The organism is Algoriphagus sp. TR-M9, from assembly GCF_027594545.1.
Classification (GTDB): Bacteria; Bacteroidota; Bacteroidia; order Cytophagales; family Cyclobacteriaceae; genus Algoriphagus; species Algoriphagus halophytocola.
Genome location: NZ_CP115160.1, coordinates 4165505 through 4223175, shown reverse-complemented (window position 1 = coordinate 4223175; position 57671 = coordinate 4165505). Strand labels below are relative to the sequence as shown.

43 protein-coding genes (2 of these 43 running past the window's edge) are annotated in these 57671 nt (G+C 43.6%); 31 read left to right on the top strand and 12 right to left on the bottom strand.

Annotated elements, in window-relative coordinates; translation table 11 throughout:
* The 3 genes in view from PBT90_RS18010 to PBT90_RS18000 are tightly spaced (at most 46 nt apart) and all read right to left on the bottom strand, a layout consistent with a single transcriptional unit that may run on beyond the window.
* A protein-coding gene (locus tag PBT90_RS18010) for a Tm-1-like ATP-binding domain-containing protein (protein ID WP_264807885.1) crosses the window boundary here: on the bottom strand, positions 1 to 336 show its start. It extends 882 nt beyond the left edge of the window; 336 of the gene's 1218 nt are visible here — the first part of the coding sequence; the start codon lies at positions 334 to 336; its stop codon lies beyond the left edge, outside the window.
* A gap of 46 nt (positions 337 to 382) precedes the next feature.
* Complete coding sequence (locus tag PBT90_RS18005; protein ID WP_264807884.1) at positions 383 to 1342, bottom strand: glycoside hydrolase family 43 protein; 960 nt, start codon at positions 1340 to 1342, stop codon at positions 383 to 385.
* An 18-nt stretch (positions 1343 to 1360) separates the two neighbouring features.
* Positions 1361 to 2113: a ThuA domain-containing protein gene (locus PBT90_RS18000; RefSeq protein ID WP_264807883.1), complete on the bottom strand. Its 753-nt coding sequence runs from the start codon at positions 2111 to 2113 to the stop codon at positions 1361 to 1363.
* Positions 2114 to 2263: 150 nt separating this feature from the next.
* Here PBT90_RS18000 and PBT90_RS17995 point away from each other — a divergent pair, with 150 nt between their 5' ends.
* The 6 genes from PBT90_RS17995 to PBT90_RS17970 all read left to right on the top strand — a co-directional run bounded on the left by PBT90_RS17995 (position 2264) and on the right by PBT90_RS17970 (position 11402).
* Positions 2264 to 3304, top strand: coding sequence for a family 43 glycosylhydrolase (locus PBT90_RS17995; protein WP_264807882.1), 1041 nt, complete (start codon positions 2264 to 2266; stop codon positions 3302 to 3304).
* 274 nt (positions 3305 to 3578) lie between these two features.
* On the top strand, positions 3579 to 5729 hold the full coding sequence (locus tag PBT90_RS17990; RefSeq protein WP_264807881.1) for a glycoside hydrolase family 127 protein: 2151 nt from the start codon (positions 3579 to 3581) through the stop codon (positions 5727 to 5729).
* Positions 5722 to 7257: a glycoside hydrolase family 43 protein gene (locus PBT90_RS17985; protein ID WP_264807880.1), complete on the top strand. Its 1536-nt coding sequence runs from the start codon at positions 5722 to 5724 to the stop codon at positions 7255 to 7257. Before PBT90_RS17990 ends, PBT90_RS17985 begins: the two co-directional genes overlap by 8 nt.
* 64 nt (positions 7258 to 7321) lie before the next feature.
* Entirely contained in the window at positions 7322 to 8326 is a 1005-nt protein-coding gene (locus PBT90_RS17980) for a PDDEXK nuclease domain-containing protein (protein ID WP_264807879.1), read from the top strand.
* 77 nt (positions 8327 to 8403) lie between these two features.
* On the top strand, positions 8404 to 10248 hold the full coding sequence (locus PBT90_RS17975; RefSeq protein ID WP_264807878.1) for a glycoside hydrolase family 2 protein: 1845 nt from the start codon (positions 8404 to 8406) through the stop codon (positions 10246 to 10248).
* 5 nt (positions 10249 to 10253) lie between these two features.
* Entirely contained in the window at positions 10254 to 11402 is a 1149-nt protein-coding gene (locus tag PBT90_RS17970) for an aldose epimerase family protein (RefSeq protein ID WP_264807877.1), read from the top strand.
* Positions 11403 to 11436: 34 nt separating this feature from the next.
* On the opposite strand, the gene PBT90_RS17965 is transcribed toward PBT90_RS17970, so the two are convergent.
* Both PBT90_RS17965 and PBT90_RS17960 read right to left on the bottom strand, forming a co-directional pair.
* Positions 11437 to 12087, bottom strand: coding sequence for a transmembrane-type terpene cyclase (locus tag PBT90_RS17965; RefSeq protein ID WP_264807876.1), 651 nt, complete (start codon positions 12085 to 12087; stop codon positions 11437 to 11439).
* A 366-nt stretch (positions 12088 to 12453) separates the two neighbouring features.
* Complete coding sequence (locus PBT90_RS17960; RefSeq protein ID WP_264807875.1) at positions 12454 to 13338, bottom strand: TraB/GumN family protein; 885 nt, start codon at positions 13336 to 13338, stop codon at positions 12454 to 12456.
* Positions 13339 to 13721: 383 nt separating this feature from the next.
* On the opposite strand from PBT90_RS17960, the gene PBT90_RS17955 reads away from it, so the two are divergent.
* From PBT90_RS17955 to gldB, 8 genes are all read left to right on the top strand, one after another.
* The gene (locus PBT90_RS17955; RefSeq protein ID WP_264807874.1) at positions 13722 to 14603 is read left to right on the top strand and encodes an EboA domain-containing protein; all 882 of its coding nucleotides are present in this window, start codon (positions 13722 to 13724) and stop codon (positions 14601 to 14603) included.
* A gap of 40 nt (positions 14604 to 14643) precedes the next feature.
* Positions 14644 to 15549 (top strand): TatD family hydrolase, encoded by a 906-nt coding sequence (locus PBT90_RS17950; protein ID WP_264807873.1) that lies wholly within the window; start codon positions 14644 to 14646, stop codon positions 15547 to 15549.
* Between the two features lie 2 nt (positions 15550 to 15551).
* Positions 15552 to 16466: a UbiA-like protein EboC gene (gene eboC / locus PBT90_RS17945; RefSeq protein ID WP_264807872.1), complete on the top strand. Its 915-nt coding sequence runs from the start codon at positions 15552 to 15554 to the stop codon at positions 16464 to 16466.
* Between the two features lie 71 nt (positions 16467 to 16537).
* Entirely contained in the window at positions 16538 to 17692 is a 1155-nt protein-coding gene (locus tag PBT90_RS17940) for a 3-dehydroquinate synthase (RefSeq protein WP_270130497.1), read from the top strand.
* Between the two features lie 25 nt (positions 17693 to 17717).
* On the top strand, positions 17718 to 18929 hold the full coding sequence (gene eboE / locus PBT90_RS17935; protein ID WP_270130495.1) for a metabolite traffic protein EboE: 1212 nt from the start codon (positions 17718 to 17720) through the stop codon (positions 18927 to 18929).
* Position 18930: 1 nt separating this feature from the next.
* Positions 18931 to 20304, top strand: coding sequence for an alkaline phosphatase family protein (locus tag PBT90_RS17930; protein ID WP_270130493.1), 1374 nt, complete (start codon positions 18931 to 18933; stop codon positions 20302 to 20304).
* Between the two features lie 386 nt (positions 20305 to 20690).
* On the top strand, positions 20691 to 20981 hold the full coding sequence (locus PBT90_RS17925) for a type II toxin-antitoxin system RelE/ParE family toxin (RefSeq protein ID WP_270130491.1): 291 nt from the start codon (positions 20691 to 20693) through the stop codon (positions 20979 to 20981).
* An 81-nt stretch (positions 20982 to 21062) separates the two neighbouring features.
* Positions 21063 to 22076 (top strand): gliding motility lipoprotein GldB, encoded by a 1014-nt coding sequence (gene gldB / locus PBT90_RS17920; protein WP_270130489.1) that lies wholly within the window; start codon positions 21063 to 21065, stop codon positions 22074 to 22076.
* A 79-nt stretch (positions 22077 to 22155) separates the two neighbouring features.
* Here the strand turns inward: gldB and PBT90_RS17915 are convergent, their stop codons facing one another.
* The 4 genes from PBT90_RS17915 to nth form a co-directional block, all read right to left on the bottom strand.
* A complete protein-coding gene (locus tag PBT90_RS17915) occupies positions 22156 to 23115 on the bottom strand; it encodes a fasciclin domain-containing protein (RefSeq protein WP_270130487.1) in 960 nt (319 codons plus the stop codon).
* A gap of 153 nt (positions 23116 to 23268) precedes the next feature.
* Entirely contained in the window at positions 23269 to 24492 is a 1224-nt protein-coding gene (locus PBT90_RS17910; RefSeq protein WP_264807866.1) for a glycosyltransferase family 4 protein, read from the bottom strand.
* Positions 24489 to 26264, bottom strand: a complete 1776-nt coding sequence (gene asnB / locus PBT90_RS17905) for an asparagine synthase (glutamine-hydrolyzing) (protein WP_264807865.1) — start codon at positions 26262 to 26264, stop codon at positions 24489 to 24491. Before asnB ends, PBT90_RS17910 begins: the two co-directional genes overlap by 4 nt.
* Complete coding sequence (gene nth / locus PBT90_RS17900; RefSeq protein ID WP_264807864.1) at positions 26264 to 26935, bottom strand: endonuclease III; 672 nt, start codon at positions 26933 to 26935, stop codon at positions 26264 to 26266. Before nth ends, asnB begins: the two co-directional genes overlap by 1 nt.
* A 332-nt stretch (positions 26936 to 27267) precedes the next feature.
* Between nth and PBT90_RS17895 the strand changes: the two genes are divergently transcribed.
* A complete protein-coding gene (locus tag PBT90_RS17895; protein WP_270130483.1) occupies positions 27268 to 28380 on the top strand; it encodes a DmpA family aminopeptidase in 1113 nt (370 codons plus the stop codon).
* Positions 28381 to 28507: 127 nt separating this feature from the next.
* Positions 28508 to 30367 carry a heavy metal translocating P-type ATPase gene (locus PBT90_RS17890; protein ID WP_270133197.1) on the top strand — a complete coding sequence of 620 codons (1860 nt, stop codon included), beginning with the start codon at positions 28508 to 28510 and terminating at the stop codon, positions 30365 to 30367.
* Positions 30368 to 30427: 60 nt separating this feature from the next.
* Here the strand turns inward: PBT90_RS17890 and PBT90_RS17885 are convergent, their stop codons facing one another.
* Genes PBT90_RS17885 through PBT90_RS17875 form a run of 3 tightly spaced genes read right to left on the bottom strand, consistent with a single transcriptional unit; the run spans position 30428 to position 33489 of the window.
* Positions 30428 to 31828: a TolC family protein gene (locus PBT90_RS17885; protein ID WP_270130481.1), complete on the bottom strand. Its 1401-nt coding sequence runs from the start codon at positions 31826 to 31828 to the stop codon at positions 30428 to 30430.
* 3 nt (positions 31829 to 31831) lie between these two features.
* A complete protein-coding gene (locus tag PBT90_RS17880; RefSeq protein WP_270130479.1) occupies positions 31832 to 33013 on the bottom strand; it encodes an HlyD family secretion protein in 1182 nt (393 codons plus the stop codon).
* Between the two features lie 38 nt (positions 33014 to 33051).
* Positions 33052 to 33489, bottom strand: coding sequence for a DUF3302 domain-containing protein (locus tag PBT90_RS17875; RefSeq protein ID WP_264807861.1), 438 nt, complete (start codon positions 33487 to 33489; stop codon positions 33052 to 33054).
* Between the two features lie 279 nt (positions 33490 to 33768).
* Here PBT90_RS17875 and ggt point away from each other — a divergent pair, with 279 nt between their 5' ends.
* The 15 genes from ggt to PBT90_RS17795 all read left to right on the top strand — a co-directional run.
* Complete coding sequence (gene ggt, locus PBT90_RS17870; RefSeq protein ID WP_264807860.1) at positions 33769 to 35457, top strand: gamma-glutamyltransferase; 1689 nt, start codon at positions 33769 to 33771, stop codon at positions 35455 to 35457.
* 418 nt (positions 35458 to 35875) lie between these two features.
* Positions 35876 to 37057: an oxygenase MpaB family protein gene (locus tag PBT90_RS17865; protein WP_264807859.1), complete on the top strand. Its 1182-nt coding sequence runs from the start codon at positions 35876 to 35878 to the stop codon at positions 37055 to 37057.
* A complete protein-coding gene (locus PBT90_RS17860; RefSeq protein ID WP_264807858.1) occupies positions 37054 to 37737 on the top strand; it encodes a transmembrane-type terpene cyclase in 684 nt (227 codons plus the stop codon). Before PBT90_RS17865 ends, PBT90_RS17860 begins: the two co-directional genes overlap by 4 nt.
* Complete coding sequence (locus PBT90_RS17855; protein WP_264807857.1) at positions 37730 to 39166, top strand: sensor histidine kinase; 1437 nt, start codon at positions 37730 to 37732, stop codon at positions 39164 to 39166. Before PBT90_RS17860 ends, PBT90_RS17855 begins: the two co-directional genes overlap by 8 nt.
* Positions 39167 to 39192: 26 nt before the next feature.
* On the top strand, positions 39193 to 40578 hold the full coding sequence (locus PBT90_RS17850) for a sensor histidine kinase (RefSeq protein WP_264807856.1): 1386 nt from the start codon (positions 39193 to 39195) through the stop codon (positions 40576 to 40578).
* Positions 40579 to 40914: 336 nt separating this feature from the next.
* Entirely contained in the window at positions 40915 to 44733 is a 3819-nt protein-coding gene (locus PBT90_RS17845) for a two-component regulator propeller domain-containing protein (RefSeq protein ID WP_264807855.1), read from the top strand.
* Between the two features lie 3 nt (positions 44734 to 44736).
* The gene (locus PBT90_RS20405; RefSeq protein ID WP_333482148.1) at positions 44737 to 48450 is read left to right on the top strand and encodes an ATP-binding protein; all 3714 of its coding nucleotides are present in this window, start codon (positions 44737 to 44739) and stop codon (positions 48448 to 48450) included.
* Entirely contained in the window at positions 48443 to 49360 is a 918-nt protein-coding gene (locus tag PBT90_RS17830; protein WP_264807854.1) for a sensor histidine kinase, read from the top strand. The genes PBT90_RS20405 and PBT90_RS17830 overlap by 8 nt, the downstream gene beginning before the upstream one ends.
* A complete protein-coding gene (locus PBT90_RS17825) occupies positions 49357 to 49737 on the top strand; it encodes a response regulator (RefSeq protein ID WP_264807853.1) in 381 nt (126 codons plus the stop codon). Before PBT90_RS17830 ends, PBT90_RS17825 begins: the two co-directional genes overlap by 4 nt.
* 15 nt (positions 49738 to 49752) lie before the next feature.
* Positions 49753 to 50793, top strand: coding sequence for an adenylate/guanylate cyclase domain-containing protein (locus PBT90_RS17820; RefSeq protein WP_264807852.1), 1041 nt, complete (start codon positions 49753 to 49755; stop codon positions 50791 to 50793).
* 156 nt (positions 50794 to 50949) lie between these two features.
* The gene (locus PBT90_RS17815; RefSeq protein ID WP_270130472.1) at positions 50950 to 51837 is read left to right on the top strand and encodes a radical SAM/SPASM domain-containing protein; all 888 of its coding nucleotides are present in this window, start codon (positions 50950 to 50952) and stop codon (positions 51835 to 51837) included.
* Between the two features lie 190 nt (positions 51838 to 52027).
* The gene (locus PBT90_RS17810; RefSeq protein ID WP_270130470.1) at positions 52028 to 54535 is read left to right on the top strand and encodes an SLBB domain-containing protein; all 2508 of its coding nucleotides are present in this window, start codon (positions 52028 to 52030) and stop codon (positions 54533 to 54535) included.
* Entirely contained in the window at positions 54535 to 55602 is a 1068-nt protein-coding gene (locus tag PBT90_RS17805; RefSeq protein WP_270130468.1) for a GumC domain-containing protein, read from the top strand. Before PBT90_RS17810 ends, PBT90_RS17805 begins: the two co-directional genes overlap by 1 nt.
* 13 nt (positions 55603 to 55615) lie before the next feature.
* Positions 55616 to 56908 carry an oligosaccharide flippase family protein gene (locus PBT90_RS17800; protein ID WP_270130466.1) on the top strand — a complete coding sequence of 431 codons (1293 nt, stop codon included), beginning with the start codon at positions 55616 to 55618 and terminating at the stop codon, positions 56906 to 56908.
* Positions 56901 to 57671 carry the 5' portion of a glycosyltransferase family 2 protein gene (locus PBT90_RS17795; protein WP_270130464.1) on the top strand. Its footprint extends 144 nt past the window's final position, so the window shows 771 of its 915 coding nt (coding positions 1–771); it begins with the start codon at positions 56901 to 56903; its stop codon lies off the right edge, out of view. Before PBT90_RS17800 ends, PBT90_RS17795 begins: the two co-directional genes overlap by 8 nt.

Here is a 57671-nt window from a genome sequence, read left to right as displayed (position 1 = left end):
AACGTAAGTGCCACTTCCACCGCCCATTCCGATCACTCCGTCAAATTTTTTCTGGTCTTGAAGGTTTGCTAAAACTTTGGCTGCTCCTCGACCCATGGCCTCCATGGCATTGCCGCGATCGTTTTTACTTCGGATAGCTTCAAGATTTCCGCCGGCGATTACACACACTTCATTAGCCTCCACTTCTATTGGAAAGAGCGCTGTCGACCCCATTACGCCTACATTCACCGCAATTACTTCTGCTCCCTGTGCTAGGAGACATTTTCTTAGAAATGCGAAAATTTCCCCTTTCGTGTCAAAACAGCCAAGCATCAAGATGGTAGGTTTTTGGGTCATGATTCTCTTATTTTCTTGTGTCTCAAGTCTTCGGTCTTCCGTCTTTTTACTCCACTTCAAGAAATTTAAAGCTCCCTTTCTTTACTTCCAAAAGATCCGGTTCGTTTCCATTTTTGACAAATTCCAGTTCTATCAGTGCACTTTTTCTTGGTGAAACACCTTCATCTGAGTTGTGAGTGTGGAGGACATATTTCATTTTGCCCTTCGCGTCAATGAAATAATCTCCGTGTCCTGAGCCGTTGATTCCTGCTTCAGCTTTGTCGAAAATAGGGTTGGTCGGACTTTTTCTCCAAGGCCCCATAGGACTTTTACTGACAGCATAACCCACCGAATAATCTGGATTTCGGAAGTCATTTGCAGAATAGATGAAGTAATACAACCCCTCATGTTTGATGATTGCTGGACCTTCAGAAACTGTCCAATCCACATTTTGAGTGTTTTCCCAAGGCTCTTCCGCATGGAAACAATAGGTTAACGTTTCCTCTTTAATACCGGAGAAATCATCTTCCATCTCTGCTACATACAAGCGATTCCCTTCAGTCAAACGCACGTGGTACATATACTTTTTCCCATCGTCATCTATGAAAATATAAGGATCAATTTGCTTCACAGGAGCTTCCAAATCTTTCTTTACCGTTTGGGTAAATGGTCCTAACGGACTATCAGAAGTTGCAATGGCAATATGCTCATTAGCCGTGTAAGCCATGTAAAACTTCCCTTCATACTCGAAAACTTGCGGTGCCCAAAATCCAATATCCCCATAGGATTCGCCCTTTTTGAGTGCATAGCCATCATTTTTAACCGAGCGTTTCCAGGATTTTAAGTTTTTGGAAACATAGACCTCAAAACCCAGGTTCTTATCATTCCCGCTGGTACCATAGAGGTAATATGTCCCGTCATGATAGAAAATCGTGGGGTCGGCCAGTAGAATTGGGCCTTTTTTAACTGGAGAAAGTAGAGCTAGACTAAGCCAGAAAAAGCTTAGTAATAGTTTAGTATAAAGCATGTTGATGAAACCTAAATACTACTTGGAAGCCCATTTAACTGCATTTCTGATTAAGGTTTTATACGCTTCCAGGTTGTGGGCAGCCCCGTCATGGCCCAAAGCAATTCCTACAATTTTAGCTTTCGCATGTTTTACAATAAAGACAGATGGAAATGGGTCCTTACCTTCTGTACTTGCCTCAGCCAACACTTCTATCCCAGGACCTTTTGAATCAACTTGCTGATAATACAATTCATCTTTTAAGGAAAAATGAGAAGGTACTCCCTTCGTTACCGGGTGCTTTTTGTCGGTTAAATCAACATTAAACTCACCATATCTATCATGTCCTCTAGACCCTCCGCTGACTAATTCAGTGTTAAATTCTGGCCAGTCTCTCCAGCTGTACCACATTCCTGCGTGAGCTAGGACTATTCCTTTTCCAGCATCAGCAAAGGCGAAAATTGCTTCTCTCGTAGCAGGGTCTGGAATAGGTTTATTATTGGCGATGAATAAAACGTCCATTTCAGGCAATAAATCGATGATCTTGTCAGTGTCTTCAGTATAAATAACATCTGCAAGTCCACCCTCCGCTAAAGTGACCAAATCGGTTTCTTTATACCATTTGATAAAATCGTGAGCATTTCCCCCTCCGATCATTAGTACCTTAATGGCCTTCTTTTTAGGAGCAATATTGTTGGCTGCTGTAAGATTTAAAATCACTCCAAAAGTCAGCAAAAATGCGGCACTGAGCTGAAAGAAGGATTTACAGTTCATTTTAAGGTTAAAATTCATAATTTTTAGGTTTGAGTTTTGTTAATGTAACTAGTCAACTAATATCGATTTATAATTTCTTCAAATAAAGCCGTTCATCAATCTTTGCTTTTATTAGCTGATTAAAGGCAGGCTTGACAAATAATTCATAAGTTTAAATAAACTAATCGAATGAATATTCTAGGATTTTTACTTTTATCAATCTACTCATTCTTTCCGCCACACAAGGAATTTGCAGAATCCTTTTCCTCTACCGGTGACACCATAACCTACACCAACCCAGTTTTCGAACCCGTCTTGGCTGACCCTACTGTGGTAAAATTCGGCAATGAATTTTACGCCTACGGCACCGAGGACAATTGGGGTGAAGAGGGAGGCTATCACTTGGTTCCTGTGATCAAATCAAAAGACTTGGTAAACTGGGAAGTAGTGGGCAATTCAATGGACAAAAAGCCTGACTGGAAAGAAAGAGGAGGAATCTGGGCTCCTGACGTCTCTCAAGTCGGAGATCAATTTTACATGTATTATTCCTTTTCCACCTGGGGAGATCCTAATCCCGGAGTAGGACTGGCTATTTCAGAAAAGCCGGAAGGTCCATTTGTGGATCAGGGAAAAGTATTTGATTCCAAAGAAATTGGCGTAGCGAATTCCATTGACCCATTTTATATAGCGGAAAACGGGAAGAAATACCTGATGTGGGGAAGTTTCCACGGATTATTTCTTACGGAACTGACTGCCGATGGCAAAAAGCCTGAAGGGCAAAAAATCCAAGTGGCAGGAAATCATCTGGAAGCGGCTTATATCTATAAAAGAGGGGGATATTACTACCTTTTTGGCTCTGCAGGAACTTGCTGCGAAGGAGCCAACAGTACCTATAGAGTGCTGGTGGGACGATCAGAAAATCTAGCGGGTCCCTATTTGGATCAAGCTGGAAAAAGCTTGATGGATGAAAACTCCGGCACTTTGGTAGTTGGGGCAAATGCCAGTAGTCAAGGCTATGCAGGCCCCGGACACAATGCTGAAATCGTGACAGATGAAGAAGGTCAGGATTGGCTTCTTTACCATGGCATGGCTAAGCAAAAGCCAAAACTGAATAACGGTACCAATCGCAGGGTTTTACTTTTGGATAAGATAGTCTGGGTAGATGGCTGGCCTAGGGTAGCAGGTCGAGAACCAAGCACCAGTCCTCAGGAATCTCCAGTGATGGAATAGTGCTTCAAACAAGGGTTTTGAGGAAGAGGCAGGATGAATTTGGTAGCTTTTAGTTAGCAAGGAATTCAAAAGAAAATCAAATAGTATGGGGATTAATGTTTTCATTCTAAGCCTACAGTCTTAACTTTAAGGGTTATAGTGAATTGATTTTATTAACATTTACCCAAACCTATTATGAAAAAGACCTACTCCATTAACACGACCAAAATTAAGCCTAGTCTAAAGCAAGGCGTAGCAATTTCCGGAAAGTTCATTGCGCCAAAACCGAGTAAGAATGGTAAAAAACCTCTTTAAATCCTGTTTTTTACTTAGTCTGACTTATGGACTGATTTCATGTAATCCTGGCACCACTACTGATCAATCGGTTAATTTACTCGATCGAATTCCCACTGAAAATACCAATCAATTTTACATCAGCAATCGGGCACCATTGGCGCCCAGTGCGCTGATCAAGCTTCCCGTAGGATCCGTAAAGCCAGAGGGATTTTTAAAAGAATACCTCATTCGACAGAAAAACGGGCTTACCGGAAACCTCGGGGAGATTTCAGCTTGGCTCCAAAAAGAAAATAACGCTTGGCTTTCCAAGGACGGAACCGGCGAATGGGGATGGGAGGAAGTTCCCTACTGGCTGAAAGGCTACGCTAATATCGGCTACATCATGGAAGATCAGGCCATGATCGATGAATCCATGATTTGGCTGGAAGCTGTTCTGACCAGTCAGCGGGAAAATGGTGATTTTGGACCGAAACTCATGGATGGAGATTATCCTGATTTCTGGGCAAAAATGATCATGCTGTATTGCCTGCAGTCCTATTACGAGCATTCTCAGGATGAGCGTGTCATCACGCTGATGACCAATTATTTCAAGTATGAACTGACAGTTCCAGATGAGGAATTTCTGGAAGGGTACTGGCAAAGACTGCGAGGAGGTGACAACCTTCATAGCGTGCTGTGGCTATATAACCGTACTGGAGATGAATTCTTACTGGAATTGGCAGAAAAAATCCACCAAAACACCGCCGACTGGAGCGGCAGGGACCTGCCCATAGAGCAGGTAAAAAATTACTACGAAGTGCGGGATGGTGGAGAAGTACCGGATTGGTATAGAGATCAGGTGGACTGGCACAACGTGAATCATGCACAGGCTTTTCGCGAGCCTGCTCAATATTACTTGCTAAGCAAAGATGAAAAGGATCTTCAGGCTACTTACGAAAACTTTGAAATTATTCGGGAGCATTTCGGTCAAGTACCGGGTGGAATGTTTGGCTCGGATGAAAACGCAAGGCCAGGCTATGCCGATCCGCGCCAAGGCGTAGAAACCTGCGGTATGGTAGAGCAGATGAATTCTGACGAGCATTTGCTGAGGATTACCGGTGACCCATTCTGGGCAGATCATGCCGAGGAAGTTGCGTTTAACACCTACCCTGCTGCTGTGATGCCTGACTTCAAGGCTTTACACTACATCACTTCTCCCAATATGGCTTTGCTGGACGCAGAGGATCACTCTCCGGGAATTGCTAACTCTGGCCCTTTTCTGATGATGAATCCTTTCAGCTCTCGTTGCTGCCAGCATAATCATGCGCAGGGATGGCCGTATTTTATAGAAAATCTCTGGATGGCAACTCCTGACAATGGCGTCGTAGCGGCAATGTATGGAGCGAGTAAAGTGACAGTTAAAGTTGGTGATGGTACTGAGGTCAACATCGAAGAAACAACACACTATCCATTTGAAGAGGAAATCAAGTTTTCCCTAAGCACAGAGAAGCCGGTGGAATTTCCACTTTATCTGCGTATTCCAGCTTGGGCAAAAGGAGCATCTATTTCGATCAACGGAGAAGTTGTAAAAGAGAATATTTCAGGAATTGGCTTTGCACAAATCAGCCGAACTTGGGCAAATGGAGACCAGGTTTCACTGACCCTTCCAATGCAAATCCAAACCAAAATCTGGGAGAAAAACAGCAATAGCTTAAGCGTAAGCCGTGGTCCTTTGACTTATTCGCTCAAAATCCGGGAAAAATATTTCAAAAAAGACAGTGAAGAAACCGCACAATGGGATTCCAAATGGCAGAAAGGAGCCGACACTAAAAAGTGGCCTTCTTGGGAAATCCATCCCGTGACGGATTGGAATTACAGTTTGGTCGTGGACGAGAATGATCCCGCATCTTCTTTCGAAGTGATGAAGGGCCACTGGCCAAAGTCAGATTTCCCTTTTTCCCTGGAAGAGGTTCCTATTAAAATGGTTACCAAAGCCCGGCAGATTCCAGAATGGCAATTGGATGAGCATGGATTGGTTGGGGAGTTGAAGGACTTACCAAAAACCTCAGATCAGCCAGTGGTTGATGTGACTTTGGTGCCAATGGGAGCCGCAAGATTACGCATCACCGCATTTCCGCACTTAGAAAACAGCCCAAAAACCAATGAATAGATTTCTAGTTATAGCCACTGCGTTTTTCCTGATCTTAAGAATACCGCAGACGACTTTCGCCCAAAACCGAACTTTCGACAATCCAGTTTTGGCAGGAGACCGTCCAGATCCCACAGTAATCAAAATCGGGAAATATTATTACGCCTCCGCTACTTCCAATGAGTGGGCACCACTTTTTCCCATTTTCAAATCCGATGATCTGGTGAATTGGGAACTGGTAAACTATGTGTTTCCAGATGGGGCTCCTGCCTGGGCCAAGAACAACTTTTGGGCACCAGAGCTTTCTTATGATGAGGATCAAGAAAAAATCTATGCCTATTACACCGCAAGAGATAAGGAGAGCAATCGCCTGAGTGTGGCGGTAGCCAGCGCAGATTCACCATCTGGTAAGTTTACCGATCACGGACCTCTGGTGGCTCAGGAATATGGTTCTATAGATGCCTTTGAAGCTAGGGATGAAAACGGTAAAATCTACGTCTTATGGAAAGAAGATGGGAATAGCAAAGGTCAGAAAACGCCAATTTGGGCGCAGGAAGTAAATGAAGAGCGAACCGAATTGGTCGGAGAGAAACATGAGCTTTTCCGAAATGATCAGGCTTGGGAAGGTGGACTGGTAGAAGGTGTAGCTATTTTCCAGAAAAACGGCTATTTCTATGCGACGTATTCTGCACGTGGATGTTGCGAGATTTCCTGTGATTATGTCACTGGAGTGGCTCGAAGCAAGTCATTGTTAGGTCCTTGGGAAAAGTACGAGATGAACCCTGTGTTGAAAGACAATGACAACTGGAAATGTGCCGGTCATGGGACTGTGGTGGAGAAAGACGGGGATTTTTGGATGCTTTACCATGCCTATAATACAGAAGGATCTGTGTATGTGGGTCGCCAAGGGGTTTTGGAAAAGATAGAATGGACGGCTGATAACTGGCCAATTTTAGCCAATAATGCTGGTTACGAACGAAGTAAAGCCTCGCTGGAATTCACGGATAATTTCAAAAAACGACTGGATCCTATCTGGCAATGGCGTGTGACTCAGGATATTCAATACGAAACAGGTAAAAAAGGACTGAAACTTCAGGCTTCCGAGGAAAATGAAACCTTGGGGACGCTCTTGGTGCAGGGCACTAAATCACTGGATTATCACTATGAAGCCACAGTAATTCCTGATGCAAAAGCTGCTGCTGGACTAGCGGTAATCGGTGGAGCAAATAACGGCTTCGGTGCTCCTCCTGCTGGAATGGGTATTTCCGTAAAAGGAAATCAACTGATGCTTTGGGAGACGATCAACCAAAAAACCAAAGAAATTGCCACTGTTACAATTCCATCCAATAAGCAAGTAAAGTTGATTTTGAGCATGAAAGATGGCTACAAAATGACCACCTCAGCAATTGTGGACGGTGAAACAATTCAAGTTGGAGATACTCAGGATGTGAAGCATTTGGTGCCTTGGGGAATGGGATTCCGGTTGGGTTTAGTGGCTAAAGGAGCTACAGATTCTTATGCGCATTTTAAGGAAGTGAGGATTTACTAGTAGAAGAATAGGAAACTTGTAAGGAATTTTTACAAGTTTGGAGCTCGGCAAGTTTGATGATTGTATGGAAATTGAAAGCAGACATAGCGGATTACTAAAAGCAATTAGATCCATCCTGAGCGAAGCAAGACAAAAAGCAGTCAATGCGGTTAACTCCGCTATGGTGTTTGCTTATTGGGAAATTGGTAAACGAATAGTAGATGAGGAACAAGAAGGCAAAGACCGTGCTGATTACGGTTCATTTTTATTGCAGCAATTAGCCGAAAACCTCACAGTGGATTTTGGGAAAAATTTTGATGCTAGGGAATTGAGGAGAATTAGGCAATTTTACTTGACTTTCCCAATTCGGGACACAGTGCGTCCCGAATTGAGTTGGTCACACTACAGACTAATAATTAGGATCGAAGATGATCGTGTACGAAAGTTTTACATACAAGAATCGATTTCTCAGGGCTGGAGCACAAGGAAGTTGGATAGAAATATTAGCTCCCAATATTTCCAGCGCATTTTGTCAAATCAAAAATTAGCAGCGGAGAAAAGTTCAAAAGACGAAGGAAATCAACTTGATTTCATCAAAAACCCATACGTTTTGGAATTTTTGAAACTGCCTAGTGATTTAGCCCATAAAGAAAAGGATATTGAAAAAGCAATAATTCAGCATTTACAATCTTTTTTATTAGAAATGGGGAAAGGGTTTGCATTTGTGTCAAGACAAAAACTCATCCGTACCGAAACATCAGATTTCTTTATCGATTTAGTGTTTTACAATTACTATTTAAAATGTTTTGTGATTGTAGATATTAAAGCTGGGAAATTAACACATCAGGATATCGGGCAACTTGATATGTATGTGAGAATGTTCGATGATTTGGAAAAAACTGAAACAGATAATCCTACGATTGGCATTCTATTATGTGCCGATACGGACAATGTAGTAGCCAAATACTCAGTGCTGAATGATAACACTAAGCTTTTTGCCTCTAAATATCAATTATATCTACCAACGGTAGATGAATTACAGAAACTGATAGAAAATGATATTGAAAGTTTGAGTTATAATACTGATTGACCCTAATATGGTAATTCTTGCAAATTATTTTGAAGCTCAAACATAGAGATTCTCGAAACCAATAAACCTCAATACCTATGAAGAAAACTCTCTTAATTGGCGCATGTCTGCTTTTTGCGCAGCAGATTGCGACAGCCCAAACCTCCTCCTACAAACCTGTAGAAGGGAAAATCATGACTGAATGGGCTACTCAGGTCACTCCTGAAAACGTGCATCAGGAATACCCAAGACCACAGATGACCCGAGAAAATTGGGTAAACCTGAACGGACTTTGGGACTATGCGATCAAACCAAAAGGACAGGCAATTCCGACTGATTTTGACGGTGAAATACTAGTTCCCTTCGCCGTGGAATCCGCGCTTTCGGGTGTTGGCAAAACTGTAGGCAAGGACAATGAACTGTGGTACAGCACCACCTTTGACCGACCAAAGAAATCTTCGAAAGATCGGGTTCTATTACATTTCGGAGCTTCAGACTGGGAAACTGAAGTTTTTGTAAACGGTCAAAGCGTAGGAATCCATAAAGGCGGATATGATCCTTTTGAATTTGATATCACTGAGCAGTTAAAAAATAGCAAGTCGAATATGCTACAGGTACGCGTATGGGACCCAAGTGATGATGGACCTCAGCCTCGTGGTAAACAAATCAATAATCCTCACGGCATTTGGTACACTCCTGTGACCGGAATCTGGCAAACAGTGTGGTTAGAAACTGTCCCCACTGCCTATCTCTCTGAGCTGAGAAATGCATCCGATATTCAAAGTAAGCAGATTTTGGTCACACCTGAAGTGAATGGGGCAAGCGAAGGCCAGCAAGTGAAAGTTACTGCCTGGAAGGACGGAGCTATGCTCGCCGAGCAAACGGTCAAACCCTCCGAAACTGCGAAACTGACAATCAAAGGTGCAGAACTTTGGGAGCCAGGAAATCCGGTTCTATACGATCTTAAAGTAGAATTACTGGATGGCAAAAAGGTGTTGGATGCAGTAGGAAGTTATGCGGCTTTGCGAGAAATCAGCATGGCTCCGGATGAAAACGGGATCCAGCGTATGATGCTCAATGGTGAATTTTTATTCCAATATGGTCCACTTGATCAAGGTTGGTGGCCGGACGGTTTGTACACGGCTCCGAGCCATGAAGCCATGGTTTTTGACATACAGAAAACTCAGGATATGGGCTTCAACATGATCAGAAAGCACGTGAAAGTAGAGCCTGCAACTTGGTATCATGCCTGTGACAAAATGGGAATGCTGGTATGGCAAGACATGCCGAGCGGAGACATGGGAAATGGCTGGGAGATGAAACTTGCTGTGTTGGGAAGTGGAACAGACCGGGACAGAACGCCTGAGTCGGAGGCGATTTTCCGCGAAGAATGGAAAGAGATCATGGATGATTTCTATAATTTTCCTTCCATCGTAGTTTGGGTGCCTTTCAATGAAGCTTGGGGTCAGTTTAAAACCAAGGAAATAGCCGATTGGACCAAGAAACACGATCCTACAAGGTTGGTAAATAGTGCAAGCGGTGGAAACTTTGAAATGGAAGGAACCAAAATCGCCGGTGACATCATCGATTTGCACAATTATCCAGATGCAAAAATGCCTGACCCAGGAATTTATGGAAAAGACAACATCCTCGTTTTGGGGGAATTTGGCGGGTTGGGACTTCCTGTGGATGGACATGTTTGGCAGCAAAAAGACAACTGGGGTTATCAGAGTTTTAAAAATCAGGATGAGCTCTACAATCGCTATGCAGAGCTAATCACCCGGTTGGGAGAATTGGTGGAAGCGGGACTTTCGGCGGCTGTTTACACACAGACCAGCGATGTGGAAGTGGAAACCAATGGACTCATGACTTACGATAGAAAAATCATCAAATTCGATGTGTCAAAGATGAAAAGCATACATTCCCCACTCTATAAAAAGTAAGCCGAATGAATCATCATTTCAACAAAATCCTTGGCGCAGCAGCATTGGGAATAGTACTTTACAGCTGCGAAAGTAAACCAAAAGAAGAAACTAAAGCCGGAGAACCAGCCCAAGAGCAGGTTTTTGGTACAACCTTTCAAAATAAAAAAGTGGAAACATACGAGATCAAAAATGCCAATGGCATGAAAATGAAAGTCACCAATTTCGGTGCAAGAGTAACCCATCTCTGGGTTCCGGATAAAGATGGAAACCTGGTAGATGTAGTCCTTGGGTTTGAGACCTTGGACGAGTACACTAAAAGTAGTGAGAAGTATTTCGGTGCTGCGATCGGTCGTTATGGTAATCGCATAGCCGACGGGAAATTCACGCTGAATGGGGAGGAATATACTTTGCCTCAAAATAACAATGGACAGACGCTCCATGGTGGACCAGGTGGAATGGACTTTGTGATTTGGGATGTAGAGAAATCCGGAGAAAACGGACTGATTTTCAGCTATACTTCACCAGATGGAGAAGAAGGATTCCCTGGAGAACTCAAAGTGAAAATGATCTATACGCTGACAGATGACAATGAATTCAAGGTCACGTATGAGGCGGAAACAGACAAAGCCACTCCGGTAAACTTGACTCACCACTCCTTCTTTAATTTGAATGGTGCTGGAAATGGTGATGTGCTAGACCATACATTGAAGCTGAATGCGAGCAAATACACTCCAGTGGATGAGGTGCTTATTCCTACTGGAGAAGTGGCATCTGTGAAGGAAACTCCTTTTGACTTTACTACTGCAACCAAAATCGGTGACCGTATAGATCAGGATAATCAGCAGTTGAAATTCGGTGGTGGATATGACCACAACTGGGTGCTAGACAAATCCGGAAATGAATTGACTGAGGCAGCAGTAATTTCTTCACCTCAGACAGGAATAGAAATGGAAGTTTGGACTACCGAACCTGCCATTCAGTTCTATAGCGGAAACTTTCTGGATGGAACAATCACCGGAAAAGGTGGAAAAGTTTATGAATTGAGATCTGCATTCTGCCTGGAAACCCAGCATTATCCAGATTCTCCGAACCAAACTAACTTCCCCTCCACGATTTTGGAACCGGGTAAACAATACGAACAGACTTGTATCTATAAGTTTGGTACAAAATAAAAACAGAAAGCCATCTCGGGAGACCGGGATGGCTTTAACTTTTAGAAGAAATAGCTAATTCCCTCTTTTTTCTCCAAATCAAAGTAATGTAGGTCAGGTCTGTCAATACGATAATCAGTCCCATGATCAGGATAATGATATGTGTTCCACCAGCTGTTTTGGAACCGATCAGACCAAATAACAAGGTAGTAGAGAAGGTCCCGATGCATTTTGGAATAGCAATAAGTAGAGATTGGCCTTTAAGGTTTTCTCTCCTAAAATACATCCTGACAAAAAGAAAGGACATCAGGAAATTGATCAGATAGCCTACATATAGGGCCCCATTTACAACTCCCAGCCATTGAAATGCAAGATGTTGAACCAAAAAGCATAATGCCAGAAATGCCAGTCCTTGGGCTAGAAATCTTTTTTTGCTATAGTTGACTTCAGTCGGGCCAAATTTGAAGTAGGTGTATAGGATTCCTAGATCCAGCAAGACCCAGAAGAAGTTCGCGATGGTGGACACATGATATCCAAATACCAGATATCCCTGGTAGGTGTAGTAGATTTCCCAAGTGAAATTTAGTGCCAAAGTAAGAAAAGGGATTCCATAGGACTGATCTCTCAAGCCAACTCTCAATGCTTCTATGTAAGCGATAATCCAGCCTAATCCGCAAATTGCGATAAATATGGAGCTTGTGGTCATGGTTTAGTTTGGAGTCGAGAATTTTTCTTACGGTGAAAATGAAGGTGTCCAAGGGTAAGGTATAGTACTTTCCTTAAAAAGTACAGGCAAATATAGTTCTCATGCTTAATTAATCCGGAATATGCCGTGGCATTTCTACTGCAGGCATTAATTGCTTAAAAATCTTTCATAGCGATGGCATTTTTTATCCATTCCGGGTGGATGATTCACTCCATAGGTGCCTGGCCTCTGATACAAAATAAACCTTTCGATTAATCTTAAATAGATCTATATTATTAGTCCGTGCTAAAGTGAAAGCCATCTGAAATAGTACGGGGATTAGCAGTTTTTAGCCTGCTGAATCCAATAGCACTTCATAGCTTATACTCATTTTAAGAGTACAGGCTCTACAGTATAGCCCAGCAAACGGAGTTGATTAATGAGTCCGCAATCATACATTAGGTGGCTTAGACCTACCGCTATAAAGCAATTTTCCGTTTGAAGATTTTCTACTATTTGTGTCATCCATTTCTTGTTTCGATCTGTGAGTATTAGCGCATTGGAGCAAGCTTTGTCAAATTCGTAATCCATATCCATTTGCCTGTACCAGGCGATTTCCTCACATAGCTCATCCGAACTAGCTGAAAATCTAGCGATCATATTTGCAAGCCTTCTTTTGTGTACTTTTCGGGGCATTCCCCGCAGGTCTTCATTGATTAGGTATAGCTGATCTTCCGTAGTTTCCAGACCTTTGACTTCCATTTGGTTTTTTGCGGCCAAGCTTCCGATATAATCATCAAGAGAAAAGTAGTCAGCGTCAGGAGCCTTTCTTACACATATAGATTCTTTGTACTTGCGGCTCAGTAGGGCATACAGTTCAGCGGGAGTCACTTTATGTAAGTTTAGCGCAGTGGAGGATAGTAGATCTTGCACAAAATCAAATTCCTCCTTGTCCAGATACCTGCCCCATTTAGTTTCTGTTGTTCTTTGATTAATCAGATCCTCTGCCAATTGACCCGGTATATTTAGATTTTCTTTGATCAGCACACTGGAGGAGTTTAATGCTTCAAGAGCAGGAGCTAGGGAGTCAAAAAAAGCTTTGTCCAATGCGTGATGCGTTCCAAAAAGATAGGAACTGCGATTTTGACCTGATTTCGTCACCTTGAACATGACGGTTCCGGGCTTTGAATCTGGTTTGGTCAAAGAAATAGCTTCGCTTTGGAATACTATGAAAAATAAAAGTGTCAAAATCTGAGTTATAAGCTTCATCATCGTTCCTAAATTACATAGTTGAACACATCTTTTGTATTTTCCTCATCATCTGATCAATTCCTATATCGAGTCAAATGAACATATGAAATCGGGCTTGATGAGAACTACACACCAGGTGAAGGTTTTTTCTTTGGCGAGATGCCATCCCGTATCCTTCATCAGGGGATGGGTTATGGCCTTTAAAAGACAAATTAATCATATGAAAAGTATTTTTCTTACAAAAATGCTTTTCTATTTCGGTACAGAGAAAAGCTGATTTTTGTCAGAAATGGCACTTTTTCAAACCGCTGAGCATTTTCAACGTGGATATTCTAGTAGATTTCCACCAATTTTATGAAATCAATCAAGTAGACTCAATCTGCTACAACTAGCAGCTCCATATTATGCAAGATCAAGTAAGCAATTTTCTGATCCAGTTGCTTCAGGCCGGGAATAACTCCAAGGGATTGAATTGGCTGGAAAAGCAAACCCAAAAAATCAGCTCCGAACCTGTTCCTGCCAAATTGTTTTTGGCATTTAGTCAGGCTTCTAGGTTTTTCAAGAAAGAAAAACTCGAACTTTCAGTAAAACAGCTAGAACAAGCAGATCAGCTGTGTTCTGGATTTGAGCCTAATTTTTGGGATGAGCTACAGACTGCCAGGGCGGTCCTATTATTAAGTTATAAAGCTGAAAAAGAGACTTGGTTTAAAACTGTAAATCAACTCTTTGAGACCGCAGACATGTATGAGCATCAAGCGCTTTTTGCGGCTTTACCTGTTTTGCCGTTTCAAGAAGATTTGATTCCAAGAGCAATTGACGGCTTGCGTACTAATATTTCATTGGTATTTGATGCAATCGCCCTGAATAATCCATTTCCGGCAAAGTACTTTCCAGAGGCAAACTGGAATCAGATGATTCTGAAGGCGATTTTTATGCAGCGGCCGCTTTATAAAGTCCAGGGATTGGAAGAAAGGAGAAATCCGGATTTGGCGGCAATCGCGAGGGATTTTGCACATGAACGCTGGGCTGCAGGCCGCGACGTGATGCCAGAGATTTGGAGATTGGTGGCTCCTTTTGTTGATGAAATGTTTATGTCTGATCTGCAAAAAGCCCTGGAGAGCCAAGATGAGCTGCAGATGAAAGCAGTGCTTTTGGCCTTGCGGGAATCTGCTTATGGTCCGGCAGAAAAACAGTTGGAGCAATTTCCTGAATTGGTGGCTAAGCTGGATATGGAAGCCAAAGCTTGGAAAAGCATAGGGGAGGAGTTTCAGCAAACTCGGGTTTAATCCTTAATTTTACATCACTTCACATTAAAAATCAGATATCATGTATATAGATCCACATATTCACGTCGTTTCCCGTACCACGGATGATTACGAAGCCATGCGCAAAGCAGGGATTGTGGCGATTATAGAACCGGCTTTCTGGCTGGGACAGCCTCGTACAGAGGTGGGAAGTTTCAAAGATTACTTCAGTACGCTGGTAGGATGGGAGCGTTTTCGCGCCAGCCAATTCGGAATTGTGCATTATTGCACCATGGGTTTGAATTCTAAGGAAGCCAATAACGAACCGTTGGCAGAGGAGGTAATGGAGCTTTTACCGCTTTATGTGGGGAAGGAAGGCGTAGTGGCGATTGGAGAAATCGGCTATGATGATCAGACCGAGGCTGAGGATAAATTTTACAGACTTCAGTTGGAGTTGGCCAAAGAAGTGGATCTTCCGGTACTTATCCATACGCCTCACAGAGATAAAAGAAAAGGAACCATCCGTAGCATGGATGTGTCCGAAGAGCACGGTTTGGATCCCCAAATGGTGATTGTAGATCATAATAATGAAGAGACCGTGAAGGAAGTTTTGGATAGAGGTTACTATGCCGGGTTTACCATTTATCCACATACCAAAATGGGTTCTGAGCGCATGGTGGAAATCGTGAAGCAATACGGTCCAGAACGCATTATCGTCAATTCCGCTGCGGATTGGGGGATATCAGATCCACTGGCAGTGCCAAAAACTGCTGATCTGATGCGAAAGTCGGGAATTCCTGAAGATCATATCAAGCTGGTCACTTATCAAAATGCCCTGACGGCATTTGGGCAAAGCGGACAAATGGATGAGCAAGACTGGCTGAATGCTGCCCCACTGGATCAAACCAAAAAAATGAGCGGTAACTCTGTACTTCGTGGAGGTCAAACTCCCCGCGTGGAAGGGCCTTCAGATATAGTAGAAAATTAATTATGGGTTCATCCCGTCTATTCGCATACTTACAGCTTACCCGGCCTGCCAATGTAGTCACTGCTTTAGCAGATATTTGGGCAGGCTTTGCTGTAGCTGGAGCCTGGGCATTTATAGCCTTGGATCTGGGCTCAGATCAGCATGAATACCTTCTCCATTTAGCATGGCTTTCATTGAGCACAATTGGATTGTATGCAGGTGGAGTAGCATTCAATGATGTCTTTGATGCGGAACTGGATGCTGTGGAAAGGCCGGAAAGACCCATTCCTAGCGGAAGAGTTTCCAAAGCTTCAGCGGCTTGGATGTCTTTTTTACTATTGCTGCTAGGGGTGGTCTCTGCCGCTCAGGTGAATATGGTGTCTGCAGTAATCGCATTATCAGTGGCACTTTTGGCTGTTCTTTATGATTACTGGGGGAAGCACCAGCATATTCTCGGCCCTATCAATATGGGACTTTGCCGAACGGGAAATCTGCTATTGGGTATAACTGTAGTTCCAGAATTACTCCAGAAATTTTGGCCGCTGGGCTTCATCCCACTGGTTTTTGTAGCTGCCATAACTATGATCAGTAGAGGGGAAGTACATGGCAAAAACAAAGTGGCGCTATATGCAGGTTTGCTGATGTATGTGCTTGTTATTCTAAGTATTGGCAGCATGCCCCTCTTGCATGATACTTCGATTTGGGAGGTTTTGCCATTCTTGGCATTACTCAGTTACATGGTTTTTCCACCTTTGATCAAAGCTATTCGCACACAGGATCCAAAATTGATTGGTAAGTCTGTAAAAGCTGCCGTTATTTCCTTGATTATTGTCAACTCTTCCATAGCAGCTGCCTTTGCAGGATGGAAGATTGGAATAATTGTATTATTGTTGCTCCCAATTTCTCTTTGGCTGGCCAAAAAATTTGCTGTTACCTAGGGTATAGCAAACTAAATGACGCTTAGAATTGTATTATTTCTAAGTCCAAAGCCTATAGTCACCTATTTCCTATGAATACCATTATCCAACAAAAGTTTGCAGTACCGTACCAGTACCCTGTCTGCTTCTCAGAAGCGATCTTTGAAACCTCAAATGAGCAGTTTGTAGGGTTGCTAGGGAAAGATAGGCTTTCCAAAATTTTGTTTGTAGTGGACGAAGGTGTTGCTAAAGAGCATCCTTTGTTACTGGATCAAATTCAGGCTTATTCCCGCGCTTTTTCTGATCGATTTATTTTGGCCAGCGACCCCATAGTGGTGCCAGGAGGCGAGGCCAGCAAAAACGATGAGGCGATTTACAAGCAGATTGTGGAGGCAACGCATTTATACGGAATAGACAGGCATTCTTACATCGCCGTGATCGGTGGAGGCGCTGTGATAGATATGGCTGGTTTTGCAGCAGCTATTTCGCATCGGGGTATACGGTTAATCCGCATACCTACTACTGTTCTTTCTCAAAATGATTCTGCCGTTGGGGTGAAAAACTCTGTGAATGCTTATGGTAAAAAGAATTACTTAGGAACCTTCACTCCACCTTATGCAGTGTTGAATGATTTCAATTTCCTCAAAACCTTGGATGACAGGGATTGGAGATCTGGGATTTCAGAAGCCATCAAAGTGGCATTGATCAAAGATTTGAGCTTTTTCACTTGGATGGAAGAGCATGCTACTGCCCTGGCAGCTAGGGAAATGGAGCCAATGAAATCTCTGATCATTCGTTGTGCGCAAATGCACTTGGACCACATCGCAGGTAAGGATCCATTTGAGTTTGGATCGTCCAGACCTTTGGATTTTGGGCATTGGGCGGCTCATAAATTAGAACATTTGAGCAAATTCCGCATTCGTCATGGCGAGGCCGTAGCGATAGGGATTGTGCTGGACTCTACTTATTCATTTTTAAAAGGCTGGATTTCTGAAGAGGATCTGAGCAGGATAGTTAGGCTTTTCAAGCAGCTGGGATTTTCGCTTTTTGCACCTGAATTGGCAGGTGAAAACCTGATTAAAGGCCTGCAGGAATTTCAGGAGCATCTGGGAGGTCAATTGACTATCATGCTTTTAGCTCAACTTGGTCAAGGCGAAGAGGTACATGAAATGGACCATCAACTGATTTACCAGGCAGTGGACATGCTGAAGGACTTTCAGGAAAACAGCACCTTAGTCAATAGTTAAATTACTCCAAAACCCTTCTTTACTTATGGAAATCAAAGGTTTTCAACTCAGTTACTGTAGCAATATCCATCCTGGAGAATCTTGGGAGGCCACTTTTGAAAACCTGAAGAAATACATTCCTGAAGTCAAAGAAAGACTTAACTGCCAAGGTGATTTTGGGATTGGGCTTCGTCTTTCTCATGAAGCTAGTTTAATACTGGAGCAACCCGAAATCCTACAAGAATTTCAAGCCTGGCTAGCCCGGGAAAATGCGTATGTGTTTACGATGAACGGGTTTCCTTATGGAGATTTTCACCGAACTACTGTAAAAGATCAGGTACATTTCCCGGATTGGACCACTGAAGCGCGCAGAGATTACACCATTCGCTCTTTTCGAATTTTAGCCCAACTTCTGCCTGAGGGCATAGATGGGGGGATCTCCACTTCGCCTGTTTCCTATAGACACTGGTTCCAATCAGAGGATGATTTAAAAGCAGGTATGGAAACCGCCACACAGCATCTATTGGAAGTGGCGGCTGCATTGTATCAGATTAAAAAGGAAACGGGTAAGACTCTTCACCTTGATATAGAACCTGAGCCCGACGGGATTTTGGAAAATTCAGATGAGATGCTCTGGTTGTTCACCGACTGGCTAATTCCAAAGGGAAGGGTTTGGCTAGCCGAAAAATTAGGTGTTTCGCAAGAGTTTGCCGAAGAGATAATCAAGGAACATATCCAGGTTTGTTACGATGTGTGTCACTTTGCAATTGTCTACGAAAAGCCAGCTGACACCTTTGCTAAGTTTGAAAAGGCAGGAATCAAAATCGGCAAAATTCAGATTTCGGCAGCGCTGCGGGTATTAATTCCAGAATTACCGGATGCCCGTGATTTGCTCAAAGTAAATCTTTTGCCTTTTGAAGAGTCCACCTACCTGCATCAGGTCGTAGCCAAAACCGCTAGTGGAGGTTTGAATTCTTATCCAGACTTGCCTGATGCCCTCCAGGTTTTGGAATCTACCAAGGAAACAGAATGGCGAATCCACTTTCATGTTCCTGTATTTTTGGATAATTATGGGACTCTCGCTTCCACACAAGATCAAATTTCAATTGTTCTCAATGAAATTTTAAAAAACCCTTCTTGGACAAATCACCTGGAAGTAGAAACTTATACTTGGGAAGTTTTGCCAGAAGATACACGCCTCAGCCTAGGGGAATCCATCTCCAGAGAGTTGGCTTGGGTAATCGAAAAATTGAATTAAAATGAAAAAGACAGTCGTCTTAGATATAGTAGCACTTTCCCCTCGAGTAATTGGAGAGCATACACCATTTTTGAAAAAGTGGATAGAAAAAGGTAAACGAGCAGTAGTAGAACCTGTTTTGCCTGCAGTGACTTGCTCTGCTCAATCTGTGTATTTGACCGGAAAGTGGCCCGGTGATAATGGGATCGTAGGGAACGGTTGGTATTTCCAAGACGAATGTGAAATCAAGTTTTGGAGGCAGTCCAACAAGCTGGTTCAATCTCCCAAAGTATGGGAAAGGTTAAAACAAGAGAACGCTGATTTCACTGTAGCCAATATGTTTTGGTGGTACAATATGTACTCCTCTGTGGATTTTGCCGTTACGCCTAGACCTTTGTACCTAGCTGATGGCCGAAAGGAGCCCGATTGCCATAGCCAGCCAATGGACCTGCGGGATCGACTTCAGAAAGAATTAGGACAATTTCCCCTATTCTCTTTCTGGGGACCAAATGCCAACATAGCTTCAAGCAAGTGGATCGCTGAAGCTTCCAAAAAAGTAGATGAATGGCACAATCCAACATTGAACCTAATCTACATCCCGCATTTGGATTACTCACTTCAGAAGTATGGGATTGATTTTGACAAAATCGGAAAGTATTTGAAAGAGGTGGATGAGTTGGCAGAGGATTTAATTACTTATTTCGAAAGGCAGGGAACTCAGGTAATATTGCTGTCAGAGTACGCGATCACCACGGTGAGTAAACCAGTTCATTTGAATAGAATTTTCAGAAATCAGGGTTGGATTCAGGTAAAAGATGAGCAGGGGTTAGAGACATTAGATGCAGGAACCTCGAAAGTCTTCGCAGTGGCTGATCACCAAGTAGCACATGTGCATGTGAATGAGCTAAGCTTATTGCCTCAGGTGAAAAAGCTGCTGGAGGAAACACCTGGAGTGGAGTTAGTTCTGGATGAAGAAGGCAAAAAGAAGCATCATATAGCTCATGAGCGTTCTGGAGATTTAGTGGTGATGGCAGATAAAGAGTCTTGGTTTACTTACTATTTCTGGTTGGACGATGCAAAAGCTCCGGATTACGCCAGATGCGTGGATATCCACAAAAAACCGGGTTATGATCCCGTTGAGCTATTTTTGAATCCGGACATTAAAATTCCTATGCTCGCAGTTGGGTCAAAGGTTCTGAAGAAAAAGCTAGGATTCAGATACCTGATGGATGTGATTCCGCTGGATGCGACTTTGGTAAAAGGTGCTCACGGACGATTGAGCGAGGATGATTTGGATAAGCCGCTCTTGGTAGCCGATGGAGATCTGCTGGGGCAAGATTCCATGCAGCCTACAGAGGTATTTGATTTGATTTTGAAAGCAGTGAGAGGGGAATAATGTGAAATTAGAGGTTCGAAATTTGAGATTTTCAAAAATTTGGGCTTTGGACTTATCTTTTTCAGAGATAATTTTAGGTTCCGGAATTTATTTATTGCAGAGTTGGCAGTGAAAGCAATCAATTCATTTTCATATATTTAGTTTCTAATTAACACTAGGATGACGACCGTTAAAGAAGAGTTTCATAAGCTAATTGAAGAAATAGAAGATGAGAATCTAATTGCCTCGTACTTCGAGTTATTTCTTCATTTGACCAAGAAGAAAGATGGGAGTTTGATGCAAGGACTAACTAACCATGAAAAATCAGAACTTTTACTTAGCTATATTGAAAGTCATAATAATGACAATTTGGTTAAACACGAGCAGCTCTATAATGAATACTCCAAATGGCTCGAGAAATAGTATGGACGAAAAGAGCAAGTAATAGCTTTAGAAGAATTACTAATTATCTAGAGTATGAATTTGGGGAAAAGACAACTAGAAATTTTATTTTAAGAACTTTCAATGTAATAGACCTTCTCAAGGCCAACCCTGAAATGGGGACGATTGAAAGCTATGAATTAGGAATTTTTGGCTATTTGATCACCAAACATAATCGCCTTTTTTATAGATTTAGCCAATCAGAACTAATTCTTTTAAACTTTTTTGACACTAGATCTCAGCGCCCAAAATTTTAGGTTTACTTCTCAAATATATGAATGCAAGACTTCGTTGAGCCTGTTACCATTTCTATTCCTATTTTTACAAAAAAATCATTCATGCGCATTTACAGCTCTCGATACTTATACTTTTCATTTTTACTGATTTTAGCTTTCGCCTGCGGCAAAAAGGAAGAAAGCTGTGAATTGTCGGACGATATTCTTGGCCAGGATCTGACCCTCAAAATCGATAGGTTGGAACAGGATTTTTTTAGTGCCAAATCCGTGGAGGAGTTTAATTATTTGCTTGAGGCCCATCCTGAATTTGCCAAGGAATACCTACAAATGGACCTCTATCCAAGCCAGGATTCCTTAGCTTCCGAGCTTCTTGCCATTCATCAGGATTCGGCTATGCAGATTTTAGCCGATTCTGTAGCAGGTAGTTTTCCGGATATTTCGGATGTAGAGCACGAATTAGAAAATGCATTTAAAGCCATTAAATACTACTTTCCTGAATTTCAGGTTCCAAAGGTCTATACCTTTGTTTCGGGCTTTAATTCTGACCTGGTGGTGACAGATGAGTTGATCGTAATCGGTTTGGATTATTTTCTGCCTCCCACGCATTCATTTCAGCCAGAACTCCCACGATATATGGCTGAGCGCTATGACAAACCATATATAGTTCCCATGATCGTTTTGGCAGTTTCGGCACGATTCAATGAAACCAACCCTGCCGATAATACCCTTCTGGCTGAGATGATCTATTATGGTAAATCGTATCATTTTACAAAGGCGATCATGCCTTGTACTTCAGATCAATTTATCATAGGTTATACCCCAGAGGCTATAGCAGAAAGCTTTGCCAATGAGGAGTTTATTTGGTCACATTTCATTGAAAATGAGCTGCTTTATGAGACCAATCCCTTTGAAATCCGAAAGTACATAGGGGAAGCACCTTTTACCGATGCGATCAGCACCAAAGCTCCGGGTAGAATGGGAAGATGGCTGGGCTGGAATATAGTCGATGACTATCAGTTCAATCAAGATGTTCCCTTGGATGTACTGATGGCGGAGCCGGATGCTGAGAAAATTTTTAGAGAATCGGGTTATAGACCTAGAAAGCCAAATCAGTAGGTAGCTAATGAAGAGTTGATAAAAAAAAGCGAGTCCATTGTTAGACTCGCTTTTTTACACTAAACCCCTTCCTAATTATTTACTCCGGAATAATTACTTGATCTATGACGTGAATCACACCATTTGTAGCGTGTATGTTCAGCATGCTTGGTACTAGATTGCTATCATTAATCATCAACCCAGGAAGGTCTACACTTAGATTTTCACCTTCCAAAAGTGTTGGAAGACTGGCTCCATCTCTGAGGTCTTGGGAGAATGCTCTTGCAGGAACCACATGATAAGTCAATACATCGGTCAACAAATCCAGATCGATGTCATCGACTCCATCAACTCCCAGTGCGTCATATAGTGCTTCAAAAGCAGCATCAGTGGGTGCAAATACGGTCAAGTTATCCTCAAATCCACCGCTAACTGCATCTACCAAACCTGCTCTAGTGAGAGCAGCCACCAGTTGGGTGAACTCAGGAGTGGAAGCCTGTGTGCTTGCAACAGCGATTTCTGCAATGCTCTGGGTAGGAGCAGTAATCACATAATCCAAGGTGTGGATTACACCATTACTCGCCATCTTATCAGTAGCGATCACCTGGGTGTTACCATTGATCCACACTCCATTATTTGGGTCTATGCTTACGTAAAAGGGATCTTCCGTCAGTGAAGTCACTGGACCTGCACTTACATCTGCAGCCATTACGCTACCAGCTGCTACGTGATAACTTAGAATATCTGCCAAACTTGCATTTCCTAAAATATCATCTGCACTTAATCCATTATCGCTCAAGAAATCTCCAAAAGCATCATCATTAGGCGCAAATACTGTAAATGGACCAGTTCCGCTCAAAGCCCCTTCTAATCCCGCTACTTCTATAGCTGCTGATAGCGTAGTAAAACTAGGATCATCCTCTAGTACATCTACGATATCATCCGGATCTGGCATCATGTCATCGTCATCATCATCATCGCAGGAGCTAAAGCCTACTGTAACGGCGAGCGCTAATAACAGCGAAAAATATCGCCAAGCATTCAATTTAAGATTTTTCATGTCAGTTGGTTTATGGTTAAATATTAAGTTGGATCAATGAAACCAGCTAACTGAGGAAATGTTTAAAAATGAAGTTGATCAGGAAAAAAATAGTTAGTTAACCATCTGAAAATCAATGCGTATATACTTAAAATAAAAGTTGATTGACCTAATCTATGCGCTCAGAGTATCCTTTTCGTCTGAGTAACTTTGAGGGATTTGTTTAGGGTTTATGCATTGGATCAATCTGGAAACAGCCAGCTCTTTGGTGAAATATTTTTCCGCCAATTTTCTGGCATTTTGGCCCATTCTCACAAGTTCTTCTGGGGTCTGATCCAGTTCTTCCAGCTTCTCAAAACTCTTTTCGATCTTGGCAGGTAGGCAGGGAATCCCCAGCTCATGAGTCTTCACCAGGTCATACACCCATCCTTTGTGATTGACCAAAATAGCTTTCCCGGCTGCCAAAGCATCAAAAAATTTATTCGGACTATTTGTTTTCAAAACAGGCAAGTGAGCAAAAGATATCCAGGCAAAATCCGCCAGACCCAGCACTTCATTTACTTTATCCTTCGGCCCAAAGGGCAAAAAACGCACATTCGAGAGTAACTTTTCGCTAGCAAAACCCTGGAGCTTTGACTTGTAACTTCCTTCTCCCATAATGAGAAATTGCCAATTTTTACCCCGGAGTTTGGCCAATTCCGCAAGCGTCAACAGTTCATCCACGGCATTTACTTTACCCAATGCTCCGGTATAGGCAATGGTCAAGGAGTTCTGCAATCCATATTTTTGAAGGGAAAATTGGCTTTTCTCTATAGGGAAAAACCTATCCAAATCTGAGAAATTTGGAATTAAATGAATTTTCTGGTTTGGAGTGACCTTCCTCAGGTGATCTGCGATTCCCGGAGAAAGTGCCACCAAACTCATGGCACGCTGGTATATCTTTTTCTCCAAGCTTTTCAAACTGCTTTTCAACAGCGGATTCTTAATCACCCCAACTTCTATCGGTGCCTGCGGCCAGAGATCACGAACTTCAAAAATATAAGGAATAGCCAAGCGCTCTTTTGCCCATAGCACAAGCAAACCGGTAGTAAGCGGCGTAGAAGTCACATAAAGCAAATCTGGCCTTGGAAGTTTTTTGATCAGTTTTTTGGCTTGGCGTACATAGTTTAGAAAGGCCCAGGCTCTTTTAAAAAAACCGAATTTCTGATCGTAAGCCACAGGCAAGTAATGCACTTTGATCCCATCTATCCAGCGCTGATCGTAGCCGATTCTTGAGCCGCCAGTGATCATTTCCACTTCGTGCCCGGCATCCACCAATCCCTTCCCCAAGTGATAAGAGCGCACGGCTCCACCTTCGGTCGGGGTTTTGAAATACTGATGGATGTAGATTATCCTCATAGCTTCTGCAATTTCACCCATTCTGCGAGAAGAAACAGATTGTAAAGCGTTAAGAAATGGTGTTTGGTGCCAAGATCTGGCCTTGAGCAAAGTGTACGCATTTCGGGAGGGAAGTGCTCTCCATGGGTCTTCTCGAAATTCTTGAGAGAAGAAAATATACGCTTCGCAAATTCTCCATTTTCCGCAAACCATTCCTGAAGTGGCAGTCCAAAGCCTAGTTTTTTGCGCTGAGCTACCCAAGTCAAATCCAGTTCTTCTAGGTATTTCTTGATCCATAGTTTGCCTCGCAAAAGACTTTCATCCTGCACCTGCTCCCAAAGTGCCAGCATACTTGCATCCAAATATGGAGATCGACCTTCTAAGCTATGTGCCATGAGTGCATTGTCCTGGATTTTCAGCACATCCTGCACCAGATAAACCTGTCGGTCAAAGTCCAGCATCTGCTTGTATTCATGTAGATTTGCATTGAAAATCCGCTCATAGTCCTGTGCTAGATCTGCCGGGATATCCCGCAATCCAGAGAAATTCAAGAAAGTTTTGCGTGGATCTGTTTCTATGGCGGAAAAAAACTTCTGGTAGCTCCTACCCAGGGGTAGTTTTCCCAAAATCCCCCGAAACCGGAGTAAAGGATTTTTATAATTCTGATAAAGGGCAAAAGCCTGATGTCTTTGATATCCACCCCAGAGCTCATCCGCTCCTGCACCGGAAACCAAAACTTTGACAGTGTTTTTGGCTTCTTTGCCTATCATCCAGTAAAGAAAACCTGCTGAATCACCAATAGGCTGATCCACAGATTTCAGGTAATCTTCCCAGTTTTCCCAGAAAGTCCTCTGATCAATTTCTACCAAATGATGACTGCTCAGGTATTGCTTGGTAAACCTGCTGGCGGAGTCTCCATCAGCGTATTTCTTTCTGTACTTGGATTCGACCTGAATGGTGTATGAAGGCAAGTGCGAACCGGTTTCCCGCTGCCAAATCGCGTAAATCAGGGAGCTGTCTGAACCCCCGCTCAACAGCATGCCTACGGGTACATCAGCATGGAATTGATTGAGAATGGAGTCGGTCAGGGTTTCTTTGAAATTGGGGTAAGTGACCCCGGTATTATGTTTAGATGCTGAAGAAATATTATCCCATCGAAATGCCGAGTGATTGGATAATTTACTGTATCGCTGGGGTTTCCATTCATGGATTCCCTTGTAAAATGAATTTCCCAATACTGGAGCCCGGAGGTAAAAATAGGACTCAAATTGACGGGTGTCCAAGGGGCTCGATTTCAGATTATGAATGGAGCGGGATTCGGAAGAAACCATAAGCGTATCTGGATTTTGAGCGTAGAATAGAGGTTTTTCTCCATTTCTATCCCTCGCGATAAGCACAGATTTCTCGGTCAAATCCACATAAATAAAAGCAAACATGCCCTGGAGTTTTTCCAGTGCCTTTGTGCCAAACACCCGGATCATGTGCAGTACCACTTCTGTATCGGAATGCGTGGAAAGGGTAATTCCCATCTGAACAAGCAGATTTCTGTGCTCCTGAAAATTATAAAGCTCACCATTCCATAAAAGCAAAGACCTGCTGTCGGGTGACCAAAATGGCTGATCGGCTTCGGATCCCGTGTGCAGAATTTTCAGGCGATTTACTCCAATCCAAAGCCCTGGCCAGGGACTTAGGCTTTCCTGCTGGTCAGGTCCGCGATGCTTGCTATTCTGAAGCATGCTCTCCATTGCCTCTCTATTGGCCTCTTTGCCCCAGATCAGGTGAATCCCGCACATTAATTTCCAGTTTGAACTTTGGTGACTTTCCCGTTTTGCTTCTCAAAGTACCTACACAAATGCGTGAGGGTACATTCTTCGCATTTAGGTTTTCGTGCTAGGCACACATACCGGCCATGCAAAATCAGCCAGTGATGTGCGATGTGTACATATTCCTTGGGAATGTGCCTGATGAGTTGCTTTTCCACTTCCAACGGAGTTTTGGCAGTCTGGGAGACTAAGCCCAGTCTTTTTGAAACTCGAAATACGTGAGTATCCACAGCCATATTCGGTTGATTCCACACCACTGAAGTAATTACATTCGCAGTTTTTCGGCCTACTCCGGGCAGTTTGATCAACTCAGGGACGGTAGCGGGAACCTCTCCGCCAAAGTCTTCGATCAGCATTTTGCCTAAGCCCAACAAATGCTTGGTCTTATTATTCGGATATGAAACGGTCTTGATGTATGGAAATAGCTCATCAAAATTCGAAGCTGCCAGAAACTCAGGTCCAGGAAACTTTTCGAAAAGTGCCGGTGTCACCATATTGATGCGCTTATCGGTGCATTGTGCTGAAAGTACCACTGCGACTAAGAGCTGAAAGGGATTTTCATACTGAAGCTCAGTTTCAGCAATTGGCATATTTTCCCTGAAATGTTTGATGACCGCTTCGTATCGTTCTTTTTTAAGCATAATGATTTTTTTAACCGCAGATAAGGCACTGAGATTAACACAGAGGACACTACAAAGTATGTGTCCTTCCAGACTACATTAAAATTCAATCTCATACAAAGAATGTGAGATCAGAAGCGCTGTCAGACTGCGCGAAGTCTAAATCTCAACTATCCTCTGAGCGAAATGCTAATTTATAAGATGCTCGGATCAATCCCATTTTTGCATACAAATAGGTATAATAATATTCTCAAAAAGCCAGAATAAACCCTAAAAAGCAGTTTTCCTGTGATTGATAGCCTCGGTTATTTTTTGGTGAAGACATAAAGTTTAAATTCGGGAAACTACCGGCTATGCAACACCTCAAAACCTTATTTGTACTTTGCTTTTTCCTCACTTCTTCCGCATTTTCCCAAGAAAGACCACGGGAAAAAGGGATAATTTTTGGCATTTTGCCCACGGGCAATCTGAATGCCATCACCGATGTGCCGGGAGTGAAAGTGGGGCATTTCACCAAAATCGAAGGAGAAAATATCCGTACCGGAGTAACAGCCATTTTACCGCATGGCGGGAATCTCTTTCAGCAAAAAGTGCCTGCAGCGGTTTATGTGGGAAATGGTTTTGGAAAGCTGGCTGGCGTCACCCAAGTGCAGGAACTGGGAAATATTGAAACCCCCATTATTTTGACCAATACGCTAAGTGTGGCTGCTGGAATCGAAGGAGCCGTTCGGTATTCTTTGGAACAAAATCAAACCGCCCAGTCCGTAAACGCCGTGGTGGGCGAAACGAATGATGGCTATCTCAATGATATCCGCGGAATGCATATTTCTCCTGAGGAAGTCATCCAAACGATCCGGTCAGCAGAATCTGGCAAAGTCGAGGAAGGAAATGTGGGAGCTGGAACTGGGACAGTTTGCTTTGGCTGGAAAGGCGGAATAGGAACGGCTTCTCGTAAACTCCCTGAAAGTCTGGGTGGCTACACGGTCGGGATCTTAGTCCAGACTAATTTCGGAGGAAATCTGCAAATCGATGGAGTTGCTGTGGGCGAGAAAATGGGAAAATATCCATTTCGGGATGCTATGGAAAAATCAGACGGAAGCTGCATGATAGTAGTGGCTACTGATGCTCCTGTGTTAGAAAGGAATTTGGAACGAATGGCAAAACGCGCCATGATGGGCTTGGCTAAAACCGGTGGTATTGCATCCAACGGATCAGGTGATTATGTGATCGCATTCAGCACTGCTGAGGGCCTTCGAATTCCATACGTATTGCCTTCTCAAACTTTAGAAAAAGCTGAATTTATTCAAAATGACGATATGAGCTCACTTTTTATGGCTGTGATTGAAGCCACGGAAGAAGCGATTATTAATTCCTTGTTTGCCGCAGAAACTATGGAAGGAAAGGACGGACATGTGGTTCAAGAGTTGCCAATCAACGAGGTAATGAAGTTGATTAATCAAAACTAAACGAAGAGCATTCGTGGATTTAAAAAATAAAGATTGCTGCTGTACAGAGGATGAAAACCTTGATCCTAAAAGTCACTCTCCCGAGGATGGACATGACCATGACCATGCTGCGCCTGAAGGCGAAAGCATGCTGAGATTCTTTGCGCCAGCTATTTTTTCATTTGTTGTGATGTCGATTGGATTGGGGTTTGATTACCTTTTTCCACAGGATTGGTTCCAGGGATGGATTCGCTTTGGATGGTATTTAGTAGCCTATTTACCTGTTGGTTTTCCTGTGTTGAAGGAAGCTTGGGGCAGCATTCTGAAAGGTGATATTTTCTCTGAATTTCTACTGATGGGAATCGCCACAGTTGGCGCTTTTGCGATTGGAGAATATCCAGAAGGTGTGGCAGTGATGCTGTTTTATTCTGTTGGGGAGGTTTTTCAAGCCATGGCAGTCACGCGTGCCAAAACCAACATCAAGACTTTGCTTGATCAGCGACCTGATGAAGTGACGATTTTGGAAGGGAATTCTACCAAAACAATCAAAGCGGCCAGCGCAAAAATCGGCGATATCATTCAGCTAAAAGCTGGGGAAAAACTTGGCTTGGATGGCGAACTCTTGTCGGAAAAAGCTTCATTCAACACCTCTGCTTTGACCGGTGAAAGCAAGCCGGATTCCAAGCAAAAAGGCGCAGTTGTCCTCGCAGGGATGGTGAATCTGAATACGGTATCCCAAGTGCAAGTGACCACAGCTTACACGGATAGCAAGCTTTCGAGGATCTTGGAATTGGTGCAAAATGCAACTGCTCAAAAGGCTCCTACGGAACTTTTCATCCGAAAATTTGCCAAAATCTATACGCCAATTGTGGTCTTTCTAGCGATTGGAATTTGCTTTTTGCCTTTCCTGTTTGTGGACAATTATGAGTTTAGCGATTGGCTTTATCGCGCACTGATTTTCTTGGTCATTTCTTGTCCCTGTGGCTTGGTGATCAGTATTCCGCTAGGGTATTTTGGAGGAATTGGAGCAGCGAGTAAAAACGGCATTTTGTTTAAAGGAAGTAATTTCCTGGATAGCATCGCTGAGATCAAAAATGTGGTGATGGACAAGACAGGTACAATGACTGAAGGCGTTTTCAATGTTCAGGAAGTGCATTTGGAGCCTGATTTTGAAAATTCCAGGATACTTCATTTTGCCAATGCGCTGGAAAGTAAAAGTTCCCATCCAATTGCCACAGCGATTAAAAATCACGTGGGTGAGATTGATTCAAGCATTGTCTTGGAAAATGTCGAGGAAATTTCTGGACATGGTTTGAGAGCTCAGGTTGAAGGCAAGGAATTGCTTGTAGGTAATTTCAAGCTGATGGATAGGTATTCGATTCCCCACTCCATCGATCCTTCCAACATTGTTTACACGGTGGTGGCGATAGCCTATGGTGGGAAATTTGCAGGCTTTTTGACCATTGCAGATAGCATTAAAGATGATGCTCAGCACACCATAGCTCAACTGAAATCTATTGGCGTTGGGATCACCATGCTAAGTGGAGATAAAAGCAATGTGGTCAAGTTTGTGGCTGACAAACTGGGTATTCCTAATTCTTTTGGAGACCTACTTCCTGAGGACAAAGTAGAAAAAGTCAAGGAGATCAAAGCTCAAAAAGGTACAGTTGCATTTATCGGAGATGGAGTAAATGATGCTCCTGTAGTTGCTATCTCTGATGTAGGAATTGCCATGGGTGGCTTGGGGAGCGATGCTACGATTGAAACCGCTGATGTGGTGATTCAGGACGATAACCCGAGCAAGATTCCGATGGCTATTTCTATCGGGAAAAAGACCAAGCAAATCGTCTGGCAGAATATTGGATTTGCCTTTGGGATCAAAGTGCTGGTCTTGGTATTGGGAGCTTTGGGTATGGCGACCATGTGGGCTGCCGTTTTCGCTGATGTAGGAGTGGCTTTGCTGGCGATTTTGAATGCGATTAGAATTCAGAGGATGAAGTTTGATTGATGGATTTATCAATGATTTGATTAATCTTTAACGTAGTGAGACAGGGTAAAGACTAACTCTTTACATATTTCCACCCAGAGCCAAATAAAGATCGATTCGTTGTGAAATCTTTTGACTACGGATCCTTAGCAGATTGATTTGTGTGGAATACAGATCCATTTGCTGGCGAATCACATCCCGCATATCTGTTTTCCCGACTTCGAATAGTTGTTGCTCCAGCTCAAAGGCCTTTTCATTACTTGCCACTGCATTCACGAGAAACTGCTCCCTTCCATCTACTGTTTCGACTGCATCTAAGGCATTTTCCACATCTCCTATCGCATTTAGCACCGTTCTGCCATAGATCTCTGCGGCTTCTTTTTGCTGGGAATTTCTGATTTCCACATTTGCCTTCAACGCTCCACCCTGGTAGGTCGGTGCAAACAATTCGCCTCCTATACTTCTGATGGGATTGGAAAATTCTGGTCGTAAAGTTACCACCTGGCTAGTGATAGCCCCAAATCCTCCAGTTAAGGAAAGTCTTGGCAATCGAGCTGCCTTCGCTTCGCCCACACGATAAAATGCAGAATTAAATCGCTGCAGTGCTGCCAACACATCCGGTCGCCGTTCCAAAATCTGAAAGGGTATTCCAGCAGGAATAGCATTGGACATTTCGATCAACTCTTCATTTATCTGGATTTCTGCAGCGGGGTATCTTCCGAGAAGAATCTCCATTGCACGTAATTGATTGGCATAGGCAAGTTCAAGTTGTAGTAGACCATCTTTGAGGTTATTTAAATTCGCCTCAGATACCACCAAATCTATTTCTGTCCCGATTCCGATTTCAAATCTTTTAGTGGCAACATCTACCATCATTTCGGAGATTCGTATCATCTCCTTTGCCAATTCAGTTTCCAGATGAATTTCTGTAGCCAAATAGTATGACTTCGCTAGCAGTGCTGCTAGCGATAAATGAGCAAAAGAGACTTCGCTCTCCAAAGCCAGCAAATTTGCCTCCTCAGCATTTCTGGCATTTCTTAGCTTTCCCCAGAGATCAATTTCCCAGGAAGCGGAAAGAATAGCACCGTTTAGCCCACCACCCAGATCACCACCCAGTTTGGTGTTTTGTCGGCCTAAGATTGAAAAGGCAGGTCTCAGGGCTGCTTTGGCCATTTCCACGTATCCCATAGCCTGATCGATACGAATACAACTGATTTTCAAATCGTAATTGTAAATCAATGCTTCCTGTACCAAAGAATCCAATTGAGGGTCGTTGAAATCACTTAGCCAGTTGCTCGTGATGGTGGAGTCAGCACTATTTAATGCAGTGGATTGCCAGGTGGAAGGCAGGATAAAATTGGCAAAAACCTGTTCCTGCAGCTCTTCGCTTGAGGTTGGGGCTTTTACGGCACAAGTGGTCTGCAAAACTGCAGCAGTTGCAAAAATTAGAAAAGTTTTGAGTTGTTTGGATAATGCTCGCATGGTTTAATGGAGTTTGAGTACTAGCCAATCCATTTTAGTGCCTACTCTCAGGATTACTTTTCTAACCAGATGGATGATTTTGCCACGCTCGGTATAAATTGCTCCTTGTCCTACCGCTCCAGACGCTAGAAAAAGATCCTTATCCTCTTCAGCTATCTTCAGGCGAACTGCAAATCTACCTTCGTGAAATTCTGTCTGCTGTGTATCAGGAATCATCCCGCTTGCGGTCAATTGCCCCTGGGCATTTGCCCAGACAATATGCTCCACTTCACATTTAATGATCCGGTTTGGATAGGTTTTAAGTGCGATTTCTGCCTCGTTTCCATCCTCCACATAGCGTAGTTCATTTTGGTGGAAAAGCGCGGTGACCCACTGCTCATCTTCTACAAAACTCATCACAGGCTTAATCGGAAACTGTACTGCCATAGCTCCGGGACGTAGCTGCAAATTGATGACACGTCCATCTGCCGGTGCATAAAAAGTGGTTTGGCTCAGATCCCATTCCGCCTGGGCTATTTGTGCCTTGGCTTCCTCCAATGCGGATCTGGCTTGGGCTATTTCTGAAAGTTCTCCGTCTGATGACTGAGCAGACATTTTTTGCAAAACCTGTGATTTATTCGCTTCTGCAACCGCTATTTGTCCTTGAAAATTTGCCAGATTAGTTTGTGCTTGTTCATAGTCAAATTTGGATCCAGCACCTGATTCTGCCAGTGCTTTAGTCTGTTCCAATCGTTTGATAGCCAGGTCGAGTTGGGATTGGATGACACGGATTTGGCTATTTGCGGAGGTCAGCTGAGATTCCAACTCCCTATCATAAGCACGGGCGCTGACTACTTTGGCTTCCAGCATGGGTATTTTAGCCTCCAGATTTTTGATTTTAAGTTCAAAAGGCTCAGGATTGATTTTGAATAGTACATCTCCTTTTTTCACATGTTCATTGGGCTCAACTGGGACTTCTACTACTTGCCCGGTAACTGTAGGCACGATCTCTACTGTGTAGTTCATGACACGGACATCGTGTGAGCTGGGCGCATAAATGTTCAGAAGCAAGATCAGCATAGCGATGGCTACTACTGGAATTGTAATTACAATTACCTGAGAAATAGTGTTCCAAGGAAGCAGTTTGTATTTGAAGAAAATCAGCCAGACAATCCCGCTGTATATCAGAAACAATAATATTTCCATGACTTACTAGGTTCTGAGAAGAAAATTGATTAAAAATATTAGGATTTTGGAGATCGTTCACTGCTTGCTTTGAGAGCTTTATCCTGCTTCAAATCTTCCATGGTTTCTTCATGATAATCGCCTTTATCCGTTCCATATGCCATTTTATAAAAGACGGGTTTAGAATAAGTCCAAAGCCAAGCTAAAGGCCATAGAAGGCCACCAAAAAACAGGGAAAGAATACAGAGTGTTTTGATGGCTTCTGCCTGAGGATGATTCCTTTTTTCTGCGATTTTTTCAGGTAGAACATGAACCATGAGAAAAACAGTAATCAGTACAATTGGTGCTACTATCAGGGCAATCCAACTGACCACCTCAGCGATCTTATCTTCAAAAGTGTTGGCAAATGCTGTCTCTGGGATGAGAATGAAACTTACCAGAAAAAGGAAAAGAGAAGATTTGTGATTGAGTTTGGGAAGAAATTTTGAGGTTTTCATAGCCAACAATTTATTCTATTAATTCTAAAAATGACTTGACTAAATATAACTTATTTTCCAATAAAATATCTGATTTGTAGACTTAGACCTATATTAAATACTAAATATTGAATAATTACAGCTAATAATATTGTCGGAAGTAATGCATGAAAATGAGCCTTCTCCGCTTTCTCAATAGAATTAATTTGCTGTTACATAATTTTCGACTATCTGTCCTCCATATTTTTTGAACTTTTTGAAGAAAGAGAAATATATTGAGTGTTAATCATCATTATTCCTATGAAACCAACCTTCACAACTTTACAGATTGCCTTTCTCTTTTTATTTATTTCATTTAAGTCCTTTTCCCAGACCTACGCTGAAAATGGTATGGTCGTCTCGGACCACGTCATAGCTTCCCAAGTTGGAGTTGATATTTTGAAAAAGGGTGGAAATGCCATCGATGCTGCTGTAGCAACAGCTTTTGCCCTGGAAGTAACTCATCCTGAAGCCGGGAATATCGGCGGCGGCGGATTTATAGTTTTTATGAAATCTGATGGAAATGTGACCACCTTTGATTTTCGTGAAAAAGCACCATTGGCAGCTAGCCCAACCATGTTTTTGGATGAAAACGGTAAAATCAAAGACAACTCAAACCATCAAGGACTTTTGGCAGTGGGCGTTCCTGGAACGGTAGCCGGACTGTACCAAGCGCACCAGAAGTATGGTAAGTTACCTTGGGCTGATTTGGTGAAACCGGCTGTAGAATTAGCCAAAAAAGGATTTACCATGTCTTGGGGGCTTTACAATGCGGCTGTGAGAATGACGGATCGTGACCCATCTGAAGATATCATGCAGAATTATTTCAAAGGAAAAGATGGAAAAATCGTCAAACCCGGGGAAACTTGGAAGCAGCCGGCTTTGGCAAAAACATTAAAAGAGATCCAGAAACATGGCAGAAATGGCTTTTACAAAGGCTGGGTAGCTCAGGAGATCGAAGATTACATGAAGGCAAACGGCGGAATTATCACCAAAGCCGATTTGGAGAAATATGAAGCCGTGGAGCGTGAGCCCGTAAAAGGTACCTTCAATGGCTATGAGATTTACTCCATGCCTCCACCAAGTTCTGGCGGAGTCGCACTGATCGAGATGATGAATCTGATGGAGCAAGCGAACATCGCTAAAGTGGAGTTCAACTCCACAGCCTATGTTCATCTAGTTGCTGAAGCAATGCGAAGAGCTTTCGCTGATCGAGCTGAACATCTGGGGGATCCGGATTTTAACCCTGATATGCCTTTGGATAGATTGCTTTCAAAGGAATTTGCAAAAAAGCGATTCGAAACGCTTGATATGACCAAAGCTTCGATCTCTGATCCTGCGCAATTTGGCCACCCCTATGGAGGTGATAATACCACCCATTTCTCTGTAGTCGATAAAGACGGAAATGCCATTTCCATGACTTACACCCTAGAAAACTCTTATGGAGTAAAGATGGGATCAGATAAGTTGGGCTTTATCTTCAACAATGAAATGGGCGACTTTAATCCTGTACCTGGCGAAACCACCGCCACAGGACAAATCGGCTCTAATCCGAATTTGGTAGCTCCAGAAAAGAGAATGCTCTCCAGCATGACTCCGACTATTGTGGCAAAAGACGGAAAACCCTACTTAGTCATTGGCAGTCCGGGAGGAAGAACGATTATCAATACTGTTTTCCAGACAGTATTGAATGTGCTAGCTTACGATATGAGAGTGGATCGTGCTATTGAGGCAATGAAAATCCATCATCAATGGTTGCCAGATCGCATTTTGTATGAGCGAAATTTGCTTTCACCAGACACCAGAGAAGCATTGGAGAAAATGGGACATACACTTACCCCAACTACGAACCTTGGTGTGCTGATGGGAATCACCTACGATGCTTCCAAAAAACTTTACACCGGAGCTGCTGATTCTTCGAGCGAAGATGGTGGGGCAAGAGGCTATTGAGACCTTACTAATTGCTTATTTAGATGCTGTTTTTATTGACTTATTCAATAAGAGCAGCATTTTTTTTGGATGAGTCTAAGTGTTTCAAGTGCATAAAGTACGGTTTATAAAACATTTTTTACTTGATAAAATTTCTTAGTGTCAATTTTATTGCCGTATTTTTAAGTAAAATTGATTGTGTTTTAGCTGGTTTATACATCACTATATTTCAATTTTTCCTAATAATATTTAACTGAATTGATAGGTGTTGGACAATTAGAAGGGGAGTGCCGATTATCTCAGTAAAGACAGGATCAACGAATCCTATTACTCGCAAATGCTTATGTTCATTAAGGTCATTCTTCTTCTATTACTGTTCGTATTTGCAGTATTTTCCATACGCTTTATTATTAAGAATAGGCGGATTAAGAAACGGGCTTTGGCTAAGCTCAATCAGCTCAATATCACAGAAACCACCGATTGGAATGATGGCAGATTAGGAAGAAAGCGACACATTATGGATCCCTTGGCCGATCAGACAGTGGCAGCCATCATGGCTAAAAAGGAAGTAAACACCATCAATCACCTTTTTGAATCCATTGTATTGGACAAAATTGCCTTGCCAGAAAGTGCCCCCATTGAACTGAGAACGTATTTTGAGCAATCTGCAATTTTTCCCGAATGGGCCGACCCAGATTTAATCGCCTTGGGGCAGCAGATCTACCTGCGTCATGGTATTTGGATAGGGTTACTACTCTGCTATAAATCACTCCCAGAGTGCTATGCCTGTGCCAATGGTGCTGAAGTTTTGCACCGAACGGCCAGGCTGAATGAGGATCATGGTTCACTGAAGGTGTTTTCTAGGAGAATAGCAGAGACTGCTCAATTTGTGGTTTTTGCCATGTCTCCCGATGGTCTGGAGGCAAAGGGAAAAGGTCTCCGGGCGGCTCAGAAAGTCCGCTTGATCCATGCCGTCATCCGTTATTACCTGAAGCAGAACCATTGGGATGCCGAGAAGTATGGCGAGCCTATCAATCAGGAGGATTTAGCAGGCACCTTGATGTCATTTTCAGCATTGATTATAGAAGGATTAGAAATCATCGGGATTCAATTTGAACCGGTGGAACTGGAGGCCTACATGCATTGCTGGAGGGTGATAGGTCATGTGATGGGGCTGGATGAAGATATGATCCCTCAGAATTCCGCTGACGCTTTTAAACTAGGTCACGCTATTCTGGACAAGGAAATTGCTCCCAGCAAAAATGCTCAGGAATTGGTAAAAGCACTTCGTGACTTTCAAAATGAAAAGTCAAAACCGATTTTGGGAGCAGACTCAAATACTGCGCTCTTGAGGTTGATGATGGGAAAAGAGGTATCTGATCTGCTTGCTGTACCTCCTATTTCCTCTAAGAAAATCAATAAGATGAAATGGAAAATGACCTTTATCGGGAATATAGGAGAGGTGCTGGACAAGAGCTTGGTGTTTTCTATGCTGCTCCAGTTTTTTACCAAAATGGGTTTAACGCTGATGCTGAGAAGGATGTCCAATTCCTCTATTATCAACTTCTACTTGCCAAAATCACTTACTCAAGACTGGGGCAATAAAAAAGTAAGATTATGAACCAACCATTAATCAATTTTGAAGATTACCCATTGACAGGTTTGATTTTTAATGGACTGGGCTGTCTTTTTTGGGTGGTGGCCTATGTCGTATTGGTGTTGGAAATTCGCAAGAAAAAGTTTGTAGAAATGCCTGCATTTGTGGCAGGAGCTAATATAGGCTGGGAGTTTGTTTGGAGTTGGATTTATCATCCCAATACAGGTTTACTATTTGCCCTTAGCTACATAGCTGCTTTCCTGTTGGATTGTTTTATTTTTTATGCTGTATTGAAGTATGGGACCAAACAGCCTATGAATCCGGAAACAAAGAAGCATTTTCGGCTCTTTTGTTTCATCAACTTTTTCTTCTGGATACTTTTCAGCTATTTCTATAGAAATGAAGGATATGACACGCTCATTGGGGCCAACTCGGGTTACATTATCAATGTAATTCTGTCGATCCAGTGTGTAATTCTTTTGATGCAAACCCAGGATACCGGAAAATTTTCCATGCTTTTGGCTTGGTCTCGAATGTTGGGAACAGGATTGATCTCAGTATCGATGTTTTTCTTTTATCCTGACAACCATTTTGTTCAGTTATTGGGGGTCACTTGCTTTTTGCTCGATTGTACTTTCATATACGTACTATGGAAAAGACATGGTACTCTCCTTGGTTTATTAAGTAAAACTGAACATGTTTAAAAAAATCACCGAATACTTTATTCCCAAAGCGAGGCGTGAGCTCGATGCTGAATTGAGGTCCGAGAGAATATTTGTTGCGGTGCTTTTGATCTCAGCATTATCCAACTTTCTGGGTATCAATCTGGCTGTAGAAATTGGTGCAAAACTGAATGGGCAGCTATTATTGCTCAATGGCATTATCAACCTGATAATTTTATTCGCCTACCGTTTTGGATTACCAAAATTCACCGCAGCCAGCATTTTTCTTACTCAGTATGCGATAAGCTTTCCGCTTCAAGCCTGGCTACAGGGAGGACTTTTGTCACCCGCATCCGCAGCTTTCTTTCTGCTCCCCTCGGTGGCCATGCTCATCTTAGGTAAGAAACCTGCTGTTTTTTGGATGATTGTGTCAGCATTGCTAAGTGTTACACTTCTAGTTTTGGAGTTAAATGTAGGTTCCCCGGAGCCTGAGTATGATTTAGAAAAGAAACAGCTGTTTTATTTTTCATCCATTCTGGGGACCAATCTCACCATATTTTTGATTCTCCTGGTTTATGAATTGGGAAAATCCAGAGCCTTACAAAATCTTCATGAAAAGCATAAGGCATTAAAGGATACTCAGACACAATTGATCCAGCAAGAGAAACTGGCATCATTAGGTGAACTGACCGCAGGGATAGCGCATGAAATCCAGAATCCACTGAATTTTGTTAATAATTTTTCGGAATTAGGAAATGAACTCATAGATGAGCTTATCGAAGAAAGGTTGAAGAGCAGGGAATCCAGAGATGAATTGATGATATCAGAAATCTTGGAGGATCTGAGAAAAAACCTGGTCAAAATCAATTATCATGGGAAGCGGGCCGATTCTATTGTCAAAGGGATGCTGGATCATAGTCGTGCCAATACGGGAGAAAAGAAGCCAACCAATATAAATTTACTAGCAGAAGAGTTCATTAGGCTTTCTTATCATGGGCTACGGGCTAAGGATAAGACTTTTCAAGCAAATTTTGATATGGAATTGGCCCAAGATCTACCTTCAGTCAAAGCCGTGAGCCAGGACATTGGTAGGGTGATATTGAATCTGGTAAATAATGCTTTCGATGCTGTACATGAAAAGTCCAAATCTGCAGGAGAGGAATACCAACCCCATGTTAAAGTCAGTACCCAACTGCTGATTGCCCCTGGAGGATATCATTCGCAAGAGGAAAATCCTAAGTCTTACATTCAGCTGACTATAGCAGATAATGGTGGGGGTATTCCCAAGTCTATTCAAGACAAGATCTTCCAGCCCTTTTTCACTACCAAGCCGACCGGATCAGGAACGGGACTGGGATTGAGTATCAGCTATGATATAGTGAAAGCGCATGGGGGTGAGCTCAGACTCAATAAGAGCGGGAGCAAATTGTCCACAGGTACTGAATTTATGCTTATTTTGCCAGTTGCTTAATCTTTTTTCCTACAGCGCTGTATTTTATGGATTTTATACTTCTGATTATTGCATTTAGATTTCTTCAGACTCACGATCAAACCAAGAATGTCTTTCCTGAGTGGCAGGGCATTTTTTTCAAAGGGCTGGTTGCGGCTAGTTGCTTGTTGGCCATTCAGATAATCTTTGACAGAACAGATCCATTTTTGCGCTGGGTAGCGCATATTATTAATCTATCCGTCGTCTATGCGACTTATAACAAGGAGGAGTTCTTTCCGCTGAAGCCTTATGTATATGCCTTTTTTCCGGTAATAGTGGTTCATGTGGCAGAGGATTTTGTCCGAATGATAGCCCCGGGTTTTTATGAGAGCTGGCATGAGCTGTTCAATACCGCAGCGATCTTTGCCTGGATATGGTTAGTAGCCCAGTTTATCATCAATAGAAAGCAACGAAAGGAGCTGGAAAGGGAGCGGATCCTGGCTGCCCAGAAGGAACTGGAGTACAAGCAATCCCAGAAACTAAAAGATGCCCTGGAGATACAGGTAGCCGAAAGAACTGCTGAAATCACCGCTCAAAAAGAAGAATTGCTGAATACGCTGAATGAACTTAAATCCATGCAATCCCAACTGATTCAGTCTGAAAAAATGGCTTCATTGGGAGAATTGACAGCGGGAATCGCACATGAAATCCAAAATCCTCTGAATTTTGTCACCAATTTTTCTGAACTGAACAATGAGCTTTTGCAAGAGCTAAAAGTGGAACTGGAAAATGGAGATCTGGACGAGGTCAAGCTGATTCTCAGTGATCTTCAGGCTAATGAGGAAAAAATCATCCACCATGGTAAACGTGCCGATGCCATAGTCAAAGGCATGCTCCAGCATAGCCGGAGCAGCACCGGGGTGAAGGAGCCCACTGATATCAATGAGCTAGCAGATGAATACTTAAGGCTTTCCTATCACGGGCTTAGGGCCAAGGACAAAACTTTTAACGCAACCATGGAAACAGACTTCGATCAAAGCCTGGGCCGGGTAGAGGTAGTGTCTCAGGAAATAGGCAGAGTGATCCTGAATCTGGTAAATAATGCATTCTATGCTGTAGCGGCAAGGAAGGAATTGCATGAGAAAAATAAGATAGAAGAACCATACCAACCCACAGTTTGGGTTAGTACCCTCCATGAGAAGGGCCGTTTAATAATCAAGGTCCGGGACAATGGAACAGGGATTCCCCAGCAGGTAAAAGAGAAGATTTTCCAGCCATTTTTCACTACCAAACCCACGGGGCATGGTACCGGCTTGGGGCTTTCCCTCAGCTATGATATCATCAAAGCACATGGAGGAGAATTGCAGGTGCATTCTGTAGCTTATTCTGAGCAGTCAAATACCCAATCCGGAACGGAATTCGTCATTGATATTCCTTATCTGAAAGCGGACTGAAAGCCTGGTCACAAGCGCCAGAATTTTCCGTAAACAGGCTGCGTCAATCATTGCTCCTGGGTTTTGACAATACCTTTAGACTTACCCTGCTATTGGAATTGATTGTAATCTTAATTATTCGAAGGTCAATTGTATTTTTCAAATTGCCTATTTATCCAAAAAATTGAGATACAGCGAGAAGGATCACTTTTTGGATTTTTGGTTTTTTCGCATAAATATTGAAAAAATACAAAAATACTTTTTTGAAAAGCGTTTTATATGGTTCAAAATATAATTAACTTTTAGGGTAGCTTTCGGATTTGGGTGCTTGCTTTTTCCCAATAATTCAATCTTGATATGAAGACTTTATTCCTATTTTTAGGATGTGCATTTCTTTTTTTTTCCTGTTCGAAAGACAGTGATTTGACTCCTGCACCAGATTCCACAGGTATGGTTATGTCTGTACCAGACATAAGAGTACTTTCAGAACTACCAGACAGTCTTCAGCCTGCAGTGATAGCGCTGAGTGAGCGACCCAGTCCTCCTTTCTTCCCCGTTTCCTACCATTCTGATCAGGTGGTGAGTGTTTTAGATGAATCGGGGAATATGGGGACTAGAACATTGTATCAGCCAGAAGTGCAGCATTTACCTTACCTGATGGATGAAAATGGATCGCCGATAGTAGATTCCGATGGCCGCCCTTTTATTGCTGGTGACGGAGGGGTTTCTCAGTTCAAAAACTTTTCTACGGACCAAGGGTTGGCTTTGGATGCAGTAAACTGTGCCGTGCTGGATAGTAGGGGCCAACTATGGTTTGGGACCAATGGCGGGGGAATCAGCCGATTTGATGGAGTGGAGTTTACCAGTTTCACTACCACACTGGGCCTGTCCAGCAATACCGTGCGTAGCATGCTCGAAGATAGCCGGGGTGTCCTTTGGGTAGGCACCGTAGGAGGAGGAGTGAGTAGCTATGATGGTAATGTTTTCACCAATTATACCGTAGAAAATGGGTTGGCAGACGATGTGATCCTTAGCATTCTGGAGGATGAAGAAGGGAATCTTTGGTTCGGAACTTACGGCTCTGGAGTGAGCAAATACAATAGAAGTGAATTCACCACATTTAATACAGAAAATGGCCTTCCGGATGATGTCATCGTGAGTATGGCTCAGGATCAGCTGGGCAATATTTGGTTTGGGACCAATGGCGGAGGAGTGGCCAAATTTGATGGATCCCAGTTTATCACCTTTACAATGGCTGATGGGCTACCTTCTAATCGAATCCGAAGTATCTACGCTGCCGAAGATGGCCAAATTTGGTTTGGTACTATAGGCGGGGGAGTCAGTCGTTATGATGGGAAAAGCTTTCATAATTACGGCTTAAAGCACGGCCTGCCTTCAGTCATCGTAAGAGCCATCGTAGAAGATGAAGAGCATGACATCTGGTTGGCCACCGAAAATGGCGTAAGTAGATTTGACGGTGGGCATTTCACTTCTTATACCCGGGAGCAAGGCTTGCCCAGCAATAGCATATTGGATGTGGTCAAGGACGGAAATGGCAAATTATGGTTCTGTACGGATGGAGGTGGGGTAAGCCGCTTTGGAGGCAGGAGCTTTACTAATTTCACAACAGCACAAGGTTTGGCAGATAATATTGTGTTGAGTTCTGTGCAGGATCAGCAGGGCAGCATCTGGTTTGGGACAGCCTCAGGTGGGGTTAGCAAGTTTGATGGCAAGGCTTTTACGAGCTTCGGATCTACACAGGGATTGGCCGGAGAAATAGTCAGCAGCAGTTTACTAGATAGACATGGAGAACTTTGGTTTGGAACCAATGGAGGAGGAGTCAGCCATTTTAATGGAGAGGGTTTCAGGAATTACACCGTATCGCAAGGCCTTCCGGTCAATGAGATTTATCACGTAGCGGAGGACTCCAAAGGCAACCTTTGGTTTGGTACGGATGGAGGAGGGGTGAGTAAATTTGACGGAGCAGGTTTTACCAACTATACCGCTGAAAATGGACTCGCTGGAGATGTGATTCTGAATGTGGTAGAAGATAGTTTTCATAAAATCTGGTTTGGGGCAGCTGATGGCGGACTTTCCCGCTTTGATGGCTTGTCATTTGTTAATTTTTCACCCGCGCAAGGTTTGGCAGATTATGCAGTCATCAGGCTGGTGGAGGATAGTAAGGGAAACCTCTGGATAGGCACTGAAAACGGACTCAGTTTTTTGAGCCATCATAGTTTGAGGAAAATGGAAAGCATCTCCGACCCGGATGAGTATAGAACTGCTTTTGGGGCGAAATTATTTGAGACATTTACCCTAGAAGATGGACTTCCGGACAATGTCATTCTGCAGATTGCGGAATTGCCAAATGGTAAAATGGCCGTAGGAAGCAATCAGGGAATCGTATTATTTGACTCCCCGGCAGATAGCTTGGAAACATTGGATTCATTGCGAAATCTAGAAATCTTTAATACTGAAACCGGGTTTCCTGTGAAGGATTTGGTAGATGGGCAAAATGGAATGTTCGTGGATAAATCAGGGGTGATTTGGGCAGGAACTGGGAATACACGCACAGCTTTGGTCAGGTTTGATCCTAGAGAACTGAAGCGTAATACCCAAAAGCCTGAGCTGATTTTCAAAGAACTTAGAATAAACGAAGAAGTGATTTCCTGGCATAGTCTGAGCAGTAGCTATACTATAGATGAGCAGGGAGAGAGTGTCAACACCTTTGCGCGGACATCTGATGAGCTGATCGTTTATGGCAAAAAGCTTCAGGACTCGGAGCGCCAGCAGTTGCAGGACAATTTCAAGGGAGTTGATTTTGATAGTATATCGAGTTTCTATCCTATTCCGCAAGAGCTCGTGCTGCCCTATTCGCATAATAACATCAATATTGACTTTGGTACCAATGAGCTGGCCAAGCCAAGTTTAGTAGAATATCAATTCATGCTGGATGGGTACGATGATAAGTGGAGCCCCATACTGAAAAGAACTACGGCGAATTATGGCAATATTCCCGAAGGGAGCTATACCCTAAATGTGCGGGCAAGATTCACAGGACCTGTAGAAGGAGATGCCGGAGCGTGGACAGCGCCTATTCAGTTTTCATTTGAGGTGCTTCCTCCCTGGTACCGCACTTGGTGGGCATTTTTGATTTATTCTCTAGCTATAGTTTTCCTGATTTTCAGATTGTACATCTATCAGCGAAATAAGCTCATCAAACAAGAGAATGAGAAAGCCAAAGAACGGGAACTGGAGCATGCGAAAGCCATAGAGGTAGCCTATACTGAGCTGGCAGCTACCCACGAGAATCTCAAAGGAGCCCAGGCTCAGCTGGTCCATTCGGAGAAAATGGCCTCACTCGGTGAACTAATGGCGGGGATCGCGCATGAGATTCAGAATCCTTTGAACTTTGTCAATAACTTTTCGGAAGTCACCAATGAGCTGGTGAAGGAGATCAAGGAGGAAGTCGCAAAACCAGCAGAAATCAGAGATGTAGAGCTGGAGGCAGAAATCCTCGATGACATTGAAAGCAACCTGGAAAAGATCAATAAGCATGGCAAGCGGGCAGGAGCAATAGTGAAAGGAATGCTGCAGCATAGCCGAAGCGGAAAAGGAATAAAGGAACTGACGAATCTAAATGCCTTGTCAGAAGAGTACATGAAACTTGCATTTCACGGGCTTAAGGCAAAGGAGAGTGACTTCAATGCGGACTTTGAGACGCAGCTTGATGATGATGCCCCCAAAATCGAAGTGGTCGTTCAGGATATAGGCCGGGTGCTGCTGAATGTCTTCAACAATGCCTTCTATGCTTGTGCGGAGCGAGCCAAAGCTTTGTTACCCAGTCAACATGTTTCGCTTGCCGAAGGGGCGGGCCAGGTGGAGGATTTTCAACCGAAAGTCACTTTGATGACCAAGAAAATAGGGTTTGGAGATGAAAGAAAGGGGATTCAAATCCTGATTTCGGACAATGGCAAAGGCATTCCAAAATCAGTGATTGACAAGATTTTTCAGCCATTTTTTACGACTAAGCCCACGGGACAAGGTACCGGCCTGGGCCTCTCGCTGAGCTATGATATCATCAAAGCTCACGGAGGAGAGATCAGCGTAAAATCCACCGAAAACGAAGGAACCACCTTTACCATCAATTTATATGCATCACCCCTTGCACTCTGAGTTATGAAAAATCCATTGCCTCAGTTGATCAATTTCATGCCTATCTTACTCTTAGTGTGGGTGAGCTCCTGTCAGCAGTCGGCAAATGTACCCTTTCCAGAAAATCCCTCTGCCTACCAGCAGCCGGTAGTCCATCCTTTTGAACTACCAGAGCCTGATTCTCTGGGCTGGAAGGAGATCACTGCGGACCTTTTGCCTAGCCATGTGGCCGTTCCTTTGGATTTTGATAAAATTCCATCCCAACCCTTTTCGATCCATGATTTCAAGCCCCTGAATTCCCCGCTGTCAAAGATTCCATTTGATTGGAATGAATTGCAGGATATTTCCTACCATCTGGACAGTGCAGCAAGTGAGCAGATTTCTGTCCGGCTTCAGCTGCTGGAGGAGCCCGTGATCAGCAAACTCGGAGCGTTGGGAAAGTCGGAACTCAGCACAGCAGGCATTCTCCGAATAGCACAGACGGAGGGGCTGCTGGGCAATCGAATTTACTCCATGGTCCAAGATCAGAATGATATGATCTGGATAGCTACAGATCGGGGGCTGGCGAGATTTACGGGTGATCAGTTTGAAAACTACAATGTGTTGCCCAGAAACCCTGATGGACTCATTGATTTCATAGGAGATATGGAAATAACCCCTGAAGGACATATTCTTCTACTTTCCAATCTGTCAGGATTATATGAGCTGGATGCTAAGAAAGGCGTCATTCAAAATTACCAGATTGGAGGGCAATTTGCTCGCACCTATGCAGATGGAAAGGGATTAATCTGGTTGGGAAAGTTGGGTGACGCTCCACATGTTTTGGATAGAAAAACCAAAACACTTCGCAGACTTGACTTACCTGAAGAAATCATTGCAGGAGGTAGCGCAGGTGTATTTGTAGATTCCAAAGACAACGTTTGGTTTGGCATGAATGGGAAGGTAGGCATTTACAACCCGGGAAGAACTCATATTAAAATCATCAGGGATGGACTGGAGCAGGGACCAAACGAATTCTTTTATGATTTCACCGAAAACTCAAATGGGGAAATCTGGTTTTCCTCGGTCACCAAAGGAGCAAAAGGAGTGTCACTGCGTGAAAAGCACGTGCTGAATTTGGGTGAGGAGCAAGGTTTTGATGGGGTAGCACGAGGGATTACTTTTGATTTACATGATAGGATGTGGATCGCGGATAATGATGTGGTCAGGATTTACGACCCGCAGAAAAACAGCATCAAGAAAATCCTCACCAACGCTAATTTCAATACTTTAGGCTTCCCGGCACAGACCATCACAGATCGAAAAGGCAACATTTGGGTGGGAACAGAATTAGTGGGGGCATTATTGATCGATCCGGATGGGATGATGTCCGAGCATTTCAGCGTCACAGATGGTTTGGCCAGTAATGAGGTCTGGGGTGTAGAAGAAGATCCTGACGGAAAAATTTGGATGGCTACCTACGAAGGCATCAATATTTATGATCCTGTGGAAGAAAGGATTTACCGCTGGACTTTTCCGGATGCCGTTTCCACTAATAATCATCGGTCTATTTCCAAGATTTCTGATTATGAATTATTAATCGGAAGCCTGGATGGATTTGTCATTGTGGATTTTGACCGCATGGTAGGAGATGTTTATAGTTTGAAGCCAGCTGTGGCCAGGATAGCCTGGAAGTCTATCAGGGATGGTCGGGGCAATATTTGGATAGGTACCAATGACGGGGTGCTACAGTTTAATCCAGAACAGAATAAACTGTTTAAAGCCGATCAATTTTCCGGGCTTTCATCAAGTAGAGTCTGGCTGCTGGAGCGAGATGCTCAGGACAGAATCTGGCTGGGGAATGAGATCGGTGTGGATGTACTCGATGCGTCTAGGGAAAAGGTTTACTACTTGAGTAGAAGTAATGGGTTGACCAGTGATTATACAGCTATTTTGCTTCAGACCAGCAAAGGCGAAATGGTAGTAGGTTCCGATGCAGGGATGTCCCTCATTGATCTGGCTCAGGAAACCATCACTAACCTCACCCCGGAGCAAGGGCTAGAGCCACCCGTGATGTATGATATGGTAGAGGTGGGAGAAGACTTACATATTGGCTCCGAAAATGGAATCATAGTGGCCCGTCGGCCTAATCCTGATCATCCAAATGATCAATGGAGGTTTTTTAATTATGGCAAAAGAGAGGGTTTCCCGTTCAATGATTACAATCAGGCCACAGCGGTCTATACCAGTACTGGGAATATTTGGTGGGGAGCCGCTCCGGTTTTGACGGTGAACATACAGGTGCCAAAAACCGATACCGTTCCCCCAAAAGTAGTTTTGACTCAGGTGAATATAATGGATCAAAACCCCGATTTTTTGGGCAATGATTACCTTAAATCCAATCTGACAGCAGAAGACACCATTTGGAATACGGACCACACAGACTATTACTTCAAAAGTGACATCCCTAATGACAGTAGCTATTTGATGCAGAATAAAATTGTGTGGGACAGTGTGAACTTGGTGACCAAATTACCCATTGGCCTGGTCCTGCCGCATCACCAGAATTCCATGAATTTTTCCTTCATCAATCCCAATGTGCAGGGGAGGGATAAAATAGTGTATCGCTATATCCTAGAAGGTGCTGATGATGCCTGGTCAGAGATTAGCCCTAGAAGCACCACTCAGAACTATTACAACTTGGTGCCCGGAGCTTATACCTTCAAAGTAGCCACAAGAGGCTTTAACGGATCCTGGAGTGAGCCTGCAAGTATTCATTTTACGATTTCACCACCCTGGTGGCAGACTTGGGCAGCTTACCTTACCTTTTCCTTGATTTTTGGAGGCTTTGTATATGGGGTAGTCCAGCTGAGATCACAGTATTTACAAAAGGAAAATAGGATCCTGGAAGAGCGGGTTTCCCATCGTACTGCTCAGCTAAAGAAGAGCATAGATAACCTAAAAAATGCCCAAAGTCAGCTGGTTCAATCTGAGAAGATGGCTTCTCTGGGAGAGCTGACAGCTGGAATCGCACATGAGATTCAAAATCCCTTAAACTTTGTCAATAATTTTTCTGAAGTGAGTAGCGAGCTTTTGGAAGAAATGAAGGAGGAACTTGAAAAGGGAGACTTCGAAGAGGCCAAGGCCATCAGCATAGATGTCCAGAGTAATCTGGAAAAAATCAACCAACATGGGAAGCGTGCAGATGCGATTGTCAAAGCCATGCTGCAGCACAGTAGAAGCAGTGCCGGCACCCGGTCCATGACCAATATTAATTTGCTGGCGGACGAGTACCTCAAACTGGCATACCATGGACTGCGAGCCAAGGAAAAATCCTTCAATGCCCAGCTTAAAACTGATTTTGACCCAGAAGTAGGGGAAATTAATGTGGTGGCTCAGGAAATCGGAAGGGTTTTGCTTAATTTGATCAATAACGCATTCTACGCTTGCGCAGAGCGAAAGCAGCTGGCGCAAGAGCAGGATTATGAACCTAGCGTGGAGGTACACACCCAGCGTAAGGGGAAGTGGGTGGAGGTGAAAATCAAAGACAATGGAAGCGGAATGCCGGCCGCAGTAAAGGAAAAGATTTTCCAGCCTTTTTTCACCACTAAACCTTCAGGGAAGGGTACAGGTTTAGGTTTGTCTATAAGTTACGATATTGTCAAGGCCCATGGCGGTGAGATGTCTGTAGAAAGTAAAGAAGGGATTGGAACAGAGTTTTATTTTCGGTTACCCCTAGAAACCCAAAAAAATGGATAAAGTGCAAGAAGATTGGGAGCAAAAAGCTTCAGAACTTAGAGCTAAGCTGGATCAAAGGACCTTGGAACTGGAGAAGGCTATCAAAGATTACCAAGAGTTACAGCAGCAGCTATTGCTTCAGGAGAAGCTTGCAAGCCTAGGGCAACTGGCCGCAGGCATTGCCCATGAGATCAAGAATCCCATCAACTTTATCAATAATTTCTCCGAGTTGAGCATGGAGTATGTAGATGAAATCAACACAGAACTCAGTAATCTAGGAGTGGATACGAAGGATTCCGAGCTTCCTGACTTATTGAATGATATCAAAGCTAATCTGGAGAAAATCCTTCAGCACGGAAAACGAACCGAAGGCATAGTCAAATCCATGCTGATGCACTCCAGAGGAGGAAAAGGGGAGCCAGAGCCTACCGATATCAACAGTCTATTGAAGGAGTTTGTGAACCTTGCATTTCATGGGATGCGAGCTGGCAAAAACCCGATCAATGTCAGTTTCGAGTGGCAGCTCAGTGAAGATTTACCCAAGGTCGCTGTGATTCCTGAAGACTTTAGCCGGGTGATTGTGAACCTTTGCAACAATGCCTTTGACGCCATGAGAAGCAAGCTTTCCACTTTGGCAGAGCCAGAGCGATCTGTAGATTATCAACCTGTGCTTGCGATCAGAACTGCCGCTGACCGGAATCAGGTCAAGATCAACATAGAAGACAATGGTTCGGGGATTCCGGATCATATCATCAGCAGGATTTTGGAGCCATTTTTCACCACCAAAAAAGGGAAAGATGGCACAGGCCTAGGGCTCTCAATCAGTCATGATATAGTCAAAACCCATGGAGGAACAATGTCTATTTCATCTAAAGAGGGGGAATCCACCGAATTTGAAATTAAATTACCAGCACTAATAGAAAACAGATGACCAAGATATTAATAGTGGATGATGAGCGCGATGTCGAGCTGTTGTTTAGACAGAAATTTCGCAAGGAAGTAAGATCAGGATTACTGGAGCTGGCTTTTGCTTTTTCCGGCGATGAGGCATTGAAATTATTGGATAGCGAACACCCCCCGGAGGTGGTGTATGTTTTTTCGGATATTAATATGCCCGGCATGACTGGATTGGAGCTTTTGGAAAAAGTGAAAAAGCAATTTCCAACGATCAGCGTAAGTATGATTTCAGCTTATGGAGATACAGAAAATTACAAAAAGGCAATGGATTCGGGAGCGAAAGAGTTTTTTACCAAACCCATTGATTTTGAGTCTTTGAGAAAGGAAATTTCCACGATTATCAATCAGTAAGAAAACTTTAGCGAAATGGCGAAAATATTGGTGGTAGATGATGAGGCAGATTTAGAAGTTCTGATCACTCAAAAGTTCCGTAGAAAGATCCGTTCAGGCGAATATGAGTTCGTATTCGCTTTTAACGGCCGTGAAGCACTGCAGAAGCTCAGTGAACAGGCGGACATAGATATGGTCTTGAGCGACATCAATATGCCCGAAATGGACGGACTTACCCTACTGACCAAAATCAAGGAGTCCAATCCACTGCTGAAAGCTGTGATCATATCTGCCTATGGAGATCTGGATAACATCCGCACGGCAATGAACAGAGGCGCATTTGATTTCATCACCAAGCCGGTGGATTTTCAGGATCTGGAGATTACCATAGAGAAAACCCTCCAATACATCAATCAGATCAAAGGGACCCTCACTGCAATGCGGGAAAATAACATCCTCAAAATGTACGTGGATGAAACCGTACTCAATTTTATGGTGGGAAAAGAGTCAGAAACTTCTCTAATGGAAAATGAAACCGTGGAGGCCACAGTGGCTTTTGTGGACCTATGTGGCTTTACCAAAATCTCTGAGAATGAGGAGCCAAATGTGGTGGTACCCTTACTCAATGAATACTTTGACCTGATGGTGCGAGAGATCATTGATCAAAAGGGCGCCGTGGATAAGTTTATCGGAGATGCGGTCATGGCTGTATTCAAAGGCCCAGATCATCTGGAGAGGTCGGTTCGCGCCTGCATTGCCATTCGGGACAAGATGAACGCCATGCCCATGTATTCGGTAAAATCCAATTTTAGCCCAAAGGTCTCCATAGGACTGAACTCGGGGGAAATGGTTTCTGGGAATATTGGTTCCCAATCCTTAAAAAGACTGGATTACACGGTGATAGGAGATGCGGTAAATGTGGCTTCGCGACTTCAAAATGCTGCAAACCCAGGACAAATCCTGATTTTGGAGCATTGCAAGGATCAAATTTCAGACGCCTTTACATTCGAGAATTTGGGTGAAATTACTTTGAAAAATAAGGCCAAGGCCGTTTCAGTTTTTGAAGTCGTCAAATAATACTTTGGGAAATGCATCCCCTATGCCTTTATTGCTCCTGTGAATCATCGGTGGATTACAGCTATTAGTTTTTTAAAGCAACTTACTTTCCTGAAAGTCGGGAACTACTTGCTGCTGGCAACCTCATTTCAGCTTTCCAAAATCCTGCGCAAACCTATGCTCTGGGGAAAACCCACCACCTTGTCTATCGAGCCAACCACTAGCTGTAATCTCCGCTGCCCGGAATGCCCCTCAGGACTCCGGTCCTTTACCCGCCCTACGGGAATGCTCCAAGACGGGCTCTTCGAAAAAATCATTGATGAATCCAAAAATCACCTCACTTGGCTTCATCTTTACTTTCAGGGCGAACCCTTCTTGAACCCGCGTTTTCTGGAAATGGTGAACCATGCACACCAAAATGGGTTATTCACTTCCACTTCTACCAATGCACATTATCTGGATGAAACTCGAGTAAAAGCAATCCTCCAAAGTGGGCTGGACCAGTTGATTGTGTCTATGGATGGCATCACACAGGAGGTGTACCAGCAGTATAGAGTAGGCGGGAATCTGGAAAAGGTCAAAGCGGGTTTACAGCTGCTACTTGCCGAAAGAAGCAAGTCCAAGCAGCATTTACCCCGAGTAATCCTTCAGTTTCTCGTGACCGGACAGAATGAACAGCAGATTCCGGAGTTGAAGAAATGGGCCAAAGAAATGGGTGTAGATGAGTTGCAATTGAAAACTACCCAGATTTATGATTTCGAAAATGGATCTGAACTGATCCCTTCAGACTTGGGGTATTCCAGGTATGTGCCCGTAGGAGATGGAAGCTGGAAACTGAAGAGAAAGCTGGAAAACAAATGCTGGAGAATGTGGCAGGGTGCAGTAGTGACCTGGGATGGAAAGGTAGTTCCCTGCTGCTTTGACAAGGATGCCAAGTACGTCATGGGGGAATTGAAAAGCCAAAGCCTGGCATCCGTCTGGTCCTCCCTTACTTACCGGCAGTTCCGCCATCAATTGCTGAAGGATAGAAATCAGCTCGATATCTGTAGGAATTGTACGGAGTGAAACAGACTTCAGCCAGGCTGAAAGTAGGTTTTTGGAACTAAATTTGGTAGAATTAAGAAATTCATGGATTTTTAATCCCCATATTTGTTCTTGATTCACCTGGGACTCCCTTTTCTGTATGAATAATTATAAACGATTTTGGTACTTTTTTGTCTTTACGGCTTGCTTAACACTGGGTATAGCCCAGGCTATGGCTCAAGAAATAGATGAAGCAAGCACCATCAAAGTAGACGAGCTGTCGGATGAGGAAGTGCAAAACCTGCTGGACAGAGCTTATGACGCAGGTCTGGACAAAGCTGAGTTTCTCAAAGCCCTAGAAGTACAGGGCATGCCTCCTGAGGAAGTGGCCAAAATGCGCAAGAGAATTAATATGGACGGAACTGAGGATACCGGCAGAATGACCAAGAATTCGAAGCGGGAACCCAGAAAGCAGAATGACCTGTCGAAAATAAACAATGGCATGTTTTCGCCCAGTGCGAATTCCAGTCAACTACCCAAAGAGGATCAAATATTTGGGGCTAGTCTTTTTTACCAGGCAAGCAGAAACCTGAGTTTTGAGCCTAGCTTGAGTCAGGCTACGCCCAAAAGCTACGTGCTGGGCTCCGGCGACCTGATTTATGTGGATATCTATGGGCAGTCTGAGCAGTATTATGAAGCGACCGTGAGCCCAGATGGATTTGTATTGTTGGATAATATTGGCCCGGTGAATGTAGCAGGTAAAACAATAGAAGAAGCCACAGGAATCTTAAAAAACAGAATTGGAAGATATTACACGGGTTTGCTGGGAAGTAACCCCAATACCTTTCTTCAGGTGACACTGGGAAATGTAGGGACCATACAGGTGAATATTCTGGGAGAGGTTCGATTGCCGGGCACTTTTACGTTAAGCGCATTTTCCACGGTATTCAATGCCTTATATGCAGCAGGTGGTCCCAATGAAAACGGCACCATGCGCAAAATCAAACTGGTACGTAATAATCAGCAATTAGCAGAAATTGACGTGTATGACCTGCTGTTAAATGGTACTGCCCAACTGGATCTGAAACTTCAGGATCAAGACGTGATCTTGGTTCCTCCCTTTGAATCCCATGTGAAAATCAAAGGTGAAGTGAAGCGTCCCATGACTTTCGAGATCGCTGAGGATGATGCTTTTTCTGACCTGCTTCGCTATGCAGGTGGTTTTACGGATGAAGCGTTTAAGGACAGGGTGGCGATCTCCAGGATCACCGGTAATCAGCGTTCTGTCTCAGATGTTTACCAGAATCAGTTTGATATGTTCATTCTGAAAGGTGGGGATCAGATTACGGTGCAGCGTATCCTGGACCGCTATTCCAATCGGGTTCAGATCAAAGGCGCAGTGTACAGAGAAGGCACTTTTGCGCTTACAGAAGGGCTTACACTGGCTCAGCTAGTGAAAAATGCAGAAGGATTACGCGGGGATGCCTATACCACCCAGGCGAGTATTTTGCGTACTAAATCAGATCTGAGCACAGAAATGATCCAGGTGAATCTTCAGGAAGTCATGAATGGAACTGCGCCTGATATCCCGCTTCAGCGTGAAGACGTGGTACGGGTGGCCAGCATTTATGATATCGATAATGAAGCCTACGTGCAGATCCTAGGTGAGGTAAAAAGACCAGGAGTTTATCCTTTTTCAGCAGAAATGAAGGTGGAGGATTTGATCGTGATGGCAGGAGGTTTCCAGGAATCTGCCAATGCCCAGGACATAGAAATTGCCAGGAGATTGGAAGATTCGGATCTGGGTACCTTAGCGGACATCATCCCTACTTCTGTAAATCCAGACTTAAGTTATCAGGCAGACTCACCTTCTTTGGTTCCATTTGATCAAGTGATCGTGAGAAAGCGGGCCAGTTTTACCATGCAAAAGTTAATAGCCGTAGAAGGACAGGTGAATTCTCCGGGGATTTTTGCAATACAAAGTAGCTCGGAGAGAATCTCAGACCTCATCCAGAGGGCCGGGGGACTCAATCAGTTTGCTTATGCCAAAGGCGCTACGCTGATCCGGAGAACTGAATTTTTCAATACAGAATCAGAGCAGATTCGTCGCCAGCGTAATTTGGAGGAACTCAAAATCAAACTAGCTGAGGATCCTTCAAACTCTGAGGCGCAAGAGGAGCTGTTGCGGAGATTGCTTTCGGACTTTCCCCAAGCAGAATCACCAGTGGATAATCAGCTGGCGCAAACTAAAAAAGAATCGCTGGACCAGATTGCTTCCGAAACGCCTGGCTTTGCTGTAAAGCTGAAAGAAACGGAAGCTGTGGCTATCAATTTGGAAGAAATACTAAATAATCCTGGTTCGGAAGATGACCTGCTACTGGAGGAGGGCGATATTCTTTCGGTCCCAAAACTCTTGCAAACCGTGAGAATGCGAGGCGATGTGGTGTATCCAACTACACTGCGGCATGAGTCCGGCAGGGGGCTGAAGCACTACATCAATGCTTCTGGGGGTTTTGAACGCAGAGCAAATAGGAAACAAACCTATGTAGTCTATGCCAATGGTGCAGTGAAGCGGACCAAGGGATTTTTAGGAATTAGAAATTATCCACCGGTGGAGCCCGGTGCAGAGGTGATTGTCCCTACCAAAGGACCAAAAGTACCGCTTCGATTGGGAGAAATCGTGGGGATTACCACTGGTTTGGCTACTTTGGGCTTGGTCATTTCTCAAATCAACTGGTAATGTCAGGATCTCAGCATTTTACAGACAATCAATTTACCCTCAAGGAAGTAGTCCAGAATATTTCCAGCTGGCTATCTTTTTTCATTTCAAAGTGGAAAATCATAGTACTTGCAGGCGTAATAGGCCTGGGACTAGGAGCTTTGGTTTCAGTTTTGAAAAAGCCGGTGTATATCGCCAGCACCACCTTTGTACTAGAGGATGGTGATGGAAGCGGAATGGGACAAATGTCCGGCCTGGCCTCTCTGGTAGGAGTGAATTTAGGGTCTATAGGCGGTACAAGCGGGCTTTTCCAAGGGGATAACATCATGGAGCTTTACCGCTCGGAGCGCATGCTGGATGAGGCTTTGTTGAGTGATTTTGATGAAGACGAATTGCTGATCGATAGATTCATTGCCTTTGAGGAGATAGACCGTAAGTGGAAAAACAAAGTGGATATTTCCAATATGGATTTCTCCATACCTCGTGAGCAGTTCACTGTAAGTCAAGATTCTGTAGTCAAGGAAGTGGGGCAGCTCATCCGGGAAAATCAGCTTTCGGTAGCCAAGCCAGACCGTAAACTTTCCATCATTCAGGTGAGTATCTCTTCCAAAGATCAGGCTTACGCCAAAGTTTTTAACGAGCGACTGGTGGAAAATGTCAATGAGTTTTACAGAGAGACCAAGACCAAAAAAACCAGTGAGAACCTGGCCATTTTGCAGTCCCAGGCAGATAGCGTACGCAAGATCCTGGATGAAAGCATAGGTGCTTACGCGGCTGCCACGGATAGGGTGCCCAACGCAAATCCACTGCTTTCGTCAGCCACCACAGATACCCGGAAGCGGCAGATCGACGTGCAGGCCACAGGAGCAGTATATGAGGAGATCGTGAAGAATCTGGAGATTGCCAAGGTTAATCATAGAAACAATTCCCCGTTGATCCAGATCATAGACTCCCCTAGGTTTCCCTTAGAGCGCTCAGAGATTAGACTGGTGAAAGGAATGGTTTTGGGGGGGATTATTGTGGCATTGCTGACCTTGTTTTACCTTTTCTTTCAGAGGCTGTACCGGAGGCATGTGCAGGAAAGTTAAATCCTGATCTGGCATGTTGGAAAAACTCAATCAGCTCATTCCCATTGGAAATATCTTCCGAAACAAGTCTCTTCAGAATTTTCTGTTTTTGGCGATTATCCAGTCCTCCAATGTTTTGATTTCCATTATCTCTATGCCTTTGCTGATCCAAAACATAGGGGTAGATCAATTTGGCTTGGTCAGCCTCTCCTTATCCGTCATTATTCTATTGAACATTATGGTGGGTTTTGGGTATAACCTGAGCGCTCCCCGCGAGGTGGCCATTCACCAGCAGGATAAAGAGGCACTCTCCCATCTACTGTCCAATGTCTTCTCAGGCAAGTTTTTGCTGGCAAGCTTCTCGGCATTACTGATCCTAATCGGGGCTTTCGGATTCAACTTGTTCAAAGAGTACCAAATGATCCTGGTGTTTTCCAGCATGCTTTTGTTTTCAGAAGCTACGCTGCCACTTTGGTTTTTTCAGGGCATGGAAAAAATGAAGCTGGTCAGTATTGCAAATGTTTTCTCCAAGCTCTTGTACCTGATGGGTATTGTGCTGTTTATCCACAGTCCGGAACAAAGCCGATGGGTGAATTTCATGATGGGCTTTTTTGGTCTGGGAATTAACTTGGTATTGCTTTTTTATATCCATAGTTCTCTTCAGATCAAGTTCTATAGACCGCAGTTTTCAGCTATTTGGGCCAGTTTGAGAGAAAATGTTTTGTTTTTCTTTAGCAACCTTACCGGTTACATTTCGGTAAATGGAGGATTGATAATTTTCAGTTTTTTCGCTGGGGCGGAGACTTTGGGCATGTACAGCTTGGCCGAGCGGGTGGTAATGGTACTTCGCTTGTTTCCGGCTTTAATTGTTCAGGCGATTTACCCCAATGCCTCCAAACTGTATAGTCAGGATGAGTTGTCCTTTTATAGGTTTTTAAAAAGCGTTTACTTCAAAGTATTGGGAATAGGAGCTATGATTGCACTGGCTACTTACTTTTCCGCTCCCTGGATTATTAAGACCTTGTCCAAAAGCGATCTTCCGGATTCAGTCACTTATCTGCAATTCCTATCTCCTTTGTTGTTCCTTTCCTGTCTCAACATTCCGAATATAACCATGATGCTCGTGCTGGACTTGAAGCAAATGCTATTCAAAGCAGGCTGGATGATGTGTGTCTACATGATAGTGACTAGTTCGGTTCTGACTTATTTTTACCAGGGCATTGGGCTTTGTATCGCTATTTTGTCCACAGAAGTTATTGCTTATTTGATCTGTATGATCCTTTTATTCACCCATAACAGGAAGCAATTCCGAGCCTTTTATGTCTGATATTCGGGTTGCTGTCATATTGCTCAACTGGAACGGGATTGAATTCACTCGCGCTTGCTTGAACTCCCTGAGCAAAGTCGATTTCAGGGATTTTAAGGTGATTTTGGTGGATAATGCCTCCCAAAACCCAGAAGGCGAAGCGCTGAAAAATGAGTTTCCAGAACTTGATCTGATCCAAAATTCTGAAAACCTTGGCTTCTCCGGTGGCAATAATGTAGGAATCCGCGCTGCCCTGGATCAGGGTTTTTCCCATGTGCTGCTGCTGAATAATGATACGGAGGTAGAACCGGATTTTTTGGGAAAAATGACGGAGCAAATCTCCAGTTATCCTGAAGTGGGAATAGTGCAGCCCATGATTTGCTTTTTACATGAAAAAGGGAAAATATGGAGTGCAGGTGGCACATGGAAGCAGGCTTTGGGTAGGGCAATCACCAGAGGCGACCGGCGTATGATAAGTGCTTACCAGCCTGCCTCAGTGAATCTGGACTGGGCTACGGGCTGCTGCATGTTGCTTTCCAGGGAGGCTATACAAAAGGCAGGTTTGCTGAATGAGCAATATTTCGCCTACTTCGAGGATGTAGAATGGTCCCTGCGGATCAGAAAATCCGGATTTAACATCCAGCTAGTTCCTGCTGCCAAAATCTACCATGAAGCTGGGGCTTCCTCCAAAAAGAAACATGATGAAGGTACTTTAAGTCCAAGCGTATTCTTTTGGCATGTCAGAAATCAGTTTTACCTGATCCGTAGCCAGGGAAGTCTGCTC

Coding starts and splice junctions, on each gene's coding strand:
- eboC (WP_264807872.1), top strand. CDS start 15,552: ATGGGTTCATCCCGTCTATTCGCATACTTACAGCTTACCCGGCCTGCC.
- PBT90_RS17860 (WP_264807858.1), top strand. CDS start 37,054: ATGAACCAACCATTAATCAATTTTGAAGATTACCCATTGACAGGTTTG.
- PBT90_RS17805 (WP_270130468.1), top strand. CDS start 54,535: ATGTCAGGATCTCAGCATTTTACAGACAATCAATTTACCCTCAAGGAA.
- PBT90_RS17950 (WP_264807873.1), top strand. CDS start 14,644: ATGTATATAGATCCACATATTCACGTCGTTTCCCGTACCACGGATGAT.
- eboE (WP_270130495.1), top strand. CDS start 17,718: ATGGAAATCAAAGGTTTTCAACTCAGTTACTGTAGCAATATCCATCCT.
- PBT90_RS17940 (WP_270130497.1), top strand. CDS start 16,538: ATGAATACCATTATCCAACAAAAGTTTGCAGTACCGTACCAGTACCCT.
- PBT90_RS17955 (WP_264807874.1), top strand. CDS start 13,722: ATGCAAGATCAAGTAAGCAATTTTCTGATCCAGTTGCTTCAGGCCGGG.
- PBT90_RS17965 (WP_264807876.1), bottom strand. CDS start 12,087: ATGACCACAAGCTCCATATTTATCGCAATTTGCGGATTAGGCTGGATT.
- PBT90_RS17880 (WP_270130479.1), bottom strand. CDS start 33,013: ATGGAAATATTATTGTTTCTGATATACAGCGGGATTGTCTGGCTGATT.
- ggt (WP_264807860.1), top strand. CDS start 33,769: ATGAAACCAACCTTCACAACTTTACAGATTGCCTTTCTCTTTTTATTT.
- PBT90_RS17970 (WP_264807877.1), top strand. CDS start 10,254: ATGAATCATCATTTCAACAAAATCCTTGGCGCAGCAGCATTGGGAATA.
- PBT90_RS17800 (WP_270130466.1), top strand. CDS start 55,616: ATGTTGGAAAAACTCAATCAGCTCATTCCCATTGGAAATATCTTCCGA.
- PBT90_RS17980 (WP_264807879.1), top strand. CDS start 7,322: ATGGAAATTGAAAGCAGACATAGCGGATTACTAAAAGCAATTAGATCC.
- PBT90_RS17915 (WP_270130487.1), bottom strand. CDS start 23,115: ATGAAAAATCTTAAATTGAATGCTTGGCGATATTTTTCGCTGTTATTA.
- PBT90_RS17960 (WP_264807875.1), bottom strand. CDS start 13,338: ATGATGAAGCTTATAACTCAGATTTTGACACTTTTATTTTTCATAGTA.
- PBT90_RS17825 (WP_264807853.1), top strand. CDS start 49,357: ATGACCAAGATATTAATAGTGGATGATGAGCGCGATGTCGAGCTGTTG.
- PBT90_RS17815 (WP_270130472.1), top strand. CDS start 50,950: ATGCTCTGGGGAAAACCCACCACCTTGTCTATCGAGCCAACCACTAGC.
- PBT90_RS17810 (WP_270130470.1), top strand. CDS start 52,028: ATGGCTCAAGAAATAGATGAAGCAAGCACCATCAAAGTAGACGAGCTG.
- PBT90_RS20405 (WP_333482148.1), top strand. CDS start 44,737: ATGAAAAATCCATTGCCTCAGTTGATCAATTTCATGCCTATCTTACTC.
- PBT90_RS17850 (WP_264807856.1), top strand. CDS start 39,193: ATGGATTTTATACTTCTGATTATTGCATTTAGATTTCTTCAGACTCAC.
- PBT90_RS18000 (WP_264807883.1), bottom strand. CDS start 2,113: ATGAATTTTAACCTTAAAATGAACTGTAAATCCTTCTTTCAGCTCAGT.
- PBT90_RS17820 (WP_264807852.1), top strand. CDS start 49,753: ATGGCGAAAATATTGGTGGTAGATGATGAGGCAGATTTAGAAGTTCTG.
- PBT90_RS17990 (WP_264807881.1), top strand. CDS start 3,579: ATGGTAAAAAACCTCTTTAAATCCTGTTTTTTACTTAGTCTGACTTAT.
- PBT90_RS17890 (WP_270133197.1), top strand. CDS start 28,508: ATGCTGAGATTCTTTGCGCCAGCTATTTTTTCATTTGTTGTGATGTCG.
- PBT90_RS17855 (WP_264807857.1), top strand. CDS start 37,730: ATGTTTAAAAAAATCACCGAATACTTTATTCCCAAAGCGAGGCGTGAG.
- PBT90_RS17895 (WP_270130483.1), top strand. CDS start 27,268: ATGCAACACCTCAAAACCTTATTTGTACTTTGCTTTTTCCTCACTTCT.
- PBT90_RS17985 (WP_264807880.1), top strand. CDS start 5,722: ATGAATAGATTTCTAGTTATAGCCACTGCGTTTTTCCTGATCTTAAGA.
- nth (WP_264807864.1), bottom strand. CDS start 26,935: ATGCTTAAAAAAGAACGATACGAAGCGGTCATCAAACATTTCAGGGAA.
- PBT90_RS17930 (WP_270130493.1), top strand. CDS start 18,931: ATGAAAAAGACAGTCGTCTTAGATATAGTAGCACTTTCCCCTCGAGTA.
- PBT90_RS17830 (WP_264807854.1), top strand. CDS start 48,443: ATGGATAAAGTGCAAGAAGATTGGGAGCAAAAAGCTTCAGAACTTAGA.
- PBT90_RS17910 (WP_264807866.1), bottom strand. CDS start 24,492: ATGAGGATAATCTACATCCATCAGTATTTCAAAACCCCGACCGAAGGT.
- PBT90_RS17995 (WP_264807882.1), top strand. CDS start 2,264: ATGAATATTCTAGGATTTTTACTTTTATCAATCTACTCATTCTTTCCG.
- PBT90_RS17875 (WP_264807861.1), bottom strand. CDS start 33,489: ATGAAAACCTCAAAATTTCTTCCCAAACTCAATCACAAATCTTCTCTT.
- PBT90_RS17885 (WP_270130481.1), bottom strand. CDS start 31,828: ATGCGAGCATTATCCAAACAACTCAAAACTTTTCTAATTTTTGCAACT.
- PBT90_RS18005 (WP_264807884.1), bottom strand. CDS start 1,342: ATGCTTTATACTAAACTATTACTAAGCTTTTTCTGGCTTAGTCTAGCT.
- asnB (WP_264807865.1), bottom strand. CDS start 26,264: ATGTGCGGGATTCACCTGATCTGGGGCAAAGAGGCCAATAGAGAGGCA.
- PBT90_RS17975 (WP_264807878.1), top strand. CDS start 8,404: ATGAAGAAAACTCTCTTAATTGGCGCATGTCTGCTTTTTGCGCAGCAG.
- PBT90_RS17845 (WP_264807855.1), top strand. CDS start 40,915: ATGAAGACTTTATTCCTATTTTTAGGATGTGCATTTCTTTTTTTTTCC.
- PBT90_RS17925 (WP_270130491.1), top strand. CDS start 20,691: ATGGCTCGAGAAATAGTATGGACGAAAAGAGCAAGTAATAGCTTTAGA.
- gldB (WP_270130489.1), top strand. CDS start 21,063: ATGCGCATTTACAGCTCTCGATACTTATACTTTTCATTTTTACTGATT.